This window comes from Telluria sp. ZB2R32 (assembly GCF_059685715.1).
In genome coordinates, this window is sequence record NZ_JCASIG010000002.1 from 172,044 (window position 1) to 227,399 (window position 55,356).

At 63.3% G+C, this 55,356-nt stretch carries 56 protein-coding genes, 1 tRNA gene and 1 pseudogene (2 of these 58 running past the window's edge); 33 read left to right on the forward strand and 25 right to left on the reverse strand.

Annotated elements, in window-relative coordinates:
• Together AC56LG_RS05760 and AC56LG_RS05765 are read right to left on the reverse strand one after the other, a co-directional pair.
• Window positions 1-2,343, reverse strand: partial view of an ABC transporter permease gene (locus AC56LG_RS05760; RefSeq protein WP_497165167.1) — the 5' portion only. 189 nt of this gene lie to the left of the window's left edge; only the first 2,343 of its 2,532 coding nucleotides appear in the window; its start codon is at window positions 2,341-2,343; the stop codon falls past the left edge of the window.
• 12 nt (window positions 2,344-2,355) lie between these two features.
• Window positions 2,356-3,363 carry an adenosine deaminase gene (locus AC56LG_RS05765; RefSeq protein ID WP_497165168.1) on the reverse strand — a complete coding sequence of 336 codons (1,008 nt, stop codon included), beginning with the start codon at window positions 3,361-3,363 and terminating at the stop codon, window positions 2,356-2,358.
• Between the two features lie 647 nt (window positions 3,364-4,010).
• On the opposite strand from AC56LG_RS05765, the gene AC56LG_RS05770 reads away from it, so the two are divergent.
• The 8 genes from AC56LG_RS05770 to AC56LG_RS05805 all read left to right on the forward strand — a co-directional run bounded on the left by AC56LG_RS05770 (window position 4,011) and on the right by AC56LG_RS05805 (window position 13,453).
• Window positions 4,011-5,933 (forward strand): PrkA family serine protein kinase, encoded by a 1,923-nt coding sequence (locus AC56LG_RS05770; protein ID WP_192049361.1) that lies wholly within the window; start codon window positions 4,011-4,013, stop codon window positions 5,931-5,933.
• 228 nt (window positions 5,934-6,161) lie between these two features.
• Complete coding sequence (locus AC56LG_RS05775; RefSeq protein ID WP_497165169.1) at window positions 6,162-7,433, forward strand: YeaH/YhbH family protein; 1,272 nt, start codon at window positions 6,162-6,164, stop codon at window positions 7,431-7,433.
• A gap of 26 nt (window positions 7,434-7,459) precedes the next feature.
• Complete coding sequence (locus AC56LG_RS05780; RefSeq protein ID WP_497165170.1) at window positions 7,460-8,983, forward strand: SpoVR family protein; 1,524 nt, start codon at window positions 7,460-7,462, stop codon at window positions 8,981-8,983.
• Window positions 8,984-9,533: 550 nt separating this feature from the next.
• Window positions 9,534-10,199 (forward strand): energy transducer TonB, encoded by a 666-nt coding sequence (locus AC56LG_RS05785; RefSeq protein ID WP_497165171.1) that lies wholly within the window; start codon window positions 9,534-9,536, stop codon window positions 10,197-10,199.
• An 84-nt stretch (window positions 10,200-10,283) separates the two neighbouring features.
• Window positions 10,284-11,222: a MotA/TolQ/ExbB proton channel family protein gene (locus AC56LG_RS05790; RefSeq protein ID WP_497165172.1), complete on the forward strand. Its 939-nt coding sequence runs from the start codon at window positions 10,284-10,286 to the stop codon at window positions 11,220-11,222.
• 3 nt (window positions 11,223-11,225) lie between these two features.
• Window positions 11,226-11,654, forward strand: a complete 429-nt coding sequence (locus tag AC56LG_RS05795; protein ID WP_497165173.1) for an ExbD/TolR family protein — start codon at window positions 11,226-11,228, stop codon at window positions 11,652-11,654.
• Between the two features lie 69 nt (window positions 11,655-11,723).
• On the forward strand, window positions 11,724-12,155 hold the full coding sequence (locus tag AC56LG_RS05800; RefSeq protein ID WP_497165174.1) for an ExbD/TolR family protein: 432 nt from the start codon (window positions 11,724-11,726) through the stop codon (window positions 12,153-12,155).
• 68 nt (window positions 12,156-12,223) lie between these two features.
• Entirely contained in the window at window positions 12,224-13,453 is a 1,230-nt protein-coding gene (locus tag AC56LG_RS05805; RefSeq protein WP_497165175.1) for a tetratricopeptide repeat protein, read from the forward strand.
• Between the two features lie 95 nt (window positions 13,454-13,548).
• On the opposite strand, the pseudogene AC56LG_RS05810 reads toward AC56LG_RS05805, so the two are convergent.
• The 3 genes and pseudogenes from AC56LG_RS05810 to leuC all read right to left on the reverse strand — a co-directional run bounded on the left by AC56LG_RS05810 (window position 13,549) and on the right by leuC (window position 16,577).
• A pseudogene (locus tag AC56LG_RS05810) lies at window positions 13,549-14,466 on the reverse strand (LysR substrate-binding domain-containing protein).
• 63 nt (window positions 14,467-14,529) lie between these two features.
• Window positions 14,530-15,174 carry a 3-isopropylmalate dehydratase small subunit gene (leuD, locus tag AC56LG_RS05815; protein ID WP_497165176.1) on the reverse strand — a complete coding sequence of 215 codons (645 nt, stop codon included), beginning with the start codon at window positions 15,172-15,174 and terminating at the stop codon, window positions 14,530-14,532.
• On the reverse strand, window positions 15,174-16,577 hold the full coding sequence (gene leuC / locus AC56LG_RS05820; protein WP_497165177.1) for a 3-isopropylmalate dehydratase large subunit: 1,404 nt from the start codon (window positions 16,575-16,577) through the stop codon (window positions 15,174-15,176). The genes leuD and leuC overlap by 1 nt, the downstream gene beginning before the upstream one ends.
• Window positions 16,578-16,807: 230 nt before the next feature.
• Here leuC and AC56LG_RS05825 point away from each other — a divergent pair, with 230 nt between their 5' ends.
• The 10 genes from AC56LG_RS05825 (at window position 16,808) to AC56LG_RS05870 (ending at window position 28,544) form a co-directional block, all read left to right on the forward strand.
• Window positions 16,808-17,761, forward strand: coding sequence for a Bug family tripartite tricarboxylate transporter substrate binding protein (locus AC56LG_RS05825; RefSeq protein ID WP_497165178.1), 954 nt, complete (start codon window positions 16,808-16,810; stop codon window positions 17,759-17,761).
• Window positions 17,762-17,923: 162 nt separating this feature from the next.
• Complete coding sequence (locus tag AC56LG_RS05830) at window positions 17,924-18,928, forward strand: bifunctional riboflavin kinase/FAD synthetase (RefSeq protein ID WP_497165179.1); 1,005 nt, start codon at window positions 17,924-17,926, stop codon at window positions 18,926-18,928.
• Window positions 18,929-19,003: 75 nt separating this feature from the next.
• Window positions 19,004-21,886, forward strand: a complete 2,883-nt coding sequence (gene ileS, locus AC56LG_RS05835; protein WP_497165180.1) for an isoleucine--tRNA ligase — start codon at window positions 19,004-19,006, stop codon at window positions 21,884-21,886.
• 69 nt (window positions 21,887-21,955) lie between these two features.
• Window positions 21,956-22,483, forward strand: coding sequence for a signal peptidase II (gene lspA, locus AC56LG_RS05840; RefSeq protein WP_497165181.1), 528 nt, complete (start codon window positions 21,956-21,958; stop codon window positions 22,481-22,483).
• An 11-nt stretch (window positions 22,484-22,494) separates the two neighbouring features.
• The gene (coaBC, locus tag AC56LG_RS05845; protein WP_497165182.1) at window positions 22,495-23,715 is read left to right on the forward strand and encodes a bifunctional phosphopantothenoylcysteine decarboxylase/phosphopantothenate--cysteine ligase CoaBC; all 1,221 of its coding nucleotides are present in this window, start codon (window positions 22,495-22,497) and stop codon (window positions 23,713-23,715) included.
• A gap of 26 nt (window positions 23,716-23,741) precedes the next feature.
• A complete protein-coding gene (gene dut, locus AC56LG_RS05850) occupies window positions 23,742-24,191 on the forward strand; it encodes a dUTP diphosphatase (protein ID WP_497165183.1) in 450 nt (149 codons plus the stop codon).
• 10 nt (window positions 24,192-24,201) lie between these two features.
• On the forward strand, window positions 24,202-25,284 hold the full coding sequence (locus tag AC56LG_RS05855) for a M48 family metallopeptidase (protein ID WP_497165184.1): 1,083 nt from the start codon (window positions 24,202-24,204) through the stop codon (window positions 25,282-25,284).
• Between the two features lie 378 nt (window positions 25,285-25,662).
• On the forward strand, window positions 25,663-26,673 hold the full coding sequence (locus AC56LG_RS05860; protein WP_497165185.1) for an XdhC family protein: 1,011 nt from the start codon (window positions 25,663-25,665) through the stop codon (window positions 26,671-26,673).
• 84 nt (window positions 26,674-26,757) lie between these two features.
• On the forward strand, window positions 26,758-27,651 hold the full coding sequence (locus AC56LG_RS05865) for a DMT family transporter (RefSeq protein ID WP_497165186.1): 894 nt from the start codon (window positions 26,758-26,760) through the stop codon (window positions 27,649-27,651).
• Window positions 27,651-28,544, forward strand: coding sequence for a DNA-3-methyladenine glycosylase family protein (locus tag AC56LG_RS05870; protein WP_497165818.1), 894 nt, complete (start codon window positions 27,651-27,653; stop codon window positions 28,542-28,544). Before AC56LG_RS05865 ends, AC56LG_RS05870 begins: the two co-directional genes overlap by 1 nt.
• 10 nt (window positions 28,545-28,554) lie before the next feature.
• Here the strand turns inward: AC56LG_RS05870 and AC56LG_RS05875 are convergent, their stop codons facing one another.
• On the reverse strand, window positions 28,555-28,962 hold the full coding sequence (locus tag AC56LG_RS05875; protein ID WP_497165187.1) for a T6SS immunity protein Tdi1 domain-containing protein: 408 nt from the start codon (window positions 28,960-28,962) through the stop codon (window positions 28,555-28,557).
• Window positions 28,963-29,158: 196 nt separating this feature from the next.
• A tRNA-Met gene (locus tag AC56LG_RS05880) sits at window positions 29,159-29,235 on the reverse strand.
• 172 nt (window positions 29,236-29,407) lie between these two features.
• Here AC56LG_RS05880 and AC56LG_RS05885 point away from each other — a divergent pair.
• From AC56LG_RS05885 to AC56LG_RS05905, 5 genes are all read left to right on the forward strand, one after another.
• Window positions 29,408-29,995, forward strand: coding sequence for an NUDIX hydrolase (locus AC56LG_RS05885; protein ID WP_497165188.1), 588 nt, complete (start codon window positions 29,408-29,410; stop codon window positions 29,993-29,995).
• A 14-nt stretch (window positions 29,996-30,009) separates the two neighbouring features.
• On the forward strand, window positions 30,010-30,735 hold the full coding sequence (aat, locus tag AC56LG_RS05890; RefSeq protein ID WP_497165189.1) for a leucyl/phenylalanyl-tRNA--protein transferase: 726 nt from the start codon (window positions 30,010-30,012) through the stop codon (window positions 30,733-30,735).
• Window positions 30,736-30,896: 161 nt separating this feature from the next.
• The gene (locus AC56LG_RS05895) at window positions 30,897-31,625 is read left to right on the forward strand and encodes an arginyltransferase (protein ID WP_497165190.1); all 729 of its coding nucleotides are present in this window, start codon (window positions 30,897-30,899) and stop codon (window positions 31,623-31,625) included.
• Window positions 31,626-31,688: 63 nt separating this feature from the next.
• Window positions 31,689-32,726, forward strand: coding sequence for a quinone-dependent dihydroorotate dehydrogenase (locus AC56LG_RS05900; protein ID WP_497165191.1), 1,038 nt, complete (start codon window positions 31,689-31,691; stop codon window positions 32,724-32,726).
• Window positions 32,727-32,733: 7 nt separating this feature from the next.
• Complete coding sequence (locus tag AC56LG_RS05905) at window positions 32,734-33,780, forward strand: aldo/keto reductase (protein WP_497165192.1); 1,047 nt, start codon at window positions 32,734-32,736, stop codon at window positions 33,778-33,780.
• 191 nt (window positions 33,781-33,971) lie between these two features.
• On the opposite strand, the gene AC56LG_RS05910 is transcribed toward AC56LG_RS05905, so the two are convergent.
• The 7 genes from AC56LG_RS05910 to AC56LG_RS05940 all read right to left on the reverse strand — a co-directional run bounded on the left by AC56LG_RS05910 (window position 33,972) and on the right by AC56LG_RS05940 (window position 40,107).
• Window positions 33,972-34,910 carry a CysB family HTH-type transcriptional regulator gene (locus AC56LG_RS05910; protein WP_497165193.1) on the reverse strand — a complete coding sequence of 313 codons (939 nt, stop codon included), beginning with the start codon at window positions 34,908-34,910 and terminating at the stop codon, window positions 33,972-33,974.
• Window positions 34,907-35,980 (reverse strand): sulfate/molybdate ABC transporter ATP-binding protein, encoded by a 1,074-nt coding sequence (locus tag AC56LG_RS05915; RefSeq protein WP_497165194.1) that lies wholly within the window; start codon window positions 35,978-35,980, stop codon window positions 34,907-34,909. Before AC56LG_RS05915 ends, AC56LG_RS05910 begins: the two co-directional genes overlap by 4 nt.
• On the reverse strand, window positions 35,977-36,885 hold the full coding sequence (cysW, locus tag AC56LG_RS05920) for a sulfate ABC transporter permease subunit CysW (protein ID WP_497165195.1): 909 nt from the start codon (window positions 36,883-36,885) through the stop codon (window positions 35,977-35,979). Before cysW ends, AC56LG_RS05915 begins: the two co-directional genes overlap by 4 nt.
• A complete protein-coding gene (gene cysT / locus AC56LG_RS05925) occupies window positions 36,882-37,724 on the reverse strand; it encodes a sulfate ABC transporter permease subunit CysT (RefSeq protein ID WP_497165196.1) in 843 nt (280 codons plus the stop codon). Before cysT ends, cysW begins: the two co-directional genes overlap by 4 nt.
• A gap of 110 nt (window positions 37,725-37,834) precedes the next feature.
• Window positions 37,835-38,608, reverse strand: a complete 774-nt coding sequence (locus tag AC56LG_RS05930; RefSeq protein ID WP_497165197.1) for a sulfite exporter TauE/SafE family protein — start codon at window positions 38,606-38,608, stop codon at window positions 37,835-37,837.
• A 351-nt stretch (window positions 38,609-38,959) separates the two neighbouring features.
• Entirely contained in the window at window positions 38,960-39,598 is a 639-nt protein-coding gene (locus AC56LG_RS05935; protein WP_192049307.1) for a peroxiredoxin, read from the reverse strand.
• Between the two features lie 122 nt (window positions 39,599-39,720).
• Window positions 39,721-40,107, reverse strand: a complete 387-nt coding sequence (locus AC56LG_RS05940; protein ID WP_497165198.1) for a diacylglycerol kinase — start codon at window positions 40,105-40,107, stop codon at window positions 39,721-39,723.
• Window positions 40,108-40,260: 153 nt separating this feature from the next.
• On the opposite strand from AC56LG_RS05940, the gene AC56LG_RS05945 reads away from it, so the two are divergent.
• A complete protein-coding gene (locus AC56LG_RS05945) occupies window positions 40,261-41,046 on the forward strand; it encodes an IclR family transcriptional regulator (RefSeq protein ID WP_497165199.1) in 786 nt (261 codons plus the stop codon).
• A gap of 54 nt (window positions 41,047-41,100) precedes the next feature.
• Here AC56LG_RS05945 and pbpG read toward each other — a convergent pair whose 3' ends face one another.
• The 4 genes from pbpG to AC56LG_RS05965 form a co-directional block, all read right to left on the reverse strand.
• On the reverse strand, window positions 41,101-42,297 hold the full coding sequence (gene pbpG / locus AC56LG_RS05950) for a D-alanyl-D-alanine endopeptidase (RefSeq protein WP_497165200.1): 1,197 nt from the start codon (window positions 42,295-42,297) through the stop codon (window positions 41,101-41,103).
• Window positions 42,298-42,471: 174 nt separating this feature from the next.
• Window positions 42,472-43,167, reverse strand: a complete 696-nt coding sequence (locus tag AC56LG_RS05955; RefSeq protein ID WP_497165201.1) for a nitroreductase — start codon at window positions 43,165-43,167, stop codon at window positions 42,472-42,474.
• A 2-nt stretch (window positions 43,168-43,169) separates the two neighbouring features.
• Window positions 43,170-44,075: a DMT family transporter gene (locus AC56LG_RS05960; protein WP_497165202.1), complete on the reverse strand. Its 906-nt coding sequence runs from the start codon at window positions 44,073-44,075 to the stop codon at window positions 43,170-43,172.
• Between the two features lie 86 nt (window positions 44,076-44,161).
• The gene (locus AC56LG_RS05965) at window positions 44,162-44,350 is read right to left on the reverse strand and encodes a hypothetical protein (RefSeq protein ID WP_497165203.1); all 189 of its coding nucleotides are present in this window, start codon (window positions 44,348-44,350) and stop codon (window positions 44,162-44,164) included.
• Between the two features lie 31 nt (window positions 44,351-44,381).
• Here AC56LG_RS05965 and phaP point away from each other — a divergent pair, with 31 nt between their 5' ends.
• Complete coding sequence (phaP, locus tag AC56LG_RS05970; protein WP_497165204.1) at window positions 44,382-44,963, forward strand: TIGR01841 family phasin; 582 nt, start codon at window positions 44,382-44,384, stop codon at window positions 44,961-44,963.
• A gap of 233 nt (window positions 44,964-45,196) precedes the next feature.
• On the opposite strand, the gene AC56LG_RS05975 is transcribed toward phaP, so the two are convergent.
• The 6 genes from AC56LG_RS05975 to AC56LG_RS06000 all read right to left on the reverse strand — a co-directional run bounded on the left by AC56LG_RS05975 (window position 45,197) and on the right by AC56LG_RS06000 (window position 50,506).
• Entirely contained in the window at window positions 45,197-45,919 is a 723-nt protein-coding gene (locus tag AC56LG_RS05975) for an ABC transporter ATP-binding protein (protein ID WP_497165205.1), read from the reverse strand.
• Entirely contained in the window at window positions 45,919-46,686 is a 768-nt protein-coding gene (locus AC56LG_RS05980; protein ID WP_497165206.1) for an ABC transporter ATP-binding protein, read from the reverse strand. The genes AC56LG_RS05975 and AC56LG_RS05980 overlap by 1 nt, the downstream gene beginning before the upstream one ends.
• A gap of 15 nt (window positions 46,687-46,701) precedes the next feature.
• Window positions 46,702-47,916, reverse strand: coding sequence for an ABC transporter permease subunit (locus tag AC56LG_RS05985; protein WP_497165207.1), 1,215 nt, complete (start codon window positions 47,914-47,916; stop codon window positions 46,702-46,704).
• Between the two features lie 11 nt (window positions 47,917-47,927).
• Window positions 47,928-48,863, reverse strand: a complete 936-nt coding sequence (locus AC56LG_RS05990; protein WP_497165208.1) for a branched-chain amino acid ABC transporter permease — start codon at window positions 48,861-48,863, stop codon at window positions 47,928-47,930.
• 197 nt (window positions 48,864-49,060) lie between these two features.
• On the reverse strand, window positions 49,061-50,038 hold the full coding sequence (gene ispH, locus AC56LG_RS05995) for a 4-hydroxy-3-methylbut-2-enyl diphosphate reductase (RefSeq protein WP_497165209.1): 978 nt from the start codon (window positions 50,036-50,038) through the stop codon (window positions 49,061-49,063).
• A 12-nt stretch (window positions 50,039-50,050) separates the two neighbouring features.
• The gene (locus AC56LG_RS06000; RefSeq protein WP_497165210.1) at window positions 50,051-50,506 is read right to left on the reverse strand and encodes an FKBP-type peptidyl-prolyl cis-trans isomerase; all 456 of its coding nucleotides are present in this window, start codon (window positions 50,504-50,506) and stop codon (window positions 50,051-50,053) included.
• Between the two features lie 263 nt (window positions 50,507-50,769).
• On the opposite strand from AC56LG_RS06000, the gene AC56LG_RS06005 reads away from it, so the two are divergent.
• From AC56LG_RS06005 to AC56LG_RS06040, 8 genes are all read left to right on the forward strand, one after another.
• Window positions 50,770-51,258, forward strand: a complete 489-nt coding sequence (locus tag AC56LG_RS06005; RefSeq protein WP_497165211.1) for an RDD family protein — start codon at window positions 50,770-50,772, stop codon at window positions 51,256-51,258.
• Between the two features lie 150 nt (window positions 51,259-51,408).
• A complete protein-coding gene (locus AC56LG_RS06010; protein ID WP_497165212.1) occupies window positions 51,409-51,768 on the forward strand; it encodes a TetR/AcrR family transcriptional regulator in 360 nt (119 codons plus the stop codon).
• A gap of 18 nt (window positions 51,769-51,786) precedes the next feature.
• Complete coding sequence (locus tag AC56LG_RS06015) at window positions 51,787-52,149, forward strand: hypothetical protein (protein WP_497165213.1); 363 nt, start codon at window positions 51,787-51,789, stop codon at window positions 52,147-52,149.
• A 96-nt stretch (window positions 52,150-52,245) separates the two neighbouring features.
• Window positions 52,246-52,722 (forward strand): RDD family protein, encoded by a 477-nt coding sequence (locus AC56LG_RS06020; RefSeq protein WP_497165214.1) that lies wholly within the window; start codon window positions 52,246-52,248, stop codon window positions 52,720-52,722.
• A gap of 94 nt (window positions 52,723-52,816) precedes the next feature.
• Window positions 52,817-53,488: a RadC family protein gene (gene radC / locus AC56LG_RS06025; RefSeq protein WP_497165215.1), complete on the forward strand. Its 672-nt coding sequence runs from the start codon at window positions 52,817-52,819 to the stop codon at window positions 53,486-53,488.
• Between the two features lie 175 nt (window positions 53,489-53,663).
• Entirely contained in the window at window positions 53,664-53,900 is a 237-nt protein-coding gene (rpmB, locus tag AC56LG_RS06030; RefSeq protein WP_005665737.1) for a 50S ribosomal protein L28, read from the forward strand.
• A gap of 13 nt (window positions 53,901-53,913) precedes the next feature.
• Complete coding sequence (rpmG, locus tag AC56LG_RS06035; protein ID WP_056157216.1) at window positions 53,914-54,081, forward strand: 50S ribosomal protein L33; 168 nt, start codon at window positions 53,914-53,916, stop codon at window positions 54,079-54,081.
• Between the two features lie 186 nt (window positions 54,082-54,267).
• Window positions 54,268-55,266 carry a lysozyme inhibitor LprI family protein gene (locus AC56LG_RS06040; protein ID WP_497165216.1) on the forward strand — a complete coding sequence of 333 codons (999 nt, stop codon included), beginning with the start codon at window positions 54,268-54,270 and terminating at the stop codon, window positions 55,264-55,266.
• Between the two features lie 52 nt (window positions 55,267-55,318).
• On the opposite strand, the gene AC56LG_RS06045 is transcribed toward AC56LG_RS06040, so the two are convergent.
• Window positions 55,319-55,356, reverse strand: partial view of a DesA family fatty acid desaturase gene (locus tag AC56LG_RS06045; RefSeq protein ID WP_497165217.1) — the end only. 1,171 nt of this gene lie beyond the right edge of the window; only the last 38 of its 1,209 coding nucleotides appear in the window; its start codon lies beyond the right edge, outside the window — the gene reads right to left on this strand; it ends in the stop codon at window positions 55,319-55,321.

Consider the following 55,356-nt stretch of genomic DNA (forward strand, 5'->3'; position numbering starts at 1 on the left):
CAGCAAACCGGCCAGGCCGCCGACCAGCACGAACTCGATGCGTTGCGCCTGCGCCAGCTGCTTGCGGGTCGCGCCCAGCGCGCGCAGCAGGCCGGCTTCGCGCGTGCGTTCCGACTGCGATCCCATCAGCGCCGCGTACAGCACCAGCACGCCGGAAGCGAGCGTGAACAGGAACAGGAATTCGACTGCGACGACCACCTGGTCGACCACGTCCTGCACCTGGCGGATGATGCCGCTGACGTCGATCACGGTCAGGTTCGGATACGTGCGCGCCAGCGTGTTGGCCAGCCCCGCGCCCTGCTGCGGCAGGTGGAAGGCCGTCATGTAGGTCGCCGGGGCATTCGCCATCGCTTGCGGGTTGATGATGACGAAGAAGTTGGCGCGCATCGAGCCCCATTCCAGCTTGCGCAGGCTCGTCACTTTCGCATCGACCACGATGCCGGCCATGTCGAAGCGCATGACGTCGCCCAGTTTCAGTCCAAGCGTTTTGGCGATGCCCTGCTCCACCGAGGCTTCCGAGACGCCCGGCGCGTCGGCGTACCATTTGCCGGCGACGATGTCGTTGCCCTCCGGGGCATTGGCCGTCGTCGACAGGTTGAATTCGCGGTTGGCGAGGCGGCGCGCGTCGTCGCTGGTATAGGTGTCGCGCGTGATGGCCTGGCCGTTCACCGCGGTCAGGCGGCCGCGGATCATCGGGTACAGCACCGGCTGGTCGACGCCGGCGGCGGCGATGCGGCGGGCGACGTCGTCCCGTTGTTCGGGCAGCACGTTGATGATGAAGCGGTTTGGCGCATCTTCCGGCGTGGCGCGCTGCCAGGCTGCGACCAGGTCGCCGCGCACCACGGTCAAGAGCAGCAACGCCATCAGGCCGAGCGCGAGCGAGACCACCTGCACGATGGTCGCGCCGGGGCGGCGTTGCAGCGAGGTGACGGCGAAGCGCCAGCCCTGGTGGGCCGAGATCCCGCGCAGGCGGCGCAGCAGTTTCAGTCCCAGCCAGGCCACTAGCGCAAACACGGCGAAACCGCCGAGGAAGCCGCCGGCCGTCATTAGCGCCAGCTTCGGATCGCCCGCCTGCCACAGCAGCAGCGCGAGGAACACGCCGATGCCGAGGCCATAGGTGGCCAGCGCCATGGGTTGTGGCGCGCTTTGCTCGCGCCGGATCACGCGGTTGTGCGGTACGTTGCGCAGCTGGAGTACCGGCGGCAGCGCGAAGCCGACCAAGAGCAGCATGCCGGTGGCGATGCCCTGAAATGCCGGCAGCAGCGACACGGGCGGCAGGTCCGGCGGCAGCAGCGTGCCGATCAATTGGAGGAGTACGAAATGCGCGCCGAAGCCGACCAGTACGCCGATGACGCTGCCGGCCAGGCCGACCAGCGCGAACTCGATGAGGTACATGGCGCCGACGCCGTTCTGGGTCATGCCGAGGCAGCGCAGCATGGCGCAGGCATCGAGGTGGCGCTGCATGAAGCGGCGCGCGGCCATGGCGACGGCAACCGCCGCCAGCATCGCCGACAGCAGGCCGACCAGCGACAGGAAGCGGTCGGCACGGTCGAGCGTGGCCTGCATCTCGGGGCGGCCGTTCTCGATCGACTCGATGCGCACGCCCTTGACGTTGTCCTGGGCGATGCGCGCGCGCAGCCAGGTTTCGAAATCGCGCACCCGCGCCAGGTCGTTGTTCGAGGGCGCCGCAACCAGCAATTTATAGGTCACGCGTGCAAAGTCGTCGACCAGGCCGGTGGATTTCAAGTCGGGCAGCGCCAGCATCACGCGCGGCGCGAAGTTGGCGAACGAGGCGCCGCGGTCCGGTTCGGCCGCCACCAGCTGGGTGATGGTGAAGGTGCGCTCGCCCACCTGCAGCGCGTCGCCGACTTTCACGTTCAGGGCCGGCAACAGGTTGGCGTCGACCCAGACGGTGCCGGGAGCCGGAATCGAAGCGGCAGCCGTACCGCGCGCGGCGCTGGCCTGGTCCGGATCGGTGGTGATGCGCAGCGTGCCGCGCAGCGGATAGCCCGTCGAAACCGCCTTGATCGAGGCCAGCTGGGCTTGGGAATTCTCGCCTTCCCCGCCTTGCGCCATGCTGGGGAAAGTGACGGTATCGGCCAGCAGCAGGCCGCGCCGCTGCGCTTCCTGGCGCCAGGCCGGCAGGATCGGATTGTCGGCGTTGACCAGCAGGTCGGCGGCGAGCAGCTGGTTGGCGTCGCGCGCCAGGCCGGCGCGCATGCGGTCGATGAAGAAGCCGACCGACGACAGGGCCGACACCGCCACGATCAGCGCGACCAGCAGGAAACGCAGTTCGCCCGCGCGCCAGTCGCGCGCGGTCATGCGGAGTGACTGCATCAGCATGGCCGGCCCTCCTTATCGATTGGCGAAAAAGGCATCGACTTCCGCCAGGAAGCCGCGCCGCTGCTCGGGGCCGAGGAAGGCGGCGCTGAAGCTGTTGCGGGCGAGCTGGCGCGCGTGCGAGGCGTCCAGCGGCAGCGCCTCGAAGGCGGCAATGAAATTGTCGTTCATGTAGCCGCCAAAATACGCCGGGTCGTCGGAATTGACGGTCGCCGCCAGGCCCTTGTCGAGCAGGGTGCGCAGGTTGTGGCTGCCCATCACGTCGAACACGCGCAACTTGATGTTCGACAGCGGGCAGACGGTCAGCGCCATCTGTTCGCGCACCAGGCGCTCGACCAGTTCCGGGCTTTCCAGGCAGCGCACGCCGTGGTCGATGCGTTCCACTTGCAGCACGTCGAGCGCGCTTTCGATGTAGGCGGGCGGTCCCTCCTCGCCGGCATGCGCGACCAGGCGCAGGCCGAGCTGGCGCGCGCGTTCGAACACCCGTGCGAATTTTTCCGGTGGATGGCCCACTTCCGACGAATCGAGGCCGACGCCGATGAATTTGTCGCGGTGCGGCAGCGCTTCGTCGAGCGTGGCCAGCGCTTCCTCTTCCGACAGGTGGCGCAGGAAGCACATGATCAGCGTGGCGCTGATGGGACCGTCCTGGCAGGCGCGCCAGATGCCGTTGATGACGGTCTCGAAGGGCACGCCGCGCGCGGTGTGCGTCTGCGGATCGAAGAAGATCTCGGCATGGCGCACGTTATCAAGCGCGGCGCGCGCCAGGTAGGCGGCCGTCATGTCGTAGAAATCCTGCTCGGTCAGCAGGACGCTGGCGCCGGCATAATAGATGTCGAGGAAAGACTGCAGGTCCGAGAAAGCGTAGGCCTGGCGCAACGCTTCGACCGATGGGTAAGGCAGCGATACGCCGTTCCTTTGCGCTAGCGCAAAGATCAGTTCCGGCTCGAGCGAGCCCTCGATATGGATGTGCAATTCGGCCTTCGGCATCTGTTCGATGGTCTGGCGCAGCTGCTCGTTCAGCATGGATGTTCTCCGTCAAAGGCGGTTTTTCAAGGCAGGACCGGCAAGTGTACCGCATGCCGCCATGGCTCAGTTTTCATTGGACGGACGGGTGAAAAAAGCGCGGTTTCGCGTGCGCCGCCGGAGCACCGGATGGTGCACTATCGGTCGCTCCCGTTTGTCATCCCAACAGTAAAGACTTGTGGAAATAGCCATACGGAATGCATAAATATTTTCTTTCAATCAGCTTAGTGCTTGCTTCAAATTAGGCCTGGAAATATATTGGTTTTCGTTAATAATCAAAGGCTTATCGTCCTACGCGCGAATGCGTGATCCTGCTTTGACTTCGAGAACCAATAGGCACATAATAAATTTCAGAAACAAAAAGAGCCCCTTCATTCACGGGACGTCCGGCCACAAGCCGGCTCAAAAAAGAACAATCCGCCTGAGCCGCCGCGCACGTCGCGTCGCTACCAGGACGACCCGCCTAACGGGTGGAACTTCGCGAAACCGTCGCGCGCAGATCGAATGCCAAACAGCTTGGCTGTTATTGCGCCCGCGACAGGTCGCCGAGGTATCCGTATAAAGCCAACAAACTTGGGGCTTGGGCAGTCGGCTTTATGCCGCCTGTCGTGACAGTGATCGTTGTTAGCAAACTAAAGGACATGCACATGACCATTTTTGACAACTACGCAGCCCGTTACGAGCGCACCCGTGAAGAGGAATATTCCCTGTCCGAATATCTTGCCCTGTGCAAGAAGGACCCGCTGACCTATGCCAGCGCGCCGGAGCGCATGCTCGCCGCCATCGGTGAGCCGCAGCTGGTCGATACCCGGCTCGATCCGCGCATGTCGCGCATCTTCGCCAACAAGGTCATCAAGGTCTATCCCGCCTTCCGCGAGTTTTATGGCATGGAAGAAGTGATCGAGCAGGTCGTCTCGTATTTCCGCCACGCGGCACAAGGATTGGAAGAGCGCAAGCAAATCCTGTATCTGCTGGGACCGGTCGGCGGCGGTAAATCGTCGATCGCCGAAAAGCTCAAGCACCTGATGGAACAAGTGCCCTTCTATGCGATCAAAGGATCGCCGGTGAACGAGTCGCCGCTGGGCCTGTTCAACGAAGACGAAGACGGCGTCATCCTCGAAGAAGACTATGGGATTCCGCGCCGCTACCTGCGCTCGATTCCAAGCCCATGGGCGGTGAAACGCCTGCACGAATTCGGCGGCGACATCAACAAGTTCCGCGTGGTGAAGCGTTATCCGTCGATCCTGAAACAGGTCGCCATTTCGAAAACCGAACCGGGCGACGAAAACAACCAGGATATTTCCTCACTGGTCGGCAAGGTCGACATCCGCAAGCTCGAGGAATATTCGCAGGATGATCCGGACGCCTACAGCTATTCCGGCGGCCTGTGCCTGGCGAACCAGGGCTTGATGGAATTCGTCGAAATGTTCAAGGCGCCGATCAAGGTGCTGCACCCGCTGCTGACGGCCACCCAGGAAGGCAATTACAAGGGCACCGAAGGTTTTGGTGCGATTCCTTTCGAGGGCATCATCCTGGCGCACTCGAACGAATCGGAATGGAAGACCTTCCGGAATAACCGCAACAACGAGGCTTTCCTCGACCGGATTTATATCGTCAAGGTGCCGTATTGCCTGCGCATTTCCGACGAGATCAAGATTTACGACAAACTGGTGCGCAATTCGTCGCTGGAAAAGGCGCCCTGCGCGCCGGGCACGCTGCGCATGATGGCGCAATTCGCGATCCTGTCGCGCCTGAAAGACCCGGAAAATTCGAGCATCTATTCGAAGATGCTGGTCTACGACGGCGAAAATCTGAAGGACACCGACCCGAAAGCCAAGTCGCTGCACGAATACGTCGATTATGCCGGCGTGGACGAAGGCATGAACGGGCTGTCGACGCGGTTCGCCTTCAAGATCCTGTCGAAAGTCTTCAACTTCGATAACACCGAAGTCGCCGCCAATCCGGTGCACCTGCTGTACGTGCTGGAGCAGCAGATCGAGCGCGAGCAATTCCCGCCCGAGCAGGAGCAACGCTACCACTCGTATATCAAGGAGCACCTGGCGCAGCGCTATGTCGATTTTATCGGCAAGGAAATCCAGACCGCCTACCTGGAGAGCTATTCGGAATACGGCCAGAACATTTTCGATCGTTACGTGACCTTTGCCGACTTCTGGATCCAGGACCAGGAATTCCGCGATCCGGACACCGGCGAGAGTTTCGACCGCGAGTCGCTCAATGCCGAGCTGGAAAAGATCGAAAAGCCGGCCGGGATTTCGAACCCGAAGGATTTCCGCAACGAGATCGTGAACTTTGGCTTGCGCGCGCGCGCGACCAACGGCGGCAAGAATCCGGCCTGGACCAGCTACGAGAAGTTCCGCACCGTCATCGAGAAGAAAATGTTCTCGAATACCGAGGAACTTTTGCCGGTTATTTCGTTCAATGCCAAAGCCAGTGCGGAAGATGCAACGAAGCACGCCGACTTCGTCAACCGCATGGTCGAGAAGGGTTATACGGCCAAGCAGGTGCGGCTCCTGTGCGAATGGTATCTGCGCGTCAGGAAGTCATCGTAAGCAGACGCCGGGCGGCGCGTGCAGGGCGTGCGCCGTCGCGGCCGGCTCCATCGGTGTGCTCGTACGCATCGAATGCGTCGGCACCCGCTACGCCAACCGTCGTTTCGCACCATTTTGACCACCCTGCCAGCCGTGCGCCCCCCGCTTATGCACGCTGCGTATTAAGATAGGGGGACCGCGCGGCGCGTTTTCCGAGCGGTCCGCAGCGGTTTTAACAGGAGGCATGTTTTGACTTACCTCATCGACCGACGCTTGCAGGGCAAGAACAAGTCCGCGGTGAACCGCGAACGCTTCCTGCGCCGCTACAAGGCGCAAATCAAGGACGCGGTTGGCCGCGCAATCAAGGGCCGCTCGATCACCGATATCGAGAACGGCGAAAAAGTCTCGATCCCCGTCAAGGACGTCAACGAACCGCACTTCGGCCATGCCCATGGCGGCGTGTGGGAAACGGTCAACCCCGGCAATACCGAATACCAGAAAGGCGACCAGTTCAACCGTCCGCGCAGTGGCGGCGGCGGGTCCGGGCGCGGGCGCGCCGGCAACAGCGAGCAGACCAGCGAAGACGATTTCATCTTCGAACTCTCGCGCGAAGAATTCATGAACTATTTCTTCGAAGACCTCGAGCTGCCGAACATGGTGAAAACCCAGCTCACGCAGACGATCGACTTCAAGACCCAGCGTGCCGGCTATAACGTCTCCGGCACGCCCTCGAACATCCACGTGCTGCGCTCGCTGCGCGGAGCACTTGGCCGGCGCATCGCCGTCGGCGGCCCGAGCCGGCGCGCAGCCGGCGAAGCGCAGCAGGAATTGCAGGCGCTGTTCGATGCCGAGGTGCCGGAAGGCGATCCGCGCGTGCTCGAACTGCGCAAGCGAATCCACCACCTGCATACGCGCATCAACGCGATCCCCTTCATCGACCCGTTCGACCTGCGCTACAGCAACCGCATCAAGGTGCCGAAACCGAGCACCCAGGCCGTGATGTTCTGCATCATGGACGTATCCGGTTCGATGGACGAAACCCGCAAGGACACGGCGAAACGCTTCTTCATCCTGCTGTACCTGTTCCTCAAGCGCGTCTACGAGCGCATCGACGTCGTCTTCATCCGCCACCATACCGCCGCGGCCGAAGTCGACGAGGACGAATTCTTCCACTCGCGCGAGTCCGGCGGCACGGTCGTCTCGTCCGCCCTGCACCTGCTGCAAAAGGTGATCGGCGAGCGCTATGCGAGCTCGGACTGGAACGCCTACGTGGCCCAGGCCTCGGACGGCGACAACTGGGACAACGATTCGGTGCTGTGCAAGCAGTTGCTCGACATCGGCATCATGCCGAAAGTGCAGTACTACACCTATGTCGAAATCACCGACGGACCACCGCAGAACCTGTGGGAGCAATACACCGAAGTCGCCGCGCACCATGCCAATTTCGCGATGCAAAAGATCGTGACGCCGGCCGACATTTATCCGGTCTTCCGCGAGCTGTTCAAGAAACAGCCCAAGTAAGCCGACATATTCCGATAGGCACGCATATGCCAGACGATCGCACCAATCCCAGGGCCCTGCCCGAACAGTCGGAGTGGACCTTCGACCTAATCGAGCAGGCGCACGAGGAAATCCGCCGCGTGGCCCGGAAATTCGGCCTCGACACCTACCCGAACCAGCTCGAAATCATCACCGCCGAGCAGATGATGGATGCCTATACCTCGGTCGGCATGCCGGTGTCTTACAACCACTGGTCCTTCGGCAAGCACTTCCTGTCGACCGAAAAGAGCTACAAGCGCGGCCAGATGGGCCTGGCCTATGAAATCGTCATCAACTCGAATCCCTGCATCGCCTATTTAATGGAGGAGAACAGCCTGACGATGCAGGCGCTGGTGATCGCCCACGCCGCCTATGGCCACAACTCCTTCTTCAAGGGCAATTACCTGTTCCGCACCTGGACCGACGCCGAAGCGATCGTCGACTACATGGTGTTTGCCAAGAATTACATCGCCGAGTGCGAGCAGCGCTACGGCATCGATGCCGTCGAGGATTTGCTCGACTCCTGCCACGCAATCCAGAATTACGGGGTCGACCGTTATAAACGGCCGGCCAAATTGTCGGTGGCGCAGGAAGCGGCGCGCCAGAAAGAACGCGAGGAATACGCCCAATCGCAGGTGAACGCCCTGTGGCGCACCGTGCCGCGGCGCGAGGAAGAAGAACGCAACGCCCCGCCGCCGCGCTTCCCGCTCGAACCCGAGGAAAACCTGCTGTACTTTATCGAGAAGTACGCGCCGCTGCTCGAACCCTGGCAGCGCGAACTGGTGCGCATCACACGCAAGATCTCGCAGTATTTTTATCCGCAGCGCCAGACCCAGGTCATGAACGAGGGCTGGGCCACCTTCTGGCACTACACGATTTTGCAGGAACTATATAAAGAGGGCATCGTGGGCGACGGCTTCATGCTCGAGTTCCTGCAAAGCCATACCAATGTCGTCTACCAGCCGGCGGCGACCAGCCCCTATTACAGCGGCATCAATCCGTACGCGCTCGGCTTCGCAATGATGACCGATATCCGCCGCATCTGCGAAAACCCGACCGACGAAGACCGCGCCTGGTTCCCCGACATGGCCGGCAGCGACTGGATCAAGACGCTCGACTTTGCAATGCGCAATTTCAAGGACGAGAGTTTCATTGCCCAGTACCTGTCGCCCAAGCTGATCCGCGAGTTTCACTTCTTCGCCGTGCTCGACGACGACCGCAGCGACAAGCTGACCATCTCGGCGATCCACGACGAAGCCGGCTACCGCTACGTACGCCAGCAACTGGCCGAGCAGTACAACATCGGCAACCGCGAGCCGAACATCCAGGTCTGGCAGGTCAACACGCGCGACGACCGCGCGCTGACCCTGCGCCATACCCAGTTCCAGCGCCGCCCGCTCAATGCCCAGGCCCAGGAAGTGCTCAAGCACGTGGCCCGGCTGTGGGGTTTCGACGTGCGCCTGGAGACGGTCGATACCAATGGCCACGTCGTCAGCTTCCTCGATTGCCGGCGCGAGAAGCGCCACCGCTAGCAGCGCCTCCGCCCTCCCCCGCCTCCAGGCAACATCCATCCGCGGATCATGCCTGGGGGTAACCTCCCTACTGATGCATGTCAAGATATAGCGACTCGGCGGCATGCCATCACTTCCGGTCATACACGACGCCCCGTACTCCTCCCACTTGTGTTAGCTGGCGAACGCTAGGCTTTGCCGAAACTGGCTATAGTTTGCGAAAAGCTGAGCATTGCACTATATGATATTTGCCTTTAGGCAAATCTAACGTGCAATATTTGGTGAACAGCCGCTTCTTTCCACATCTTCTACAGTGTGTAAGATCCAAGCTGCAATGTTGTAATTTTATATACGGAACGCCTGCGATTATTTGCACAATGCGACGCTGTCCAGATGAGCAGGATCGCCTGTTTATACAGGCATTTACGCTCATTTTGAGGGCTCAAAAATACCTGTGCAAAAAAGAATTCGTAGGTATAATTCGCCGATGTCCCGGATGCGGCCTTGTCTTTTCGTCGTGTTTTGAGGGTTTAGTAGCAACAAAAAAGAGTTGGTATTGGAGAAAGCAGGCATGAATTTTACACATGAAAAGGAACCGGGGAAGAATCTCACTGGTATCACCATCGTGGTCCTGTTGCACGTCCTGGTCGGCTGGGGGATCATCAATGGTCTCGGTACAAAGGTGATCACGAAGGTGCAGGAAGCAGTGGAAACGAAGTTGATCGAAGAGGTGAAACCGCCGCCGCCACCGGAGACTCCCCCACCGCCGCCACCGCCGGAAATGAAGGCGCCGCCGCCTCCATTCATTCCGCCGGTCGAGGTTCAGGTGCAGCAGCCTCCTCCACCACAGAATGTCATCCAGGCAGCAACGAGCACGCCGCCTCCGACGACCAGCCTGGCTCCTCCGGCACCACCGGCACCACCGGCCGCTGCGCCGGCAGCGCCTGCTGGTCCTAGCCGTACCGCTGCAGTGGCTGACTTCAGCACCTGCGCAAAACCGGAATACCCGAAGGCCTCGGCACGTAACGAAGAAGAAGGCACGACGACGATCTCGTTCCTGATCGGCGTCGATGGTCGGATGGTTGATTCCAAGATCACGAAATCGAGTGGATCGCGTGATCTTGACCGTGCAGCACAGTCTGCGATCGGCAAGTGCCGCTTCAAACCGGCAATGGTCAATGGTCAGCCTGAACAGGCATGGGTCCCAGTACAGTACGTCTGGTCGCTGGAACAATAACCGAGACAGAGCAGCGTCTCACAACTATGATTTTCGTTGTCTTTAAATCAGCGAACTGTCTATTTTTATATTTCTGGAGGAAGCATGTTTAAGAATACCCGTTTGTCCGCTGTACTGGCGGCAGTCCTGTTCTCGGTTACGGCAGCAACGGCCCTGGTCTCGGCACCAGCCTTCGCTGACGCACCGGCAGCAGCCGCACCGGCAGACGCAGCACCAGCGGCAGACGCAGCAGCAGCTCCGGCCGCTGACGCAGCCGCCGCAGCACCTGCAGCCGAAGGCGCAGCCCCTGCTGCTGCCGCCGGCGAAACCAAGGAAGAAGTCCACAACCCGTACGGCTTCTCGGCCATGTGGGAAGAAGGCGACTTCGTCAACAAAGGCACCATCATCATCCTGTCGCTGATGTCGATGGGTTCGTGGTACATCATCATCACCAAGCTGATCGACCAGTCGAAGATCATGCGCCAGTCGAAGGAAGTTTCCCAGAAGTTCTGGAAAGCCAACTCGATCGCTGCTGGTTCGGCTTCGCTGAAAGAAGGTTCGCCATTCCGCTTCATCGCTGAAACCGGCACCAAGGCAACCCAGCACCACGACGGCGCCCTGCTCGAGCAGATCGACCTGTCGACCTGGGTGACGATGCAAGTCCAGCGCGCAGTCGACCGCGTCCAGTCGCGTCTGCAAGATGGCCTGTCGTTCCTGGCAACCGTCGGTTCGACCTCGCCGTTCATCGGTCTGTTCGGTACCGTCTGGGGCATCTACAACGCACTGACCGCCATCGGCATGTCGGGTAACGCATCGATCGACAAGGTTGCAGGTCCAGTCGGTGAAGCACTGATCATGACCGCCTTCGGTCTGTTCGTCGCAGTTCCTGCCGTTCTGGGTTACAACTGGCTGGTCCGCCGCAACAAGGCAGCAATGGAAGATATCCGTTCGTTCAGCGCCGACGTCCACTCGGTCCTGGTGTCGGGCGCCATGTCGACCTCGGAAGCTGCACGTGCTGCTGCTGGCGCTAAAAAGATTGGATAAATCATGTCAATGAGTGTCGGCTCCGATAGCGGAGATGAAGATGCCGTGATGTCAGAGATCAACACGACGCCGCTTGTCGACATCATGTTGGTTCTCCTGATCATCTTCCTGATCACCAGCCCGGTGGTCCTGCAGTTGCAGAAAGTTGCTCTGCCGGCGGAAACGAACCAGGTCACCAAGACCGCGCCGGAAGACATCAACATCACCGTCAACAAAGACGGCGAAATGTTCTGGAACCAGCGCCGCATCGCGAACACGGACGAGTTGTTCAAGTTCTTCGCGGAGCAGTCGGTGAAAGTGCCGCAGCCTGCAGTGAAAGTACGTGGCGACCAAGCTACCCGCTACGAAGCAATCGGTCGGGTGATCTACACGGCACAACGTGCTGGTGTGCAAAAGGTCGGGTTCGTCATCGAACCACCTGACAAGATGTAATGTCAGTCGCGGTGCCGAAGGAAACTTTGGCACCGCACCTTGCACCCAGTTATTTGAAAAGGAAACACCATGGGTATGAACGTAGGTTCAGGCTCCGCCAAGGCAGCCGAACCGGAACCGATGATGGAAATGAACATGACGCCCCTGATCGACGTTCTGTTGGTCTTGATCATCATGTTGATTATCACGATTCCGAAGCAAAACCACTCGGTCAATCTGAACATGCCGGTGGGCACCCCACCGCCTAAGACCGAAGAGCCGCGCGTTGTCACCATCGACGTCGACTTCGATGGCACCATCCTCTGGGATGGCCAGACGATCGCTGATCGCGCCACGCTGGAAGCCAAGATGAATGAAGTGGCTGCCCAGCCGAACCAGCCGGAAGTGCATCTGCGTCCGAACAAGCTGGTCGAGTACAAGGTGGTTGCCGGTGTCATGGCAACGGCCCAACGTCTCGGCGTCACGAAGATCGGCATGGTCGGTAACGAGCAGTTCCAGTAATCGCATCAAGCTTGACCAACACGGCAGGGTTTCCCTGCCGTGTCCATTTTCAAAGAGGATTTTCCACGATGATCAAATTCCGACTCGCACACCTCGGCCTCGCAATGGCCGCCCTCGGCTTTACCGCAGCAGCTCCGATCGTTGGCCTGGCCCCTGCCCACGCGCAAGCCGTGAGCGCCCAGGTTGGCAAGCACTTGCAGGCAGCCCAGGCATTGATGAAACAGGGCAAGCACAAGGACGCCCTGGCAAAACTGCGCGAAGCGGACGCTGTCTCCGGCAAATCGGCACACGAAAGCTACCTGATCGAGCGCGTGCGCGCCTCGGCAGCTTCGTCGGCCGGCGATTACGGCACCGCCGCCAAGGCATTCGAAACCCTGATCGCTTCGGGCAAGCTGTCCGCTGCCGAACGCAGCCAGTTCTCGGAAGGCCTGATCGGCATCTACATGCGCGGCGGCGACCTGAACAAGGCGAACGAAGCCATCCAGCGCCAGCTGAAGAACGGCGACGATCCGAAACTGCGCGCCTACCTGCTGCAGAACTACTACAAGCAGGGCAACACCGCTGCCCTGGAAGCCGAACTGCGCACGGCCGAGAAGTCGGGCCGCATGTCGGAAGACATGCTCGGCATGCTCGCCAACATCCAGCTCAAGAAAAACGACAAGGTCGGCTACGTCAACACCATCGAAAAGCTGGCGGCCAACTACCCGAAAGCCCAGTACTGGAACGACCTGCTCAACCGCGTGCAGGGCAAGCCTGGTTTCTCGAGCCGCCTGGCGGTCGACATCTACCGCCTGAAACTGGCCAACGGTCTGCTGAAGAAGCCGAGCGAATTCATGGAAATGGCCCAGCTCGTGCTGCAGGCCAGGGCACCGGCTGAAGCGCTGAAGATCATCGACAGGGGCTACAAGGCTGGCGCCCTGGGCACCGGCCCGGATGCCCCGCGTCATCAACGCCTGAAAGATCTGGCACAGAAGAGCCTGGCGGATCGCGCCAAGGATGCTGCTGCCACGGAAGCCGAATACCGTGCAGCCAAGGACAACGACGCATTGGTTGGCCTCGGCTATAGCCTGGTCCAGGCCGGCCAGACCGACAAGGGCCTGAAGATGATGGAAGAAGCGATCAAGACCGGCGGCCTGCGCTATCCCGACGAAGCCAAGCTGCGCCTGGGCGAAGCCTACGCCGCAGCCGGCAAGAAGCAGCAGGCGATCAGCACCCTGCGCGGCGTCGGCGGCAAGGAAGGCACTGCCGAACTGGCCCGCTACTGGATCATGGCAATCAACAAGCCACTGGCTGGCTGATTGCACCGTCCGCCGCGCGACCAGGTCGCGCGGCAAGCCACACGAAACGCCGCCTGTTCCCAGGCGGCGTTTTTTTTGGCCGAACACCGGCTGCATCAGGACTGTTTGAATGCCCTGGCCGCGTCGGCGCTCAGGCTGCTGGCCAGTAGCCTGACCGGCGCCGCCGGCGCCAGGATACTGCGCAGCGCCAGCAGCAAGGTGCGTTCCGCCCAGTCGTCGGTCAGGTTGATCAGTTTCAAGTCCATCGAGCGCACGTGCGGTTCCGCCGCCAGATACGGCAGGACGGCAATCCCCAGGCCCGCCATCACCATGCGGCACACCGCGTCGAAGCTGCGCACCTGGATGCCCAGCTTCAATGGCTTTTCGAGGCGGCTGCATTCCGTACGCAGCCGTTCGGCCAGCGAAGTCGCTTCCGACAGGCTGACGAATTCATAGTCCAGTGCATCGGCCAGCTGCACGCTGGAGCGCGTGGCCAGCGGATGGTCTTACGGAGCGATGAGGACCAGCTGGTCCTTGCGGTAGTTGAACACTTCGATATCGGCCACCGCGGTGCGGTCGGCGAAGAGCCCGATATCGGCACGGTTTTCCCGTACCGCCGCCACCACGTCGCCGCTGTTGCCCTCTTCCAGGCTGATGCGGATGCCGGGGTGTTCGCGCCGGAAGCGGGTCAGGTCGTCGGGAAGGAACTGCGTGATGGCCGATGTATTGGCCCAGATGCGCACCTGCCCCCTGCTGCCGGCGGCGAAATCGGACAGCGCGCCCGACATCTTGTCGATATCCTGGAGAATGCCGAGCGCGTGCTGGAAGCAGGCATGGCCGGCTTCCGTTAGCGTGACGCCATTCGCGTGGCGGTACAGCAGCCTGGTGCCCAGATGGGTTTCCAGGTCCGAGATGCGCTTGCTGGCGGCAGCCATGGCCAGGTTCGCCTGTTGCGCACCGCGCGTGATGCTGCCGGTGCGCGCAATCTCGATGAACAGGTTGAGCGTGACCAGGTCAAACCGCGCGTAGTTCACTCACTCTCTCCTCGATCGGCCGGCGTTTCGGCAAGCGTGCATTTTGCCACGAATGCAAGCGCCTCAGCCTGCAAACACCCAGGGTTCTTCCTGCCGGCGCCAGGCCTCGTAAGCCTTGATCTTGTCGGCATGGCTGATCGTCAGCGCAATGTCATCGAGGCCGTGAAGCAGGCGCTCTTTGCGCGAAGGATCGACCTCGAAGCGGCATGTCCTGGCCGCGTCCGGCCATGTCACCGTTTGCGCCGGCAAGTCGACGTCCAGCCGGAAGCCGGCCGTTCCCGCGCAGGCGTCGAACAAGTCGTCGACTTCCTCCGCGGAGAGCACAATCGGCAGCAAGCCATTCTTGAAGCAATTGTTATAGAAAATCTCGGCAAACGAAGGGGCAATGATGACGCGGAAACCGTAGTCGGCCAGCGCCCAGGGCGCATGCTCGCGCGAACTGCCGCAGCCGAAGTTCTCGCGCGCGAGCAGGATGCTGGCGCCCTGGTAGCGCGGCTGGTTCAGCACGAAATCCGGGTTCAGCGGCCGATGGCTGCAATCCTGGTCGGGTTCGCCGATGTCCAGGTAGCGCCAGGCGTCGAACAGGTTCACGCCGAAGCCGGAACGGCGGATCGATTTCAGGAATTGTTTCGGCACGATGGCATCGGTATCGACATTGCCCCGGTCCAGCGGCACGACCAGTCCTGCATGGTGGGTAAATTTTTCCATTAGTGCCAATCCCTTATGTCGACGAAGTGTCCCATGACGGCGGCGGCGGCCGCCATTTCCGGGCTGACCAGGTGGGTACGCCCGCCGGCGCCCTGCCGTCCCTCGAAATTGCGATTGGACGTGGAAGCGGAGCGCTGCCCGGGCTGCAGCTGGTCGGCATTCATGCCCAGGCACATCGAGCAGCCGGGCTCGCGCCATTCGAAGCCCGCTTCCCTGAAGACGGCGTCCAGTCCCTCGATTTCGGCCTGGCGCTTGACCAGGCCGGAGCCCGGCACCACCAGCGCCAGTTGCACGTTGTGCGCCACCTGCCTGCCGCGCACGATGGCAGCGGCGGCACGCAAGTCTTCGATGCGCGCATTGGTGCAGGAACCGATGAAGACCACGTCGACATGGATATCGGTCATCGGTGTGCCCGGCATCAGCCCCATGTAGGCGAGCGCATGGGCGATGCCGGCGCGCTTGACCGGGTCCGGCTCCTGCGCCGGATCCGGCACCGCGCCGTCGACCGTCGTGACCATTTCCGGGGACGTGCCCCAAGTGACCTGGGGACTGATCCGGGACACGTCGATCGTCACGACCTGGTCGAACACGGCGTCCGCATCGCTGCGGAGGGTGCGCCAGAAGGCGACGGCCTGTTCCCATTGTTCGCCGGCGGGCGCGTGCGGCCGGCCTCCCAGGTAGCCGATCGTTTTCTCGTCCACCGCCACCATGCCGCAGCGGGCGCCGGCTTCCACCGTCAGGTTGCACAGGGTCATGCGCCCTTCCATCGACAAGGCGGCAACCGCCTCGCCCGCGTACTCGATCGCGTAGCCGGTCCCGCCGGCGGTACCGATCTTGCCGATCATGGCCAGCGCCATGTCCTTGGCCGTCACGCCCGCGGGCAGCCGGCCGTCGAAGCGCACCAGCATGTTCTTCGATTTCTTGCCGAGCAGGCACTGCGTCGCCAGGACGTGCTCGACTTCGGACGTGCCGATACCGAAGGCCAGGCAGGCAAACGCGCCATGGGTGCTGGTATGGCTGTCGCCGCACACCACGCTCAAGCCCGGCAAGGTAAGGCCCTGCTCCGGCCCGATGACGTGCACGATGCCCTGGCGCGCGTCGGTCATGCCGATCTCGGTGATGGCGAATTCGCCGCAGTTCCTGCTCAAGGTCTCGACCTGCAGGCGCGATACGGGATCGTCGATGCCGGCGCTGCGCCCGGTAGTCGGGATATTGTGGTCGGCGACCGCCAGGTTCGAGGCGATGCGCCACACCTTGCGCCCATGCATCCGCAAACCCTCGAATGCCTGCGGACTCATGACTTCGTTGAGCAAGTGGCGGTCGACGTACAGCAAGGTCGTGCCGTCTTCCTCGACGTGGACCGTATGCCGCGCCCACAGTTTGTCGTATAGCGTTTGCCTCATGTTCTCTGTCTCCTCATCGCATGACATCATGTTGACCGATGCTTGTTCAGACAGTGTGAACGCAAGATCCGTCAGGGAGGAAGTTCTGAATTGACAACGCGCGCTTCGTGGAATGCGAAGGCTTCGTGAAACGCGAAGCCAGGCTAGCCGCGAATACGAATACCAAATCCCCCGATATGCCGGTAAATTCACCTCTACAAATCTATTAAAACGACCACAGGAGACCCACGATGTTCCGCACACTTGCCTGCAGCATGCTGCTGCTCACTTCGACCGCCGCATTCGCCCAGTTGCCGTCCAAGCCGATCAGCCTGATCGTGCCGAATCCGCCTGGCGGCGTGGTCGACACCGCCGCCCGCGTCGTCGGCCAGCCGTTGCAGCAACTGCTGAAACATACGGTCGTGGTCGACAACCGCCCCGGCGGCAGCGGCAACATCGCCTACCAGATGGTGGCCCGTTCGGCGCCGGACGGTTCTACCCTGCTGGTCTCGTATTCGGCCTATCACACGGCCAATCCATCGCTGATGGGAAAACTGCCGTGGGCGCCCAAGGATTTCACGCCGGTCGCCCTGCTGGTCGCCGCCACCAACGTGATCGCCGTCCATCCTTCGCTCCCCGTGAACACGCTCCCCGAGCTGATCGCCTACCTGAAAAAGAATCCCGGCAAGGTCAGCTACGCATCCCAGGGCAATGGCTCGCTGTCGCACATCGGGACCGAATTGTTCAAGCAGCAGACCAATACCAACATGCTGCACGTTCCCTATAAAGGTTCCGGCCAGGCGATTGCCGACGTGGTAGCCGGACGCGTGCACGTCTTCATCACCACGCCGCCGTCGGTGATGCAGCACGTCCAGTCCGGCAAACTGAAGGCGCTGGCGATTGCCGGCAAGACCCGTCATCCGATGCTGCCGAAGGTCCCCACCACCGCCGAAGCCGGCCTGCCCGCCTTCACGCTGGAAGCCTGGGTCGGCCTGTTCGCCCCGGCCGGCACCCCGCCTGCGCTGGTGACGCAGCTGAGCAACGGCGTGAAGCAGGTACTCGATACGCCGGAAGCCAGGAAGCAGGCCGCCGCGCAAGGGGTCGAACTGCGCTACATGAACCCGGCCGACCTGAACGGCCTGGTGAACAAGGAACTTGGCTACTGGAACAACGTGATCAAGACGGCCAATATCAAGCTGGATTGATTCGGCACGGGCCGCATTGCCGCGGCGGCGGCAATGCGGCCCGGGGTGGTATGGCCGACCAGCCATTGCAACAAGCCTTTACCGTATAATCAGAGTTTTCGCCCCGCGGCATGGTTGACCACGACATGCGTGGCAGGCTTGCCGGGCACTCTGGAACCACCAATGAAGGTATTTCGCGGACTTCCCAACGACGCGGCGCGCGCACCGTGCGCCCTCACGATCGGCAATTTCGACGGCGTCCATCGCGGCCACCAGGCCCTGCTGGCGCGCGTGCGCGCCGCCAGCGCGGCGCTGGGACTGGAAGCGGCGGTCATGACCTTCGAGCCGCACCCGCGCGAATACTTTGCCCGCCGTAGCGGCGACTTGAGCCGCGCCCCGGCGCGCATCGCCAACCTGCGCGACAAGCTGGAAGACCTCTCCGCCGCCGGCATCGACCGCGTCATCGTCGAACACTTCAACGAACAGTTCGCTTCCATCTCGCCGCAAGACTTTACCCAGCGCGTGCTGGTCGACGGCCTGCACGTCAAATGGCTGATGGTCGGCGACGATTTCTGCTACGGCGCCAAGCGCGCCGGCAACGTCGAGATGCTCAAGGAAGCCGGGCGCCGCCATGGCTTCCAGGTCGAAACCCTGCCGACCGTGCGCGAAGGCGAGCAGCGCATTTCGTCCTCGGCCGTGCGCGCCGCGCTGGCGGCGGGCGACCTGCAAGCCACCTGCGCCCTGCTCGGCCATCCGTACGCCATGTCCGGCCACGTGATCCACGGCGCCAAGCTGGGCCGCACCCTCGGTTTCCCGACGCTGAACCTGCGCGTGACGCACCGCCCCGCCCTGCAAGGCATCTTCGTCGTCCAGGTACACGGCCTGGCCGACCAGCCGCTGCCGGCAGTGGCCAGCCTCGGCGTGCGCCCGACGGTCGAAGACGCCGGCCGCATGCTGCTGGAAGTGCACATCTTCGACTACGACCGCCCGTGCTACGGCAAGCTGGTGCGCGTCGAGTTCCTGCAAAAACTGCGCGACGAGGAAAAGTATGTCGACCTCGACACGCTGACCGCGGCGATCCACCAGGATGCGCAGCAGGCGCGCGCCTGGTTCAGCGACCACAGGCTGCGTCACGATCCGCGCAGCGCCGCCCGCGCCGGCGCTCTGACGGCCACCGACCGAATTTGACGCGCGACGCCACGTCCGCGTGGCTGGCGCTGAAGAGCGCACAGCCAATCCCGCATTCCCTTACCGAAGAAATTTATGTCCGAAAACAACAAACCCGCCCAGAAAGCAGGCAAAAAGCCTGAGAGTAAATACCCGGTCAATATGACCGATACCCCGTTCCCGATGCGCGGCGACCTCGCCAAGCGCGAGCCGGGCTGGGTCAAGCAATGGCAGGACAAGCAGATCTATCACCGCATCCGCAAGGCGGCCAAGGGCCGTCCGAGCTTCGTGCTGCACGACGGTCCGCCGTATGCGAACGGCGACATCCACCTCGGCCACGCCGTGAACAAGATCCTGAAAGACATGGTGGTGAAGTCGCGCACCATGGCCGGCTTCGATGCGCCCTACGTGCCCGGCTGGGATTGCCACGGCATGCCGATCGAGATCCAGATCGAAAAGCTGTACGGCAAAAATTTACCCACTGCCGAAGTTCTCCAGAAGGCGCGCGCCTATGCACTCGAACAGATCGACCGCCAGCGCGCCGGTTTCATCCGCCTGGGCGTGCTCGGCGAATGGGAAAACCCGTACATGACCATGGCCTACGGTAACGAGGCCGACGAGCTGCGCGCCCTCGGCAAGCTGCTCGACAAAGGCTATGTCTACCGCGGCCTGAAACCCGTCAACTGGTGCTTCGATTGCGGCTCGGCCCTGGCCGAAGCGGAAGTCGAATACCAGGACAAGCGCGACCCGGCGATCGACGTCGGCTTCCCATTTGCGGAAGAAGAGAAACTGGCCGCCGCTTTTGGTGTGCCGTCGCTGCCCACCATGAACGGTTTCATCGTGATCTGGACCACGACCCCGTGGACGATCCCGTCGAACCAGGCGCTGAACGTCAATCCGGAAGTAACCTACGCGCTGGTGCAGGCGGAGCGCGACGGCCAGCCGCTGCTGCTGATCCTGGCGCAAGACCTGGTCGAATCCTGCCTGGCGCGCTATAAACTCGAAGGCAGCGTGATCGCCACCACCACGGGCGACAAGCTCGAGGGCATGCGCTTCAAGCACCCGATGTTCGCGGCCGATCCGTTCTACGACCGCACCTCGCCGGTCTACCTGGCCGACTACGTCACCACCGAGAGCGGCACCGGCGTGGTCCACTCCGCGCCGGCCTACGGCCTGGAAGACTTTATCTCGTGCAAAGCGCACGGCATGAAGGACGACGAGATCCTCAAACCGGTCATGGGCGACGGCCGTTTCGCGTCGACCCTGCCGCTGTTTGGCGGCCTGACGATCTGGGAAGCGAGCAAACCGATCTGCGCCGCGCTGACCGCCGCCGGCGCGCTGTTTGAACTCAAGATGTTCGACCACAGCTACATGCACTGCTGGCGCCACAAGACCCCGATCGTCTACCGGGCGACGTCCCAGTGGTTCGCCGGCATGGACATCACGCCGAAAGATGGCGGCCCGACCCTGCGCGAAACGGCCCTCGCCGGCATCGACAAGACCCAGTTCTTCCCGGACTGGGGCCAGGCGCGCCTGCACGGCATGATCGAGAACCGTCCGGACTGGACCCTGTCGCGCCAGCGCCAGTGGGGCGTGCCGATGGCCTTCTTCATCCACAAGGAAACCGGCGCGCTGCACCCGCGCACCCCGGAACTGCTGGAGCAGGTTGCCAAGCTGATCGAAGCGAACGGCATCGATGCCTGGCAGGCGCTCGACCCGCGCGAACTGCTGGGCGACGACGCCGACATCTATGAAAAGAACAAGGACACGCTCGACGTCTGGTTCGATTCCGGCGCCACCCACCAGACCGTGCTGCGCGGCTCGCACGCGGCGCAGTCGTCCTTCCCGGCCGACCTCTACCTGGAAGGCTCGGACCAGCACCGCGGCTGGTTCCACTCGTCGCTGCTGACCTCGTCGATGCTGAACGGGACGCCGCCGTATAAAGCGCTGCTGACCCACGGCTTCACGGTCGACGAGCACGGCAAGAAGATGAGCAAGTCGCTCGGCAACACGATGGCGCCGCAGAAGATCTCGGACACCCTGGGCGCCGACATCCTGCGCCTGTGGGTGGCTTCGACCGACTACACCGGCGAACTGTCGATCAGCGAAGAGATCCTCAAGCGTGTCACTGAATCGTACCGCCGCATCCGCAACACGCTGCGCTTCCTGCTGGCGAACACTTCGGACTTCGATCCGGCGCAGCACACTGTGCCAACTGCCGAACTGTTCGAGATCGACCGCTATGCGATTGCCTCGATGGCCGCGCTGCAGCATGACATCGGCGCCCACTTCGACCGCTACGAATTCCACCCGGTCGTCTCGCGCCTGCTGAACTACTGCTCGGAAGACCTGGGCGGCTTCTACCTCGACATCCTGAAGGACCGCCTGTACACGACCGGGGTCGATTCCGTCGCGCGCCGTTCGGCCCAGACCGCGCTGTGGCAGATCGCCAATGCGCTGCTGCGCGTGATGGCGCCGGTGCTGTCGTTCACCGCCGAGGAAGCCTGGGCCGTGTTCGCGGGCCAGCAAGCCTATGCGGACAGTGACGAGACCATCTTCACGCAGACGCTGTGGACCTTCCCGGAACTGCCGGATGCCGAAGCCCTGCTGGCCAAGTACACGGCGTTGCGCGAAGTACGCGCCGACGTGACCAAGCAGCTGGAAGAAGTACGCGCATCGGGTGCGATCGGCTCCTCGCTGCAGGCCGAGCTGACGATCAAGGCCGCGGGCGCCAGGCACGATCTGCTGGCGAGCCTGGACGACGATCTGAAATTCGTCTTCATCACCTCGCAGGCCAAGGTCGAGCAGGCAGCTAACGAAGCCGAGGAATCGGTGCAGGTGACGGCATCGAGCGCGCCGAAGTGCGAGCGTTGCTGGCACTACCGCCCTGCGGTCGGCCACAACCATGAGCACCCAGGCCTGTGCGATCGCTGCGTGAGCAACCTGTTCGGCGCCGGCGAAGCACGCCGTTTCGCGTAAGCGGTTTTACGCCAGCCGCCATGCCGTCTGAACGCGGCATGGCGGTTTCCACATCTGACCCCGACTCCCATGGCAACCAAGAAAAAACCGAGCATCACGAGCGTCCATAAAAAAGCCGGCAGCAGCGCCGGCATGACCCCATGGCTGGGGATCGCCTTCATCATCGTCCTGATCGACCAGTTGACCAAGATCACGGTCTCGAAGCTGTTCACCTACGGCGAAACGCTGCCGGTCACCAGCTTCTTCAACCTGGTGCTGGTGTATAACCCCGGCGCCGCGTTTTCCTTCCTGGGCGACCAGGGCGGCTGGCAGCGCTGGTTCTTCACGGCGATCGCCGTGGGCGCCATCGGTTTCATTCTGTACCTCCTGAAGCGTAATTCGGGCCAGCGCCTGTTCTGCTGGGCCCTGGCCCTGATCCTGGGCGGCGCCATCGGCAACGTGATCGACCGCGTCGCCTACGGCCACGTGATCGACTTCCTCGATTTCTACTGGCGCGGCTGGGGGCACTTCCCGGCCTTTAATGTCGCCGACATCGGCATCTCGGTTGGCGCCTTCCTGTTCATCGTCGATGAACTGCGGCGCGTGAACAAAAACTGAAGGAATCACGTATGGACCTGCAAGGCAAGAAAATCGTCCTCGGCCTGTCCGGCGGCGTCGCCTGCTACAAGGCGGCGGAACTATGCCGCGCGCTCATCAAACAGGGCGCGCAGGTCCACGTCGTCATGACCGAGGCCGCCACCCACTTCATCGGCGCCGTCACCATGCAGGCGCTCTCGGGCAACCCGGTCTGGCTCGACCAGTGGGATGCGCGCATGCCCAACAACATGGCGCACATCGACCTCACGCGCGGCGCCCACGCGGTGCTGGTCGCGCCCTGCTCGGCCGACTTCATCCGCAAGCTCGCCCACGGCGCCTGCGACGACCTGCTGTCGACCCTGTGCGTCGCGCGCCCGCACGGGGTGCCGCTGCTGGTGGCGCCGGCGATGAATGTCGAGATGTGGCAGAACCCGGCCACCCAGCGCAACGTCGCCACCCTGCGTGGCGACGGCATCTGCATCCTCGGCCCGGGCGCCGGCGAGCAGGCGTGCGGCGAGACCGGCCTGGGGCGCATGCTCGAACCCGAACAGCTGCTCGAGGAAGTCATCGCCTCCTTCCAGCACAAGATCCTGGCCGGCAAACGCGTGCTGATCACGGCCGGTCCTACCTTCGAGGCGATCGATCCGGTGCGCGGCATCACCAATCTCTCGTCCGGCAAGATGGGTTACGCCATCGCCCGCGCCGCGCGCGAAGCCGGCGCCGAGGTGACGCTGGTGTCCGGTCCCACCGCCCTGCCGACGCCGCACGGCGTGCGCCGCATCGACGTGCTCTCGGCCCAGCAGATGCACGACGCCGTGATGGCGGGGGTCGAGGGCCAGCACATTTTCGTCGGCGTGGCGGCGGTGGCCGACTGGCGCGTGGCGAATGCCAGCGAACAGAAACTCAAAAAACAGGAAGGCGGCGCCGCGCCGGAGCTGCAGTTCGTGCAGAACGCCGACATTCTCGCCTCGGTTGCCGCCACCACCTCGCTCTCGGGCTGGCCGTATTGTGTCGGTTTTGCCGCGGAATCGGAAAACCTGGTGGAGTACGGCGCCGCCAAGCGCGAACGCAAGGGCATCCCTTTGCTGGTAGGCAATATCGGCCACCATACCTTCGGGCAGGATGAGAATTCGATCGTCCTGTTCGACGAACACGGCCACACCGTGCTGCCGCGCGCCGACAAGCTGACGCTGGCGCGCCAGCTGGTGTCCGAAATCGGCAAGCGCCTCGAACAGCGCTCGCTGCTCACCTGATTTACTGATCCACCATCCATACACGCATGAAGACCATCGACGTAAAAATCCTCGACCCGCGCATGAAGGAACTGCTGCCGGCCTACGCGACCCCTGGCAGCGCCGGCCTCGACCTGCGCGCCTGTCTCGACGCGCCGCTCGTTCTCGAACCGGGCCAGACCGTGCTGGTGCCGACCGGTCTCGCCATCCACGTGGCCGATCCGGGCTACGCCGCGATGATCCTGCCGCGCAGTGGGCTCGGCCATAAGAACGGCATCGTGCTCGGCAATCTGGTAGGCTTGATCGACTCCGATTACCAGGGCCAGCTGATGGTCTCGACCTGGAACCGCGGCAGCCAGACGTTTACGCTGCAGCCGTTGGACCGCCTGGCGCAGCTGGTGATCGTGCCCGTTTTACAAGTGGGCTTCAATGTCGTCGATGAATTCGCATCGAGCGAACGGGGCGCCGGAGGGTTCGGCAGCACCGGAAAACAATAACGAGGAAAGCATGATTCGCATTGATCGTCTGCGCCCGGCCGCGCTTGCCGTCGCCACCGCCGCCCTGCTGGCAGCCTGCGGCACCCCATCCCCGATGCGCCAGCCCGGCCTGCCCGGCCCCGTCGCCGACGCGCCGCAAGCCGCGCAGATGACGCCCGAAATGGCGGCCGCGGCCGACACGCTGACCAGGATGGCCGCGCTGCAGGACCGTCTGTACCGGGTGGCCGCGCCGCTCCTGATCGACAATGCCCAGCTGTGCACGAAACACGCACGCAACCTGCTCGGCTTTACCGCCAAGAACCGCTACGCCTACCCGGGCCTCTACAACGAAGCCGCGCATCTCGCCTTCGGCATGGACGAACGCCTGCAGGTCACCGGCGTGCTGGCCGGCAGCGGCGCGGCCAAGGCCGGGCTGCGTCTGGGCGATGCCTTGCTCGCCGCCGGCGGCAAGCCGCTGCCGACCGGCCCCAACGCCCTGTCCGGCGCCGGCGCCGTGTTCGCCCCGATCGTCGCCTCGCAGGCAAAACTGCCGCTGTCGATCGAACGCGACGGCGAGCCGCGCGACCTCAGCATCCCCGTCACGCGCGCCTGCGGCTACGGCATCGAACTCGGCAACGGCGACAACGTGAATGCCTATGCCGACGGCTCGCGCATCATGGTCACGCGCGGCATGCTGGGCGTGGCGCGCAGCGACGACGAACTGGCCTACGTGCTGGCGCGTACGATGGCGCACAACATGCTCGACCACCCGCGCGCCCAGCGCAACCAGGCCACGCTCGCCAGCGTGATCGACAACCTGACGCGCATGAGCCCCGACCTGGCCATGATCAACGGCAGCGCCGGCATCAAGGCCATGCCCTCGAACCTGGACGCCGCCGCCGACCGCCTCGCCATCTTCCTGCTGGCCCGCGCCGACTATAACATCGACGGCGCCCCGGCCTTCTGGAAGCGCTTCGCCTCGGCCTATCCGGCCAGCGTGGCCAACGGCTTTACCGCCAACCATCCCTCGACCGCGGCCAGGCTGACGGCGATGGAACTGGCAATCGAGGACGTCAAGGCGAAGAAGGGATCGAAGAAGCCGCTGGTGCCGTAACCTCTGCTTTACGGGTATCGTCGTTGTAGGGTGGGCTCTTGAGCCCACGCGGAACGCTCGTGCTCTTGCACCGCAAAGGCTCTGGCATACCGTAAGGTGAGCGGATCTCCTCGCCCACGCGTTCCACCAGTATTTCCCGGCCATCGCTGCAAATAAACGTCCGTACCGCATGGGCTCGAGAGCCCACCCTGCGAGTTTGTGAAAAAATCGCCATGGCTGCGTTGCCTCGTCTCGCCGTACACTCGTACTGTCTTCGACTCGGCGCCTTGCCCTGACGATTTTTTCACAACCTCTACGAAGAGGACTTCCTCCCCGCCGACACCTCTGCCGCATTTTTTGTATCATTGCCATCCCTCACCAGCAGCGCCCGCGCACACCATGGACAGCCTCGACCTCGACGTACTCAAGACCGCAGCCGCCTGGCTCGATGCCGGACACCGCTGTGAACTGGTCACGGTCATCAAGACCTGGGGGTCGAGCCCGCGCCCGATCGGGGCGACCCTCGCCGTGCGCGACGATGGCCGCGTCATCGGCTCCGTCTCCGGCGGCTGCATCGAGGACGACCTGATCGAAAACGTGCGCGCCAAGGGAATCGCACCCGACGCGCGCCCGCACATCGTCAGCTATGGCATCAGCGCCGACGACGCGCACCGCTTCGGCCTGCCCTGCGGCGGCACCATCGAGCTGGCGATCGAACCGCTTGGCCCGGACAGCGGCCTGCGCAATTTGCTGCAGCGCCTCGAAGGCGGCGAACTGCTCGAGCGCCGGCTCGACCTCGGCAGCGGCGCCGTCACCCTGGCGCGCGCCGATGCCGGCGCCGTGCTGCGCGTCGAAAACGAAGCGTTATATACCGTGCACGGCCCGCGCTGGCGCCTGTTCATCATCGGCGCCGGTCCTTTATCTCGCTTCCTGGCGCAGGTGGCAAGCGCGATGGATTACCGCGTCATCGTCTGCGACCCGCGCGAAGAGTACCGGGCCGACTGGAACGTGCCGGGCATCGAACTGGTGCACGCGATGCCGGACGACCTCGTCATCGAGGCCAGGCTCGATGCGCGCAGCGCCGTGGTGGCGCTCACCCACGACCCCAAGCTCGATGACCTGGCCCTGATGGAAGCGCTGAAATCGGATGCCTTTTATGTCGGCGCGATCGGCTCGCGCCTGAACAATGCGCGCCGGCGCGAGCGGCTGAAACTGTTCGACCTGACCGATGCCCAGCTCGATCGCCTGCACGGACCGATCGGCCTCTACATCGGCAGCAAGACGCCGTCCGAGATCGGCATCGCCATCCTGGCGGAAATGACGGCGATTAAAAATGGCGTGCCGCCGGCAATGCTGGTGCCGCACGCCGCCGCGCCGCAGCCGGCCAGCGTCGAGGTCTGCACGGTCTGAATCGCGAGCGGAATTGCGAGCAAAAAGCGGGTTGCGCATCCGCACTGCATGCGCCACCATGCGCTTCCGCTTTCTGAATCGATCATGAATACCGCCAATTTTCTCCGTCTCTTGCTGCTGGCCGCCATCTGGGGCGGCTCCTTCCTCTTCATGCGCATCGGTGCGCCAGTGCTGGGGCCCGCCGTGCTGATCGAATACCGGGTGCTGTTCGCGGCGCTGTTCCTGGCGGCGGTGGCGCTGGTGCTGCGCAAGCGGCTCGACGTGCGCGCGCACTGGAAGCATTACCTGATGCTGGGCTTTTTCAACTCCGCCCTGCCCTTCCTGCTGTTCGCCTACGGCGCGCGCACGCTGACGGCCTCGGTGCTGTCGGTGCTGAACGCGACCGCGCCGATGTGGGGCGCCCTGCTCGGCGCAGTGTGGACGCGCCATCCAATCACGCTCCGGAGCGGCATCGGCCTGGTGCTGGGCACGGTGGGCGTGGGCTTGCTGGTCGGCTTCGACGACGTCGCGCGCCTGCCCGGCGCCGGCCTGGCGATCGCCGCGGCGCTGGCCGCGGCCGTCTGCTACAGCATCGCCAGCCTGTATGCGAAGTCGGCCAAGTCCGTCGAACCGTTTGCCAATGCGCACGGCACGATGTGGGCGGCGGCCTTGTTCGTGCTGCCGGCGCTGCCCTTCTTCCCGGCGCCCGCGACACCGACGCCGGGCGTGTGGGCGGCCGTGCTGGCGCTCGGTGTCGTCTGCAGCGGCATCGCCTACCTGATCTATTTCCGCCTGATCGCCGAAGTCGGACCGACCTCCGCCCTCACGGTTACCTTCCTCAATCCCGTGTTCGGCATCCTGTGGGGCGCGCTGTTCCTGGGTGAAGCAATTGGCTGGCATACGCTGGCGGGCGCGGCAATCGTGCTGGTCGGTACCGCGCTGGTGACCGGCTTCGTGCCGCGCTTCGGGCGGCCGGCGGCTGCAGTCGGCAAGCCATGATGGTGGAGACGCTGTCGATCGCGCTGCCCGCAAATTATCGCAGCGCCGATGTCCTTGCCTTTCACGGGCGCGATGCCGAAGGGCTGGCGGAACAGGTCAGCGGCGAACGTATTCGCAAGGCGGTGCTGCTCGATGGCGTACCGGTGCTGCTGGAGGTGACATTGACGCCATCTGCGGCGCGATGCCGCATCGAAACCGATGGTGCACCTGGGGCGGCCACGCTGGCGCTGGCGCTGGCGCAGGAAGCCTTGCGCAGCATGCTGGCGTTGCGCATCGATCCGGCCCCGTTCGCCGCCTTTGTGCAGGACGACCCGCTGTTCGGGCCACTGGTGGCGCGTGAACCGGGATTGCGCATCGTGCAGTCAGCCAGCATCTTCGAGGCGCTGACCTGGGCCATCATCGGCCAGCAGATCAACCTGCCGTTCGCGATCAGCCTGCGCCGCACGTTTATCCAGCAGGCCGGACGCGCGCACAGCAGCGGGCTGTGGTGCTACCCGGAAGCGCCGGACGTGGCGCGGCTCGACGTCGATGCGCTCACCAGCCGCAAGTTCTCGCGTGCCAAGGCCGAGACGCTGTTGCGGGTGGCGCGCATGGTGGCCGACGGTGCGTTGCCGCTGACGCTTGAGGACGATCCGGCGCGCATTGCGCCACAGCTGCTGGCGATCAAGGGAATCGGGCCGTGGACCGTGAATTACACGCTGCTGCGCGGCTACGGATACGCGGATTGCTCGCTCGAAGGCGACGTGGCGGTACGTAGCGCGCTGGGGCGGCTGCTGGGCGAGGCGGGCAAGCCGGACCTGGCGCGCACGCAGGCCTGGCTGGCGCGGTACGCACCGCATCGGACGATGGCGGCGGCGTATCTGTGGGCGAATTTGAGCCAGCCTGCGGCATAGGCAAACTAGTTCAGCGCGGCAGGCCCTCCAGCTGTTGCGCGCCCTCCCCCGAAAACCGGATCAGCTCCGACAGCGGCACGGTCGCCAGGTTTTCGCTGCCGTAGTGGCCGCCGAGGGCGCTGGGAATTCTCAGGCAATAGGTGCGGTCGTCGGTCAGGGGACCGAGTGTGGACTCGGCCAGGTCGACGACGTCGGGCATGTACCAGTCGTTGAGGAAATCCTGGTTGTACGAGAGCGCGTCGAGGGCGGCGCGGTTGTCGGCGACCGGTTCGCAGCACAGGTCTTGCGGCCGCAGGCGCCAGTAGCTGCCGTCGGCGTCGCGCAGGATCAGGTTGCCGAAGGCGTTAGCACCGAGTATTTCCACAGCCCGCAAGCCCATCCAGCCCCAGGCATCGTTGATGTCTTCAACAGTAATCATGGTCAAATCCACTAATCGAGCGTTGGACGTATTGGCCCGATGGTCAATCCCATGGTCGGGCCCGCTGATTGTTGGACAAGGCCGAGTTTGGCAAGTGCGGCGAACCTGCGTCCCATTTGACCCACGTCGCATTTGGCAGAGGTAAATGCAAAAAGCCGGTACTTCGTTGAAGAAGTACCGGCTTTTTGCTTGAATCTGGTTGCGGGGACAGGATTTGAACCTGTGACCTTCGGGTTATGAGCCCGACGAGCTGCCAGACTGCTCCACCCCGCGTCTGTGAAACGAATTATATACGGATCCGGCTGTTTAGGCAAACCCAATGCCACCGCCGACGGCGATTGATGCCTTGCATGGCATCCGGGCAAGAGTACTGCCGAGCCGGCACGGCGGCACAGCCGCAGCAATCAGGTGTAAAGTAAGGGTATATCCATTCTTTCCATCCCCTATGAACTTTTGTTCCGAGTGCGGCCACGCGGTCGCGCTAAGCATTCCCGAAGGCGACAACCGGCCGCGCCATGTCTGCCCCCAGTGCGGCACGATCCACTACCAGAACCCGAAGATGGTCATTGGCTCCATCCCTGTCTGGGAGAAAGACGGCACGCTGCAGGTGCTGCTGTGCCGGCGCGCGATCGAGCCGCGCCATGGTTACTGGACCTTGCCTGCCGGCTTCATGGAAAACGAGGAGACGACCAGCGAAGCCGCAGTGCGCGAGACCGAAGAGGAAGCCGGCGCCAACATCGAGATCGGCCCGCTGTTTTCCCTCCTCAATGTCGCCCACGTACACCAGGTACACATGTTCTACCTGGCGCGCCTGATCGACCTCGACTTTGCGCCGGGCATCGAAAGCCTGGAAGTGCAGCTGTTCGCCGAGCGCGATATCCCCTGGGACGACCTCGCCTTCCCGACGATCCGCACGACGTTGGAACTCTTCTTTGCCGATCGCGTCAAAATGCGCGAGGGCGCCGCCAATGGGTATGGCGTGCACAGCGTGGACATCCGGCGCCCGATGATCGCGCCACGCGAACCCGACTGACCAGCGAGCAACGCATGATTCCCTGGCTTGATGCGCATACGCCGTTTCCCGACGTATCCGAGGCGCTGACGATGGATGCGCCCGGCCTGCTCGCGGCCGGCGCCGACCTGTCGCCACGGCGCCTGCTGCTTGCTTACCAGAACGGCATTTTCCCGTGGTTCTCGGAAGGCCAGCCGATCCTTTGGTGGAGCACCGACCCGCGCATGGTGCTGTACACCGACGATTTTAAAATCAGCGACAGCATGAAAAAAACCTTGCGCCGCGTCGAGCGCAGCCGGCTCGAGGGCGGGCGCTGGCAAGTGCGCTTCGACAGCGACTTCGAGGCGGTAATGCGCGCCTGCGCCGCTCCGCGCAAGGATGGACCGGGGACCTGGATTTCCGAAGACATCATCGACGGCTATACCGGCCTGCACGCGCTCGGCTACGCGCACTCGGCCGAAGTCTGGCTGGACGGCGAACTGGTGGGCGGCGCCTATGGCGTCTGCATCGGGCGCATGTTCTACGGCGAATCGATGTTCGCGCGCGTGTCCGACGCCTCCAAGGTGGCGCTGGCCTACCTGGTCGCCTTCCTGCGTTCGCACGGCGTGCGCATGGTCGACTGCCAGCAGGAAACCGGGCACCTGGCCTCGCTGGGCGCCGCGCCGATCTCGCGGGCCGTGTTCCTGCAACATTTGCGCGCGGCGATCCGCGAGCCGGCGATCGGACCGTGGCAGCCGGTCGCACCGATTGAGAGCGCCTGACAAAGCCGTCAGGGCAAGGACCTGAGGTCGCGGCGACATCGTCGAAGACAGTACACGAGTACGGCGAGACGATGCAACACCGCCATGGCGGTTTTGTCAGGCGCGAACCGTGCGCGCCATCGGTTTCGTTAGAATAGGGCCATGACTCCCGAGAGCTCTGCATGACGCACCTTAACGACCTGCCCTTCTCCACGCTGCAGTTCTATACGACCGCCCCGTATCCGTGCAGCTACCTCGACGCACGCCAGGCGCGCTCGCAGGTGGCCACGCCGTCGCACCTGATCAACGCGGACGTGTATTCCGAACTGGTGAAGAACGGCTTTCGCCGCAGCGGCATCTTTACCTACCGCCCGTATTGCGACGGCTGCCAGGCCTGCATCCCGGTGCGCGTGCGCTGCAACGAGTTCGCGCCCAACCGCACCCAGCGCCGCGCCTGGAAGCGCCATGGCGACCTCTCGGCCGTGGTCGCCAACCTGGCTTTTTCGGACGAGCACTACGCGCTCTACCTGCGCTACCAGACCACGCGCCACGTCGGCGGCGGCATGGACCAGGACAGCCGCGACCAGTACGCCCAGTTCCTGCTGCAAAGCCGAGTCAACACGCGCCTGGTCGAATTCCGCGAACCCGACGGCCTGCTGCGCATGGTGTCGATCATCGACGTGCTGTCGGATGGCCTGTCGTCCGTCTACACCTTCTTCGATCCCGACGTGCCCGGCGCCTCGTTCGGCACCTTCAACGTGATGTGGCAGGTGGCGCAGGCGCGCGAACTCGGCCTGCCCTTCGTCTACCTCGGTTACTGGATCGAGCAAAGCCCGAAGATGGCCTACAAGATCAACTTCCGGCCGCTGGAGGCGCGTATCGCCGGCACCTGGGGCATCCTCGACCGCTAAGGCTGCGCCAAGGTTTAAACCGGTGCGCGGTACAATTGGCGCGACCTAATTTTCGAGCGCGCCATGTCCGACAAACTCCTGTACACCCTCGCCCGTCCCCTGCTGTTCACGCTGCCCGCGGAAACCGCCCACAACCTGACCCTGCCCGCCCTGCGCAGCGCCGCCCAACGCGGCGCCACCGGCATGTTCAAGAAGCCGGCGCCGGACCCGCGCACCGTCATGGGCATCACCTTCCCGAACCCGGTCGGCCTGGCCGCCGGCCTGGACAAGGACGGCGCCTACATCGATGGCCTGGCGGCGCTGGGCTTCGGCTCGATCGAGATCGGCACCGTGACCCCGCGCGCGCAGGCGGGCAACCCGAAGCCGCGCATGTTCCGCGTTCCGGCCGCGCGCGGCATCATCAACCGCATGGGTTTCAACAATGGCGGCGTCGACGCCTTTGTCGCCAACGTCCAGGCTTCGCGCTTCTACCAGAACCGGGAAGGCGTCCTTGGCCTGAACATCGGCAAGAACGCCGACACCCCGATCGAACGCGCCGCCGACGATTACCTGATCTGCCTGCGCAAGGTGTATCCGTACGCGAGCTACGTCACGGTCAACATCTCGTCGCCCAACACCAAGAACCTGCGCCAGCTGCAGGGCGCTTCCGAACTCGACGCCCTGCTCTCCCAGCTCAAGCTGGAACAAACGAAGCTGGCCGACCAGCACGGCCGCTACGTGCCGCTGGCCTTGAAAATCGCACCGGACATCGACGCCGAACAGATCCGCGACATCGCCGGCGCCCTGCTGCGCCACAAGATCGACGGCGTCATCGCCACGAATACGACACTGAACCGGCGCGACGTCGAGCGCTACCGCCATGGCATGGAACTAGGGGGCGTCTCGGGCGCGCCCGTGTTCGACCTGTCGAACATCGTGATCCGCGCAATGAAGAAGGAACTCGGCGACGCCATCCCCATCATCGGCGTCGGCGGCATCCTGTCGGGGCAGGATGCGCAGGAGAAGATCGCTTCCGGCGCCCGGCTGGTCCAGCTCTACAGCGGCCTGATCTACCGCGGCCCGGCGCTGGTGCGCGAGTGCGCAAATGCATTGAAAGCCTGAGGAACCCATGGAACGCACACGACTCGGACGCAGCGATTTACAGGTATCGAAGGTCTGCCTCGGCACGATGACCTTCGGCGAACAGAATACGGAGCTTGATGCGCACCGCCAGCTCGACTACGCCGTCGAGCGCGGCATCAATTTCATCGACACCGCCGAGATGTACCCAGTGATGGGCCGCGCCGAGACGCAGGGTTCGACCGAACGCTTCATCGGCAGCTGGCTGCATCAGCGTGGCCGGCGCGACGACCTGGTGATCGCCTCGAAAATCGCCGGCCCGAATGCGCACATGGGCTGGATCCGCGGCGCAGGACACGACCTCGACGCGGCCAATATCCGCGCCGCGGTCGAGACCAGCTTGCAGCGCCTGCAAACGGATTACATCGACCTGTACCAGATACACTGGCCGAGCCGCAACCTGCCGATCTTCGGCGCCAACAGTTTCAACCCGAAGCGCGAGCGAACGAGCGTGCCGATCGAGGAGACGCTGGGCGCGCTGGGCGAACTGGTCAAGGCCGGCAAGATCCGGGAGATCGGCGTCTCGAACGAAAGCAGCTGGGGCGTGTGCGAATACGTGAAGCTGGCCGAGACGCGCGGCTTGCCGCGCATCGCCACGATCCAGAATTTGTACAACCTGACGGCGCGCGCGTTCGAAACCACGCTGCTCGACGAGACCTGCTTCCGGTCAGACGTGAGCCTGCTGGCCTACAGTCCGCTGGCGTTCGGGCAGCTGACGGCGAAGTATCTCGACGATCCAAAGGCGCACGGGCGGCTGACGATTTTCCCGCCGAACTGGAGTCCGCGTTATGTGCGGCCCGAGGTGCTGGCGGCGGTTGCCGAATATGCGGCGCTGGCGCGTGCGCATGGAATGACGCCGGCGCAGATGGCGCTGGCCTGGTGTTATTCGCGCTGGTTCGTGGGGTCGACCATCATCGGGGCGACGACCTTGGCACAGCTGGAGGAGAACATCGATGCGGCGGAGATCACGTTGCCGGATGGGGTGGTGAACACGATCGATGGGATTCATGCGCGGATCACGAATCCGGGGCAGTAATGCTTTCGTCGTTTTCTGAAGTGCGTTGAACGCGTGGGCGGGTGACCCGCCCACCTTACGATCCCTACGATATACGCCAACATGAAGCAAAGGGATGTAGGGTGGGCGGGTTACCGCGGGGCCGCCTAGGCCCACGCGGTGATAGTTAGCGGTCGCTCAGCCGCGAACGCACCGGCAGCCGAGCCCTATACTCAAATCGCCACCGCCTCATCCGCCTCCAGCGACCGTTCGATATCCGCCCGTGTAAACCCCGGCGCGAAGCGCTCGATGAAGTGATACGCATAGGCCCTTAAATAGACCCCGCGCCGCACGGCCAAGCGCGTCACGTTCGGCGCAAACAGGTGCGACGACTCGATCGCCCGCAAGCCCTTGTCGCGCCCGTGGTCGAAGGCCATCGAAGCGATGATGCCGACCCCCATCCCCAGCGACACGTACTGCTTGATGACGTCCGAATCCATGGCGGTCAGCACCATGTCCGGCGCCAGTCCGGCCTTGGCGAAGGCATTGTCGATGTGGCTGCGGCCGGTGTAGCCGACGTCGTAGGTGATTAAGGGATGCTCGGCCAGGTCTTCCAGGCGCAGCGGGGTTTTACCCAGCAGCGGGTGCCCGTCGGGCGCCACCACCACGTGGCTCCAGCGGTAGCACGGGAACGAGACCAGGTCGGGAAAGGTGGACAAGCCTTCGGTGGCGATGCCGATGTCGGCGCGGCCGGACAGCACGTATTCGGCGATGTGTTCCGGCGCGCTTTGCTGCAGGGCGATGCGCACGTTCGGGAAGGCATTGCGGAACGATTGCACCACCTGCGGCAGCGCATAGCGCGCTTGCGTGTGGGTGACGGCGATCGTCAGCGTGCCGCTGTCCTGGGCCGAATATTCCTGGCTGGCCTGCGCCAGATTTTCCGCTTCCACCAGCAGGCGTTCGACGATTTTCAGGATGCCCTTGCCGGGCGCGGTGAGGCCGGTCAGGCGCTTGCCGTTGCGCTCGAAGATGACGACGCCGAGTTCGTCCTCGAGTTCGCGGATCTGGCGCGACACGCCCGGCTGCGAAGTGAACAGCGCCGCGGCCACGTCGGTGAGGTTGAAATTGCGGCGCGCCGCTTCGCGCACCGAACGCAGCTGCTGGAAGTTCATATACCCCCTCCCTCGTCGACGAACACCTGGATCTGGCGCGGCCGCACGAGCAGGGTCTCGCCCTCTTTGAGTTCGAGGCGGGCGAAGCGCTCGTTCGGAATCACCGCTTCGATCAGCTGCGCATTGTCGGCGCGCTCGAGGTCGAGCTGGGCTAGCGGGCCGATCGCATGCGCGCGCCGCAGTTTGACGACGATGCCCGGCTGTCCCGCGGCATAGCGCTCGACGTCGAGGTCGTGCGGACGCACGTAGCCGATGCCATCGGCATTCTGCACGCCGCCGTGGCCGGGCGCATCGAAAATTGCGTCGCCACTGGCCAGCACGCCATCGTGCACGCGGCCGTGGAACAGGTTGACGTTGCCGAGGAAGCTGTAGACGAAGGGCGATGCCGGCGCGTTGTACACGCTTTCGGGCGTGCCGAGCTGCTCGATGCGGCCCTTGTTCATGACGACGACCTGGTCCGCCACTTCCAGCGCTTCTTCCTGGTCGTGGGTAACAAAAATCGAGGTCACGTGCAGGTCGTCGTGCAGGCGGCGCAGCCAGCGGCGCAACTCCTTGCGCACCTTGGCATCCAGGGCGCCGAAAGGTTCGTCGAGCAGCAGCACGCGCGGCTCCACAGCAAGGGCACGGGCGAGCGCGATACGCTGGCGCTGGCCGCCCGAGAGTTGCGGCGGATAGCGGTCGGCGATCCAGTCGAGCTGCACCAGTTCCAGCAACTGTTTTACTTTGTCGCGGATCTGCTGTTCGCTTGGACGCTCCTTGCGTGGCCGCACGCGCAGGCCAAAGGCGACGTTCTCGAACACGGTCATATGCTTGAACAGCGCGTAATGCTGGAACACGAAGCCGACCTGGCGCTCGCGCACATGGCTGCTCGAGGCATCCTGGCCGTCGAGCAGCACCGAACCCGTATCCGGGTGTTCGAGGCCGGCGATGATGCGCAGCAGCGTGGTCTTGCCGCAGCCGGATGGCCCCAGCAAGGCGGTCAGCTGGCCGTCGGGGAACTGCAGCGAGACGTCGTCGAGCGCCTTGAACTGGCCGAACTGCTTGCGGATGTGTTGGACTTCGATCGTCATTCTGTGCGCTCCGTGGTGCCGGCGTCCGCGCTGCGAGACTGGTGCAGGCGCCATTCGATAAAGGACTTGATGGCCAGCGTTACCAGCGCGAGCAGCGCCAGCAAGGATGCGATCGCGAACGCGGCCGTGAAGTTGTATTCGTTGTAGAGGATTTCGACCTGCAGCGGCATGGTGTTGGTCTCGCCGCGGATGTGGCCGGACACCACCGACACCGCGCCGAACTCGCCCATCGCGCGCGCATTGCACAGGATGACGCCGTACAGCAGGCCCCATTTGATGTTCGGGAGCGTCACGCGCCAGAAGGTCTGCCAGCCGGATGCGCCCAGCACCAGCGCCGCTTCTTCTTCCTCGGTGCCCTGCTGCTGCATCAAGGGAATGAGTTCGCGCGCGACGAAGGGGAAGGTGATGAACACGGTCGCCAGCACGATGCCGGGCACGGCGAACAGGATCTTGATGTCGTGCTCCATCAGCCACTCGCCGAACCAGCCCTGGGCGCCGAACAGCAGCACGTAGATCAGGCCGGCGATCACGGGCGACACCGAGAACGGCAGGTCGATCAGCGTCAGCAGCACGCTCTTGCCCTTGAAATCGAACTTGGCGATCGCCCAGGCCGCGGCCACGCCGAAGACCAGGTTCAGCGGCACCGAGATGCCGGCGGCGATCAGGGTCAGCTTGATGGCCGAGATGGCGTCGGGGTCGAGGATCGATTCGACATAGGTGTCCCAACCGCGCTTCAATGCTTCGGTGAAGACGGCGACCAGCGGCACGAACAGGAACAGGGTCAGGAACGCCAGCGCGACGGCGATCAGCGTCCAGCGCACCCAGTTCGGTTCGAAGGCGTTGGTTTTCACGGGACGCGTGGCGCGTGGGGTTGCCACTAGAGGTTTGTCTAACACGGCGCTCATTTCTTGCCTGCCCTTCTGCGGGTCCAGGCCTGCAACAGGTTAATCGTCAGCAGCAGGATGAAGGAGACGATCAGCATCACGACCGCGATCGCGGTGGCGCCGGCGTAGTCGTACTGCTCGAGTTTGGTGATGATGAACAGTGGCGTGATCTCGGACACCATCGGCAGGTTGCCGGCGATGAAAATCACCGAGCCGTACTCGCCGGTGGCGCGCGCAAAGGCCAGCGCGAAGCCGGTCAGCAGGGCCGGCACGATCGACGGCAGGATCACACGGAAGAAGGTTTGCAGCGGGCTGGCGCCGAGGCTGGCCGCCGCTTCTTCGAGTTCGCGCTCGGCTTCTTCCAGCACCGGCTGCACGGTGCGCACGACGAACGGCAGCCCGATGAAGGTCAGCGCCACCACCACGCCGAGCGGCGTAAAGGCGACCTTGATGCCGAACTGTTCGAGGTATTTGCCGATCCAGCCATTGTTCGAATACAGGGCGGTCAGCGTGATGCCGGCCACGGCGGTGGGCAGCGCGAACGGCAGGTCGACCAGCGCATCGACAAAGCGTTTACCGGGAAACTTGTAGCGCACCAGCACCCAGGCAACGATGCCGCCGAAGACGACGTTCAGGGCGGCGGCGATCAGCGAAGCGCCGAAGCTGAGTTTGTAGGAAGCGACCACGCGCTCGGACGAGACCGCCGTCCAGAACGCTTCCCAGGTCATCGTAAACGTTTTCAGGAAGACGGCCGACAGCGGGATCAGCACGATCAGCGCCAGATAAAAGATCGTGAACCCGAGCGACAGCCCGAAGCCGGGGATGACCCGACCTGGTGCGCGCGGTTTGGGAGTGTGCATGGCGTCCTTATTACAATTTCTTCTAATGGATCGTAATAATCTCACTTGCGGCTCATAAACCAAACGAACCAATCTTCATTTGCATAGACGAATTACGCTATTAGCACGCCCTAGTAAATTAGCTTGGCCGCCACGGTCGTCAGCGTCAGGGCCAGCAATGCGCGCAGGAAGCGTTCCGGCACCTTGCGGGCGAGCATCGAACCGAGGGTGATGCCCGGCAGCGAACCGATGAGCAGCGTCAGCAGCAGCATCCAGTCGATCGAGCCCAGCCACCAGTGGCCGATGGCGGCGATTGCGGTCAGCGGCACGGCGTAGGCGATGTCGGTGCCGGCCACTTCGGCCGGGGTCAGCTTCGGGTACAGCATCACCAGCAGGGTGGCGCCGATGGCGCCGGCGCCGATCGAGGAGATGGTGACCAGCACGCCGAGGATCGCGCCCGAGACGACGGTGGCCGTCACCAGCGCCCTGCCCTGCAGCTGGCGCCCGGGTTTGGCGTGGACCCAATTGAGCATGCGCTTGCGGAACAGCAGCGCGACGACGGTCAGCATGACGGAACCGGCGATCGAATAGCGGATGAGCTGGCCGATCTCGGCATCGAGCGCGCCGAAGTGGCGCAATCCGAGCGTGGCGACCAGCGCGGCCGGCAGCGCGCCCAGGCACAGGCGCCGCACGATGGTCCAGTTGACGGTGCCGTTGAAACGGTGGGTAATGGTGCCGGCGCCCTTGGTGATCGAGGCGAACGCCAGGTCGGTGCCGACGGCGACGGTCGGCGAGACGCCGAACAGCAGGGTCAGGAGCGGCGTCATCAGCGAGCCGCCGCCGACGCCGGTCATCCCGACCAGCAGGCCGACCCCGAAGCCGGCGGTAATGTATGTCATCAGCATGGCCCAAGCGTAAGCTGGGTCAGCCGTGGGACAAACGACGGTTTTTCTATTTGCTTATGCGTTGCGCGGGAATGGCAAGAATGCTGCGGAGAGTCGATATGCGAAAATTAATCGAGACCGTAGAGGTTGTGAAAAAATCGTCAGGGCAAGGCGCCGAGTCGAAGACAGTACGAGTGTACGGCGAGACGAGGCAACGCAGCCATGGCGATTTTTTCACAACCTCGTAGGGTGGGCACTTGTGCCCACGCGGTATGGCGCGCGATATGTGGTTGCGTTTGACGACGCCGTATATCGAACGATGATCCGCGTGGGCTCAGGAGCCCACCCTACAACTGCTGCAAATACCCGGGCTTACTTATTTGGCTGCGGCGTCAGGCGCAGGTACGGCCGCGGCGCGGTAAAGCCTTTCGGATATTTTTCGGCAATGACAGCCGGATCCTGCACGGTCAGTGGAATGATGACGTCGTCGCCATCCTTCCAGTTGCCCGGCGTCGCCACCGTATGCGCATCGGTCAGTTGCAGCGCGTCGATCACGCGCAGCACTTCGTCGAAGTTGCGGCCGGTGCTCATCGGGTAGGTGATGGTCAGGCGGATCTTTTTCTTCGGGTCGATCACGAACAGCGAGCGCACGGTGGCCGTGGCCGACATTTCCGGGTGGATCATGTCGTACAGGGTGGACACCGATTTGTCGGCATCGGCGATGATCGGGAAGCCCACCACGGTCTGCTGGGTTTCTTCGATATCCTTGATCCAGCCCTTGTGCTGCTCGGCCGGGTCGACCGAGAGCGCGATCGCTTTCACGTTGCGCTTGTCGAATTCGGGTTTGAGTTTGGCGGTCAGGCCGAGTTCGGTCGTGCACACCGGGGTGAAGTCGGCCGGGTGCGAGAACAGCACCACCCACGAATCGCCGGCCCACTCGTGGAAGCGGATCGTGCCGATGGTGGAATCCTGCTCGAAGTCGGGGGCGGTATCGCCAAGGCGTAAGGTCATGGTCATCTCCAGGGTTAGTCGGGACAGGCGCAGCGGCAAGTGGCGCCGCAGGCCATCCGTCTATTCTGCGGCATTTTCGACAAGCTTGCTGCGCTGTCAACGCATAAGCTTATGCGGTTTCCTCACATGAAGCGGTTATACAGTACCGTGACCCAGGTGGCGGCAGCCAGCAGCACCGTCAGCCCGACGGCGGCGCTGCCGAAATCCTTGGCGTTTTTCGACAGCGGATGGCGTTCGAGCGAAATGCGGTCGACGATCGCTTCGATCGCAGAATTGATGAGCTCGACGATGAGCACCAGCAGCAGCACGCCGATCAGGGCCAGCCGCTGGTAGCCGGAGATCGGCAGCACGAACGCGAAAATGATGCCGAGCGCGAACACCAGCACTTCCTGGCGGAAGGCGTGTTCGATGCGCCAGGCCGTGGCCAGGCCCTGCACGGTATAGCTCGACGCGGCCAGGATGCGCTTGAGGCCACCCTTGCTCTTGAATTCGCTGGTCGGTTGTTCCATCATATTTCCAAGAAGACATGAAGAGTTGTCATTATGCCTGTTCTGGCGCCATTGGCATGCTCTGCTGTTAGACGAAGGGCACTAGCCGAAAGCGCCCCGCTTTCCGCATTATGGTATAAAGTAAGGACGATACTGCACTGCACCAACCACATCATGAAAATCGAAACCCTTGAACCGCCCAAGACCTCGATCCAGGTGATTGAACGCATGGTCGCCCTGCTCGATGCGCTGGCGACCTATCCGGACCCGGTCAGCCTGAAGGAATTATCGAAAGTCTCGGGCCTGCATCCCTCCACCGCCCACCGCATCCTCAACGACATGGTCGTCACCCGCTTTGTCGACCGTGTCGAGCCCGGCACCTACCGGCTCGGCATGCGCCTGCTGGAATTGGGCAATGTGGTGAAAAGCCGGCTGTCGGTGCGCGAGGCGGCGCTCGACTTCATGCGCGCCCTGCACAAGAAGACACAGCAGACGGTGAATTTGTCGGTACGCCAGGGTGACGAGATTGTCTACATCGACCGTGCCTTTTCCGAGCGTTCGGGCATGCAGGTGGTGCGTGCGATCGGCGGACGCGGTCCGCTGCACCTGACCTCGACCGGCAAACTGTTCCTGTCGGTGGACGAAGCCAAGGCCATCCGCGCCTATGCCACGCGCACGGGCCTGGCCGGCCACAACAAGAATTCGATCACGGACCTCGGCAAGCTTGAACGCGAACTGGGCCTGGTGCGCGCACGCGGCTATGCGCGCGACAACGAAGAGCTGGAACTGGGCGTGCGCTGCATGGCCGCCGGTATTTTCGACGACAGCGGCAAGCTCGTCGCCGGCCTGTCGATTTCGGCGCCGGCCGACCGTCTGCAGGACGACTGGCTCGACGACCTGGTTCAAACTGCCGGGCAGATTTCATCGACGCTGGGCTTCCGGCCGGTGTCGGTGGCCTGAACGGAAATGACGACGGCGCCCTCGGGCGCCGTTTGTTTTATTAGGAATTCGGTTTCAACGCACGCTCGGCGCCGCCACCGTGGTAAAGGCATGCGCCGCGCTGCTTGCCGCGCCGGCGGCGGTCGTGGTCGCGGCCGACGGCAGCACGGTGTCGGGTGTCAGCGCTTCGAGCCAGCGCCGCATGCGGCCGGCGTCGGCGGTGCGCGACATCTTGCCCTTCGAATCGAGGAAGACCATGATCACGTTGCGGCCCTGGATCATCGCCTGCATCACCAGGCAGCGCCCCGCTTCGTTGATGAAACCGGTCTTTTGCAGGCCGATGTTCCAGTCAGGCAGCGCCACCAGATAGTTCGTATTGTTATAACGCATCGGCCGGCCGCTGGCCTCGACCACCCAGTTCGGATCGGTCGAATACTGGCGCAGCAGCGGTTTCTGGTGCGCATAGGCGACCAGCTTGGCCAGGTCGCGCGCGCTCGAGACGTTCTGGCTCGACAGGCCGCTGGCGTCGACATAACGGGTGTCGTTCATGCCCAGTTCGCGCGCTTTGGCGTTCATCGCGGCGACAAACGCATTGATTCCGCCCGGATAGTTGCGGCCCAGCGCCGAGGCGGCGCGGTTTTCCGAACTCATCAGTGCAATGTGCAGCAGGTTGCCACGGGTCATGCGCGCACCGACCGGCAGGCGCGAGCTGCTGTATTTGTGGCGGTCGACGTCGTCGTCGGTGACCGTCAGCGTCTGGTCCAGGTCGAGGTTGGCTTCGACCACGACCAGGCCCGTCATCAGCTTGGTGATCGAGGCGATCGGCAAGGCGACGTTGGCATTCTTTTCGAACAGCACCTCCGAGGTGTTCTGGTCGAGCACGAGGGCGACGCTGGAACGCAGCGACAGCGGGTCGCGCGTCTGGTTCAGGCCAGCCAGGTCGCCGGCGGTGCGCGCCGCCGGAATGGCCAGCACGGCTGGCGCGGCGCGGCGTGCGAAGACATAGGTCACGCGGCGCTTGCCGCGCACGGTTTCGACGCGGCGCACCATGCGCTGGCGCTTGTCGCTGGCGACCACGGCGGCCTTCTCGCGCTTGCCCTTGCGCGTGGCTTTCGCCGCCTTTTTCTTGACCGGCTTTTTCTTGACTGCCTGACGCTTCTGCTTGCTGGAAGAGGCTTGCGCACCGCTAGCACCAGCGCCGGCGCCGGCGGCCGACACCGGTTCGACGACCAGGAACAGCGAAACCAGGACAGACAACAGGAGCTTCAACATTTCTACTTCCTTTTACGCGAACCGATGGGCATGTACTCGAGTGTATGCGCCCGCAACTCAACTGCAAGCGAATTTAACATTGCTCCGTCTATTTTGCCCCACAACAACGGATTCATGCAGGCTGCATGCAACGGTGCGTGCCGATCCTCGTTAATTGTGTAACGCGCGCAACAGCTAATTTACAAAATGGACAAACGCCGACAGCGGCGCGCGTTCCGTCACCAGCGAATTTTCGATCTTCGACGGATCGGCCCAGCCGAGCGCCATGCCGCACACCACCGTTTCGTTGGCCGGCAAGCGGAGCTGCTCGGCAATGATGCGGTGATACTGGGTAAAGGCCGCCTGCGGGCAGGTGTCCAGCCCGCGTCCGCGCGCGGCCACCATGATGTTCTGCAAGAACATGCCGTAATCGAGCCAGGAGCCCTGTTCCATCACGCGGTCGATGGTGAAGATCAGCCCGACCGGTGCGTCAAAAAAGCGGAAATTGCGCGCATGCTGGGCCGCCATGCCGGCCTTGTCTTCGCGCGACAGGCCAAGCAGGCCATACAGGTCCCAGCCGACCTTGCGGCGGCGGTCGATGAAGGGCGAGACCCATTCGCGCGGATAGTAGGCGTATTCCTCGGTGTGCTGGCGCGACTGCTCCGGGTCCGTGTGAACGGCCAGGATGGCGTCGGACAGCGCCGTGCGCGCCTGCCCGGTCAGCACATACACTTTCCAGGGCTGGGTATTCGTGCCCGAAGGCGCGCGCGCCGCCACTTCGAGGATGCGTTCGATATCGTGTTGCTCGACCGGCTTGTCGAGGAAGGCGCGGATCGAGCGGCGCGAGGTGATGGCGGCATCGACCGCTTCTTGTTGATTACTTGAGATCATGTTCAGTCCTTTTTCTTGACGACGAATGCGACACCGGTCACGGCCACCACCATGCCCACCAGCCCGAGCGGGCTGAGCGACTCGCCGAACAGCAGCCAGGCCATGACGGCGGTGGTGGGCGGGGTCAGGTACAGCAAGCTGGTGACCTCGGTGGCGTTGCTGCGGCGGATGAGTTTAAAGAGCAGGAAAATCGCGCCGATCGACAGCGCGAACACCGACCACAGCAGCGCGAACACGAAATTGGTTGTCCACACCACTTTAGACAGTGCCGGGTCCAACTGTTCAAAAAGAATGGCGCAGGGCAGCAATGCCGCCACCGTCGCCGCGAACTGGATCACGGTGCCGGTGCGCAAGTCGAAACTGGGGCAATAGCGGCGCTGGTACATGGTGCCGGCGGTGATCGACAGCAGCGCGAACAGGCAATACAGGATGGCGCGCGTCGACAGTCCGACCAGGTTGATTTTCGCCGCCACCACCAGCGCCACGCCGCCCAGGCCCAGCAGCAGGCCGATCCACTGGCGCGGGCGCACCTGCTCGCCGATCAGGGGCGCGGCAACCGCGGTGAGGATCGGCTGCATGCCGACGATTAGCGCCGACAGGCCGGCCGGCATGCCGATCTTGATGGCGCACCAGACGCCGCCCAGGTAGCCGGCCTGCAACAGCAAGCCCGCCACGGCCACGTGTCCCATGCGCCCACGCGGCCAGGGCGCACGCCAGAGCAGCACGATGGGCACCAGCACCAGCAGCACGCCCAGGCAGCGCAGCAGGAGAAAAGTGAGCGGCGGCGCATACGGCAGGCCGAACTTGGCCACGATGAAGCCGGTACTCCAGAGGAAGACGAAAAAGGATGGCACCAGCCAGCGGGGCTGGGCGGTCGTGACGCCTGGGAGTGCGGTGCTATCGGCCATGGTAGGAGAAGTAGGCGCAAACACCGGATTGGCGAATGGCGCAGTTGCAAGTCTAGCATGGGTCGCAGAACGTTTCCGCAAGCCCCTCAGCGCACCAAAATGATGGCAAATTCGCGATACAAGTTGTCGCGAAGTATTTCTTCCGATGCAATAATCCAACAAACCGACCATGCGTGGTGCATCGCACCAAATTCGCTTGACGCGCTCGCCGAAATGGGCAAAACTTCGCTCTGTTGCGGTGCACCATTCAGATCAGCACCGGTTTGTAGCAGCATACCTTCCTATAACGTTTGTTTGGAGATACACATGTTTGCAATCCCAGAGCAGTTCTCGAATGCCACCAAAGCCAACTTCGAAACCCAATTCGCCCTCTACTCGTCGCTGGCAGCCAAGACCTTCGAAAGCGTCGAAAAGCTGGTCGAGCTGAACATCAGCACCGCGCGCGCCGCCATGGCCAGCAACTCGGCTACCGCCCGCCAGCTGCTGTCGGCCAAGGACCCGCAAGAGTTTTTCCAGCTGTCCGCCGCCCAGGCCCAGCCTGCCGCCGAGAAAGCCGTCGCTTACAACCGTCAACTGGCCGCCATCGCGACCGCCAACGGCGCCGAGTTCTCGAAAGCCGCTGAAGGCCAGATCGTCGAAGCGAACCGCAAGGTCATCGCCCTGGTCGACGAAGTGAGCAAGAACGCCCCTGCCGGTTCGGAGACCTTTGTCGCCGCCGTCAAGACCGCAATCAGCAACGCCAACGCCGGCTACGAGCAGTTCAGCAAGACCACCAAGCAGGCCGTCGAAGCCATCGAAAGCAACGTCAACGCCGCCGTGTCGCAGTTCTCGCAAGCTGCCGCCAAGGCGCCGGCTGCCGCTGCCAACGCCGCTACCGCTGCTGCCTAAGCAAGCATGGCCCGCCTCGTGCGGGTCGATAAAAAAGGCTGCCTGATCACTCAGGCGGCCTTTTTTCTATTGTTCGTCCGAGAACATGATTGGCACAATTCAACCGGTGCATACGCGTGGGCTCGGAGAGCCCACCCTACGAGGCGGCCAACGAGTCAATTGAAACCGTGGTGCACGTAGGGCGGGCATGCCCGCCGCGTTTCACCGCATGCGTCCCGGCACCGCGTCCTTGATCACTCCCCCAAATACGCCGCCTGCACCCGCGGATCGTTGAGCATCGCCTTCGCATCGCCCGTCATGGTGATTGCGCCCGAATCCATCACATACCCGCGGTGCGCCGCCTGCAGCGCCAGCTTCGCATTCTGTTCGACCAGCAGGATCGTGATGCCCTGCCGCGACACGTCGCGGATCACCTCGAAGATCTTGTCGACCATGATCGGCGCCAGCCCCATCGACGGTTCATCGAGCAGCAGCAGGGTCGGATGACACATCAGCGCGCGCGCCATCGCCAGCATCTGCTGCTCGCCGCCCGAGAGCGTGCCGGCCAGCTGGCCCGAACGCTCTTTGAGCCGCGGAAAGACGCCGAACCATTTCTCGATGTCCGCCTCGATCGCCGCCTTGTCGTTGCGTGTGTAGGCGCCCATCAAGAGGTTTTCGTGAATCGTCATGCGGGTGAACACGCCGCGCCCTTCCGGCACCATCGCCAGCTTCTGCTGCACCAAGCGGAACGATTGGGTGCCCGTCAGGGGCTGGCCGAGGTAAGACATCGTCCCTTCGACCTTGCAGGCCGGCAGGGTGCCGGTGATCGCCTTCAGGGTGGTGGTCTTGCCGGCGCCGTTGGCGCCGATCAGGGTCACCAGTTCTCCCTTGTTCACTTCCAGGTCGATCCCCTTTACCGCCTTGATGCCGCCGTAGGCCACCTTCAGGCCGGAAATTTTCAGAACGTTTTCACCCATCAGTGGGCACCTCCCAGGTAGGCCGCAATCACCGCCGGATCCTTCTGGATCTCGTTTGGTGCCCCTTCGGCGATGCGCTTGCCGTACTCGAGCACGGTAATGCGGTCGCACAGGCCCATCATCAGTTTCACGTCGTGTTCGATCAGGAGCACGGTCTTGCCTTCCGCCTTGATTTTCACCAGCAGCTCGCGTAGCGCCAGCTTTTCGGTGGCGTTCATGCCGGCCGCCGGTTCGTCCAGCGCCAGCAATTGCGGATCGGTGGCGAGCGCACGCGCGATTTCCAGGCGGCGCTGGTCGCCATACGACAGGTATTTGGCGGTACGGTTGGCGAACTGGCCGATGCCGACAAAATCCAGCAACTCCTGCGCACGGACGCGGATCGCCGCTTCTTCCGCGCGCGCCGCCTTGTGGCGGAAGATCGCCCCGAACACGCCCTGCTTCGTGCGCACGTGGCGCCCGACCATGACGTTTTCCAGCGCCGTCATCTCGCCGAACAGGCGGATGTTCTGGAAGGTGCGCGCAATGCCGGCTTTCGCCACCGCATGCGGGGCCGAGGGCGAATACGGCTTGCCGTCCAGCTCGAAGCTGCCGCTGTCGGGCTGGTACAGGCCGGTAATGACGTTGAAGAAGGTGGTCTTGCCGGCGCCGTTCGGGCCGATCAGGCCGACGATCTGGCCGGGGCGGATCTGGATGGCGACGTCGGTCAGCGCCTGCAAGCCGCCGAAGCGTTTGTTCACGCCGGAGATGTTCAATAAATAGTTGCTCATCGGATTATCGGCGCCTCAGACGGCCGCCGCCTCCTTTTCGTCCTCGAGGGCCAGCGCGGCGTTGGGGCGGTCTTCCTTGTTCGGCGACGGCCACACGCCGGCCGGGCGCACCAGCATGATCGTCACCAGCGCCAGGCCGTACAGCAGCTGGCGCAGCACTTCGGCTTCGATGATGACCTTGCCGAACATCGCCATCTGCGCCGGCTCGACCACGTGGCGCAACACTTCGGGCAGGGCCGCCAGCAGCACGCCGCCCAGCACCACGCCCGGGATGTGGCCGATCCCGCCCAGCACCACCATCGCCAGCACGGCGATCGATTCGGTCAGCGAGAACGACTCCGGCGACACAAACCCCTGGAAGGCGCCGAACATGGCGCCGGCCACGCCGCCGAACGAGGCGCCCATCGAGAACGCCAGCAGTTTCACGTTACGCGTGTTGATGCCCATCGCTTTCGCCGCGATCTCGTCTTCGCGAATCGCCACCCAGGCACGCCCCAGGCGCGAATGCTGCAGGCGGCTGGTCACGAAAATGGTGGCGATGCAGAGGAACAGGAACAGGAAGTAATAGGCGTTCACCGACGGCATGCCGTAGCCGCCGATGTAGACGGTCGACTGCGACCCCGCCTCGCCCGCCAGCGAGACGCCGAAGATGCGGATCGGATCGATCATGTTGATGCCCTGCGGCCCGTTCGTGAAATTGATCGGGTCGTTCAGGTTGTTCATGAAGATGCGGATGATCTCGCCGAAGCCGAGGGTCACGATGGCGAGGTAGTCGCCGCGCAGTTTCAGCGTCGGCGCCCCCAGCAGCGCGCCGAAGAAGCCGGCGACCAGGGCCGCCAGCGGCACGATCGCCCACACCGACAGGTGGATGCCGTTCTGCGCGATGTCGGGACCGAACAGGGCGACCAGCGACTCGCCGATCGCCGGGTGGTAGTTCACCACCGATTCGAGCAGGCTGGCAAATTGCGGCGAGGAGAGCAGGCCGACCAGGTAGGCGCCGACGGCGAAAAAGGCGATGTAGCCGAGGTCGAGCAGGCCGGCAAAGCCGACCACGATGTTCAGGCCCAGCGCCAGCATGATGTACAGGAGCGCGATGTCGATGATGCGCACCCAGGAGTTGCCGTATTGGGCGGCGAAGAACGGGAAGGCCAGCATCAGGGCCAGCAGCAGGCCCATATTGATATAAGCCTGGCGCTTGTTGTGGTGGACGTCGAAAGTCAGGAAGGCCATGTCGGAATCCTTTATGCGCGGTCGGCCACGCGCTCGCCCATGATGCCGGACGGACGCAGGGTGAGCACCAGGATCAGCACCACGAAGGCGAAGATGTCCTGGTAATGGCTGCCGAGGAAGCCTCCGGTCAGGTCGCCGATGTAGCCGGCGCCGAGCGCTTCGATGATGCCGAGCAGCAGGCCGCCGATCATGGCGCCGTAGATATTCCCGATCCCGCCCAGCACCGCCGCGCAAAAGGCCTTTAATCCAGGCAGCACACCCATGGTAAAAGTGATCGAGGCGTAATTGGCGCCCCACATCACGCCGGCCACGGCGGCGAGTGCGGCGCCGATGGCGAAGGTGGCGACGATGACGCTGTTCGAATCGACGCCCATCAGGCCCGCCACGCGCGGGTTCTCGGCGACGGCGCGCATCGCACGCCCCATCTTGGTGCGTTCGACCAGCAGCACGAGCCCCACCATGGCCAGCGCAGCCAGCACCAGCAGCAACACCTGGGTCTGCGAAATCATGGCGCCACCGATCATGATTGGCTCCGAGGACAGCAGTTGCGGGAACGGCAATGGGCTGCGGCCCCACCACGGCATCGCCATGACGAAGGTCTGCAGCAGGATCGAGACGCCGATCGCGGTGATCAAAGGCGCCAGGCGCGGCGCATTGCGCAGGCGGCGGTAGGCAATGCGTTCGATGAACACGTTCACCGCCATCGCGACGGGAATCGCGCCCAGGATGGCGATTGCCAGCTGGACGTAGCCGGGCAAACCGGGGACATACGCTTCCAGCAGTTGCAGGATCGACAGGCCGACCATCGCCCCGATCATCAGGACGTCGCCATGGGCGAAATTGATGAGGTTCAGCACCCCATAGACCATCGTGTACCCAAGCGCGACCAGTGCATACATGCTGCCTAGCACCAGCCCGTTGAGTATCTGCTGGACAAAAGTCTCCATCGTTTCCGCACCCTTTGATTTCGATAACAAAAACGGCACCCCGGGAAACCCGAAGTGCCGCTCATTGGCCTGACGCTTCAGTCAGAAAACAGTTGCCACGACAAAAATTCCGAGCGTCGCCATCATAGCGAGCTTTTTAAACAACTAACAAGGAAAGTTGGTGTGGACGTCCTGCCTTATCGAAACAGATGCAAGACCTATGCCAGCTTAACGCTGTCCAGGCCCTTCGGCAGCGGGAACGTGACATTTTCTTCCACGCCTTCGAGCGCGCGCACGCTGGCCGCGCCGAGCGACTTGAGGCGGTCGATCACGGCTTGCACCAGCACCTCGGGTGCGGAGGCGCCAGCGGTCAGGCCGATGCGCTTCTTACCGGCGATCCATTGCGGATCGATCATCTCGGCTTGGTCGATCATGTAGGCGGGCGTGCCCAGCTTGTCGGCCAGTTCGCGCAAGCGGTTCGAGTTCGAGCTGTTTGGGCTGCCGACCACGATTACCACTTCCACCTGCGGCGCCATGAATTTCACGGCTTCCTGGCGGTTGGTGGTGGCGTAGCAGATGTCGCCCTTCTTCGGCTCCATGATGTTCGGGAAGCGCGCTTTCAAGGCGGCGATGATCTCCGCGGTGTCGTCCACCGACAGGGTCGTCTGCGACACGTAAGCGAGGTTGTCCGGGTTGGCTACCTGGAGGGTCGCCACGTCCTCGACCGTTTCGACCAGGTGCATGCCCTCTTCGGCCTGGCCCATGGTGCCTTCGACTTCCGGGTGGCCGTCGTGGCCGATCATGACGATCTCGGCGCCGCCCTTGCGCATCTTCGACACTTCCACGTGCACCTTGGTCACCAGCGGGCAGGTCGCGTCGAAAATCTTCAGGCCGCGCGACTCGGCTTCGGCACGCACCGCTTTCGAGACGCCGTGGGCCGAGAACACCAGCGTGTTGCCGGCCGGAACGTCGTCGAGGTTCTCGATGAAGATCGCACCCTTGTTGCGCAGGTCTTCCACCACGTACTTGTTGTGGACGATCTCGTGGCGTACGTAGATCGGCGCGCCGAACTGCTGCAGGGCGCGTTCGACGATCTCGATGGCACGGTCGACGCCGGCGCAAAAGCCGCGCGGCTGGGCGAGCAGGATCTCGTTCGGCAGGTCGGCGAGGTTTTCAGTGGTGAGGACGTTTTCCATATCGTTTTCCTGTTACAGGACCGAAATCAGTTTTACTTCAAACCGCAGGTCCTGGCCGGCCAGCGGATGGTTGAAGTCGAACAGCGCGGCATCGTCGCGCATCTCGCGCAGCATGCCGGCGAAGCGCCCGCCGCCCGGCGCGGCGAAATCGACCAGGTCGCCCGCCTTGTAGTCGGCGTCGGGCACCGAGTTCTCGATCAGCGTCTGCTTCGAAACCCACTGGATCAGTTCCGGATTGCGCTCGCCGAAACCCTCGGCCGCGCTCAGCGTAAATGTCTTGTGTTCGCCTTCCGTCATGCCGAGCAGGCGCTCTTCCAGGAATGGCGCGAGCTGGCCCTGGCCCAGCATCAGCGTGGCCGGGTTGGTGCCGAAGGTGGTGACGATGTCGGTGCCATCGGCGCCGGCAAGGCGGTAATGCAGGGTCAGGTACGCCGTTTCGGTGACGACGGCAGGGGAAGCGTTGGACATGGTAATGGTTGTGGCGGGCAAACCGCTATTGTAAGCCACGACCGCTTTTCCCGCCTCCGGACGCCGCTTTTTTCGGCAGCCATGCCGGCAACGCAAACCCGTCTTCACCTACATTGTCGCGCCGGCGAATCGGCATGCTGACGAGCGAACAATTGCATGCGTAGCCGATTGCAAAAAGAGCAATGCAATGCTAAGGTCACTAGCGTTTCCAAAAAGCAATCACCTGCTCCCCCATCCATTTATTCAGCCTTCAGGAGAGAACGATGCATCCCACCGAATCCGATCTGGTCTATGCAGGCTTCTGGCGCCGCTTCGGCGCCGCCGTGATCGATTCCATCCTGATCTACCTGGTCATGTTCGCACTGCTGCTGGGCGTCTACGGCCTGGTGTACCTGGAAGACCCGCGCGCCAACTGGGGCGCCGCCGACGGCTTGATCACGTATGGCTTGCCGATCGGCCTGACCCTGGCGTTCTGGATCAAGAAAGGGGCCACACCCGGCAAGATGGCCATCGGCGCCAAAATCGTCGACGCGCGTACCGGCGGACAACCGAGCACGAAACAGTTCGTGATCCGTTACTTCGCCTACATCCTGTCCACCCTGCCGCTGTTCCTGGGCTACCTGTGGGTCGTGTTCGACAGCCGCAAGCAGGCCTGGCACGACAAGCTCGCGGGCACGGTGGTCGTGCGCCGCAAGAGCGGCGTGGCCGAGCCGGTCCGTTTCGACGAATCGCTGACCAAACCGATGGCTTGACACCGCGCACCGGGCGGACCGGGTTGCATCGTCCGCCCCTCTCCGCGTCGCTTCTGCCAATTATTTACCAGTCGTTCCACAATTAATTGTTGACCGATCGTTCCCTAATCGGCAGAATGGACCTGTCGACACAACCACCGGAACGATGACATGGCACGCCCGAGGAATTTTGCCGAAGACGCCGTCCTCGCCCAGGCCGCCGACGTATTCGCGCGGCTGGGCTATAACGCCGCCTCGGTCGACGACCTGCTGACCGCCACCGGTTTGCAGCGCGGCAGCCTGTACAAGGCCTTCGGCTCGAAACGCAACCTGTTCGAGAAGGTGCTGGCCGGTGCGCTCGCGCCCGGCTGGACGAGCAGGCCGGCGTCGATCGACCTGCTGATCGTGGCGCTGAAGGAGCTGGCCCAGGACGACCCGCCGATCGCCGCACTGTGCCGGCGGGCGGTCGACGCCGCCGGCCCCGAGACCGCGCAGTTGCTGGGCGCACGATTACTCGCTCATTTGAATTGACCTGAGAAAGGAAAGGCCATGCCCGTGCTCGAACTGACGCAGAACGAACTGGTGGTGCACCTGCGTGCCTGGGAGGCTGTACTCTCCCTGCACCGCAGCATCCGCATACCGCTGGCGCACGTGCGTGGCGCCACCGCGGACGATGGTTACCGCGGACGCGAACTCGGCTTGCGCGCGCCGGGAACCGGACTGCCCGGCGTCCTGCATGCCGGCACCTTCTACAAGAACGGCGACCGCCAGTTCATCTATATCGCCCGTAAAACCCAGCCGGTCGTGATCGAACTGGCGGACGAAAAATGGAAACGCATCGTGATCGGCGTTGCCGATGCGCGCCGCACCGCCGCCGAGGTGAGCAGCGCCGCGCTGGCATCACAAGCGTGACTGTCCAGGCCTGATCTCGCCTGCGCATTGCATCCGGCCGCGCAGGATGCTACCGTGGCTCGCGGCCGCTCCGGCCGCGTTCCCGGGAGTGTTCTAGTGATCGACGAAACGCAATACGAATACGCCGGCTTCTGGGCGCGCGTCGGCGCCGCCCTGATCGATACGATCCTGCTCGGTTTCATCGCGATACCGCTGCTCTTGATGGCCTACGGCAGCGATTACTGGATGAGCGAACGGCTGGTGCAGGGGCCGGCCGACTTCCTGATCTCATATATCCTGCCGGCCATCGCCGTCATCGCCTTCTGGGTGGCGCGCGGCGCGACGCCGGGCAAGATGGCGATTGCGGCCCAGGTGGTCGACGCCCGCACCGGTATGAAGCCGACGGTCGGCCAGTCGATCGGCCGCTATCTCGGCTATTACGTCTCGACAATCCCGCTCGGCCTGGGCCTGCTGTGGGTCGGCATCGACCCGAAAAAACAGGGCTGGCACGACAAACTGGCGGGCACCGTCGTCATCCGGCGCAAAAACAGGAGCGAGCCGGTCCGCTTCTCCGCCACCGAACCGCCGAAGTAAAAGCGCGCCGCATGGCGCACTTGCGCGCCAGATCAGAACCGCACTTGTGCGAATGTCCATAATCGCCCCTCCCCTTTACTACCGTGGAGCGTCAATGGGCATTAACGATTGGCCGGAACAGGACCGGCCGCGCGAACGGCTGGCGCGCGAAGGTTCGGCCGCCTTGTCGAACGCCGAATTGCTGGCGATTTTCCTGCGCGTCGGCGTGCGCGGACGCAGCGCCGTCCAGCTCGGCAGTCACATGCTCGAGCATTTCGGCTCGCTGCAAGCCTTGCTGCACGCGACGCCGCAGGAATTCTCGCAGGTGCATGGCGTCGGCCTGGCCAAGTATGCGCAACTGCAGGCGGTCATGGAATTGTCGCGCCGGGCGATTTCAGAACAGTTTTTTCGTCACGCGCTGTGTTCGCCCGACGTCGTCAAAACCTATTTACGTGGCAAGTTCGGGCTGCAAGCTTACGAATCCTTCGTCGTCCTGTTCGTCGACGTAAAGAACCGCCTGATCGACGCCCAGGAAATGTTCAGGGGCACGCTGACCCACACCAGCGTCTATCCGCGCGAGGTCGTGATGGCCGCCCTGCGCCGCAATGCATCGGGCGTCATGCTGGCGCATAACCACCCGTCGGGCATGCCCGAGCCGAGCGACGCCGACATCAAGCTCACGCGCAGCCTGGGCCAGGCGCTGGCCCTGATCGACGTGCGTGTGCTCGACCATTTTGTGGTGGCGGGGACACAGGTACATTCCTTTGCGGAACACGGCCAGTTGTGAGCCCGCTGTTCAATTAACTGCGACAAAACAAGGCGCTATCCATGTTTTTACAATTGTTAAATTTATGCACGATCATAAGACACAATTGTTTTTCGCAAGTGATTGATTCAGCGATGGTTTTCACGCTATACTCTCGTTTTTCCGAATTCGGAAGTTTATCTTTAAGGAGTGCGCTATGGCACGTGTCTGCCAAGTTACTGGCAAGGGAGTGATGGTTGGCAACAACGTCTCCCACGCAAACAACAAAACGAAACGCCGTTTCCTGCCTAACCTGCAGAACCGTCGCATCTACGTCGAATCCGAAAACCGTTGGGTCTCGCTGCGTTTGTCGAACGCCGGCCTGCGCGTCATCGACAAGCTGGGCATCGACGCCGTTCTGGCCGACATGCGCGCTCGTGGCGAAAAAGTCTAATTAGGGAGCTATCATGGCAAAAACTGGCCGCGACAAAATCAAGCTGGAATCGACCGCAGGTACCGGTCACTTCTACACCACCACCAAGAACAAGCGTACGATGCCGGCGAAGATGGAAATCATCAAGTTCGACCCGAAAGCACGTAAGCACGTTGCGTACAAGGAAACCAAGATCAAGTAATCGATCCTGGTGCTGTACAAGGAAAGCCGCCCACGCAAGTGCGCGGCTTTTTGTTTTATCTGCCGTTTGTGACAATCGGTGATTCTTTGGCAAGCACCGGCGCGTATAGTGAAGGGTTCTCGTAACCCGACAATTTATTTCCCCATGCCGCGCCGTCTTCCTGTCCTGCGCCCCGCCCTTTTCACCATGTTGCTTCTGTCGGCATGCCACGCGGGCGCAACCCAGCCGGACACCGCTTCCTATCCGAACACGGAAGGTTTCGGCGTGCCGTTCGAGAAGAGCGAGGACTGGTACCGTCATTGCGCGCGCGTGCAACGTCTTGCTCCGCAGCCTCCCCCGCCCCCTGGCAAGATGCGCTGCGATGCGACCGACCTGTATTACCAGAAACGCGACGGGGCATCCATCTCCGCCGCCGAGTGGCGCCAGGTGCGCACGTGCGCCGAGGCCAACGGCGACGATGCCGTGTTGATGATGCTGCATGCGAACGGCTATGGCACAGCGCGCGATCCCGACCGCGCGCTGTACCACGCCTGCCGGCTCACCAGCGCCAAGGCCGAGATGGAGGGGCGCGTCACCTATCTGGCTACCCGCCCCGCCGTCGACGGCCAGCCCTTCGACCTGTGCGACCACGTCACCAGCGGGCGCATGGGCGCGGTGTGCGCCGCGCTTGGCGAAGGGCGCGACGCGCGCACCCGCAACGCCCGCCTGGAACGCTTCGCCGCGGACCTGCCCAATAAAGCGCGGCCGTCGTTCGCACGCCTGCGCCAGGCCGCCGCAGCATTTGCCCGCACCTCGGCCGGCGAGGTCGACAGGAGCGGTACCGGCGGCACTGGATTCGCGCTGCGCCACACGGGCCGGCGCGAAGAGGAATTCCTGGAAACGCTGCTGGAGGCGGCGGGCGGCAAGCTGCCACGCGCCGGCGCGCGCGACCTGGCACGGCTCGACCGCCAGCTGAACGTGGAATACCGGCAAGTAATGACGGCTCCATCCAAACAGGAACACCGTCCGCAGCGTATCGGCTACTCGACGGTCGAACGCGAGGATGTGCGCAGCAGCGAACGGGCCTGGCTAGCCTACCGCGATGCCTGGGCGCCCTTTATTTCTGCGGCCGGCTTGCGCACCGATTTCACCTCGGTACAGGCGGCACTGACGCGCCAGCGGATTGCGCAGTTAAAGCGCATCTGAATAAAAAAACGGCTCCCGCGGGAGCCGTTTTCATTGGAGCTGCTACTGTACGTTATGCGTAACTGCGCAGGCGCAGCGAGAACTCCTGCA

What these genes read in the sequence shown, in the direction of transcription:
- dut (WP_497165183.1), top strand. Translation starts at nt 23,742, where the DNA reads ATGAAGACCATCGACGTAAAAATCCTCGACCCGCGCATGAAGGAACTG.
- AC56LG_RS05965 (WP_497165203.1), bottom strand. Translation starts at nt 44,350, where the DNA reads ATGCTGCTACAAACCGGTGCTGATCTGAATGGTGCACCGCAACAGAGC.
- radC (WP_497165215.1), top strand. Translation starts at nt 52,817, where the DNA reads ATGGGCATTAACGATTGGCCGGAACAGGACCGGCCGCGCGAACGGCTG.
- AC56LG_RS06015 (WP_497165213.1), top strand. Translation starts at nt 51,787, where the DNA reads ATGCCCGTGCTCGAACTGACGCAGAACGAACTGGTGGTGCACCTGCGT.
- AC56LG_RS05875 (WP_497165187.1), bottom strand. Translation starts at nt 28,962, where the DNA reads ATGATTACTGTTGAAGACATCAACGATGCCTGGGGCTGGATGGGCTTG.
- AC56LG_RS05985 (WP_497165207.1), bottom strand. Translation starts at nt 47,916, where the DNA reads ATGGCCTTCCTGACTTTCGACGTCCACCACAACAAGCGCCAGGCTTAT.
- AC56LG_RS05770 (WP_192049361.1), top strand. Translation starts at nt 4,011, where the DNA reads ATGACCATTTTTGACAACTACGCAGCCCGTTACGAGCGCACCCGTGAA.
- ileS (WP_497165180.1), top strand. Translation starts at nt 19,004, where the DNA reads ATGTCCGAAAACAACAAACCCGCCCAGAAAGCAGGCAAAAAGCCTGAG.
- AC56LG_RS05795 (WP_497165173.1), top strand. Translation starts at nt 11,226, where the DNA reads ATGTCAATGAGTGTCGGCTCCGATAGCGGAGATGAAGATGCCGTGATG.
- AC56LG_RS05855 (WP_497165184.1), top strand. Translation starts at nt 24,202, where the DNA reads ATGATTCGCATTGATCGTCTGCGCCCGGCCGCGCTTGCCGTCGCCACC.
- rpmB (WP_005665737.1), top strand. Translation starts at nt 53,664, where the DNA reads ATGGCACGTGTCTGCCAAGTTACTGGCAAGGGAGTGATGGTTGGCAAC.
- AC56LG_RS06010 (WP_497165212.1), top strand. Translation starts at nt 51,409, where the DNA reads ATGGCACGCCCGAGGAATTTTGCCGAAGACGCCGTCCTCGCCCAGGCC.
- AC56LG_RS05895 (WP_497165190.1), top strand. Translation starts at nt 30,897, where the DNA reads ATGACGCACCTTAACGACCTGCCCTTCTCCACGCTGCAGTTCTATACG.
- AC56LG_RS05805 (WP_497165175.1), top strand. Translation starts at nt 12,224, where the DNA reads ATGATCAAATTCCGACTCGCACACCTCGGCCTCGCAATGGCCGCCCTC.
- AC56LG_RS05935 (WP_192049307.1), bottom strand. Translation starts at nt 39,598, where the DNA reads ATGACCTTACGCCTTGGCGATACCGCCCCCGACTTCGAGCAGGATTCC.
- pbpG (WP_497165200.1), bottom strand. Translation starts at nt 42,297, where the DNA reads ATGTTGAAGCTCCTGTTGTCTGTCCTGGTTTCGCTGTTCCTGGTCGTC.
- AC56LG_RS05960 (WP_497165202.1), bottom strand. Translation starts at nt 44,075, where the DNA reads ATGGCCGATAGCACCGCACTCCCAGGCGTCACGACCGCCCAGCCCCGC.
- leuC (WP_497165177.1), bottom strand. Translation starts at nt 16,577, where the DNA reads ATGAGGCAAACGCTATACGACAAACTGTGGGCGCGGCATACGGTCCAC.
- AC56LG_RS05940 (WP_497165198.1), bottom strand. Translation starts at nt 40,107, where the DNA reads ATGGAACAACCGACCAGCGAATTCAAGAGCAAGGGTGGCCTCAAGCGC.
- AC56LG_RS05900 (WP_497165191.1), top strand. Translation starts at nt 31,689, where the DNA reads ATGTCCGACAAACTCCTGTACACCCTCGCCCGTCCCCTGCTGTTCACG.
- coaBC (WP_497165182.1), top strand. Translation starts at nt 22,495, where the DNA reads ATGGACCTGCAAGGCAAGAAAATCGTCCTCGGCCTGTCCGGCGGCGTC.
- lspA (WP_497165181.1), top strand. Translation starts at nt 21,956, where the DNA reads ATGGCAACCAAGAAAAAACCGAGCATCACGAGCGTCCATAAAAAAGCC.
- AC56LG_RS05915 (WP_497165194.1), bottom strand. Translation starts at nt 35,980, where the DNA reads ATGACGATCGAAGTCCAACACATCCGCAAGCAGTTCGGCCAGTTCAAG.
- AC56LG_RS06005 (WP_497165211.1), top strand. Translation starts at nt 50,770, where the DNA reads ATGCATCCCACCGAATCCGATCTGGTCTATGCAGGCTTCTGGCGCCGC.
- AC56LG_RS05975 (WP_497165205.1), bottom strand. Translation starts at nt 45,919, where the DNA reads ATGGGTGAAAACGTTCTGAAAATTTCCGGCCTGAAGGTGGCCTACGGC.
- AC56LG_RS05870 (WP_497165818.1), top strand. Translation starts at nt 27,651, where the DNA reads ATGGTGGAGACGCTGTCGATCGCGCTGCCCGCAAATTATCGCAGCGCC.
- cysT (WP_497165196.1), bottom strand. Translation starts at nt 37,724, where the DNA reads ATGCACACTCCCAAACCGCGCGCACCAGGTCGGGTCATCCCCGGCTTC.
- leuD (WP_497165176.1), bottom strand. Translation starts at nt 15,174, where the DNA reads ATGGAAAAATTTACCCACCATGCAGGACTGGTCGTGCCGCTGGACCGG.
- AC56LG_RS05825 (WP_497165178.1), top strand. Translation starts at nt 16,808, where the DNA reads ATGTTCCGCACACTTGCCTGCAGCATGCTGCTGCTCACTTCGACCGCC.
- AC56LG_RS05780 (WP_497165170.1), top strand. Translation starts at nt 7,460, where the DNA reads ATGCCAGACGATCGCACCAATCCCAGGGCCCTGCCCGAACAGTCGGAG.
- AC56LG_RS06040 (WP_497165216.1), top strand. Translation starts at nt 54,268, where the DNA reads ATGTTGCTTCTGTCGGCATGCCACGCGGGCGCAACCCAGCCGGACACC.
- AC56LG_RS05955 (WP_497165201.1), bottom strand. Translation starts at nt 43,167, where the DNA reads ATGATCTCAAGTAATCAACAAGAAGCGGTCGATGCCGCCATCACCTCG.
- AC56LG_RS05860 (WP_497165185.1), top strand. Translation starts at nt 25,663, where the DNA reads ATGGACAGCCTCGACCTCGACGTACTCAAGACCGCAGCCGCCTGGCTC.
- rpmG (WP_056157216.1), top strand. Translation starts at nt 53,914, where the DNA reads ATGGCAAAAACTGGCCGCGACAAAATCAAGCTGGAATCGACCGCAGGT.
- ispH (WP_497165209.1), bottom strand. Translation starts at nt 50,038, where the DNA reads ATGGAAAACGTCCTCACCACTGAAAACCTCGCCGACCTGCCGAACGAG.
- AC56LG_RS05945 (WP_497165199.1), top strand. Translation starts at nt 40,261, where the DNA reads ATGAAAATCGAAACCCTTGAACCGCCCAAGACCTCGATCCAGGTGATT.
- AC56LG_RS05930 (WP_497165197.1), bottom strand. Translation starts at nt 38,608, where the DNA reads ATGCTGATGACATACATTACCGCCGGCTTCGGGGTCGGCCTGCTGGTC.
- AC56LG_RS05885 (WP_497165188.1), top strand. Translation starts at nt 29,408, where the DNA reads ATGAACTTTTGTTCCGAGTGCGGCCACGCGGTCGCGCTAAGCATTCCC.
- AC56LG_RS05910 (WP_497165193.1), bottom strand. Translation starts at nt 34,910, where the DNA reads ATGAACTTCCAGCAGCTGCGTTCGGTGCGCGAAGCGGCGCGCCGCAAT.
- AC56LG_RS05785 (WP_497165171.1), top strand. Translation starts at nt 9,534, where the DNA reads ATGAATTTTACACATGAAAAGGAACCGGGGAAGAATCTCACTGGTATC.
- aat (WP_497165189.1), top strand. Translation starts at nt 30,010, where the DNA reads ATGATTCCCTGGCTTGATGCGCATACGCCGTTTCCCGACGTATCCGAG.
- AC56LG_RS05905 (WP_497165192.1), top strand. Translation starts at nt 32,734, where the DNA reads ATGGAACGCACACGACTCGGACGCAGCGATTTACAGGTATCGAAGGTC.
- AC56LG_RS05865 (WP_497165186.1), top strand. Translation starts at nt 26,758, where the DNA reads ATGAATACCGCCAATTTTCTCCGTCTCTTGCTGCTGGCCGCCATCTGG.
- AC56LG_RS05765 (WP_497165168.1), bottom strand. Translation starts at nt 3,363, where the DNA reads ATGCTGAACGAGCAGCTGCGCCAGACCATCGAACAGATGCCGAAGGCC.
- AC56LG_RS05800 (WP_497165174.1), top strand. Translation starts at nt 11,724, where the DNA reads ATGGGTATGAACGTAGGTTCAGGCTCCGCCAAGGCAGCCGAACCGGAA.
- AC56LG_RS05790 (WP_497165172.1), top strand. Translation starts at nt 10,284, where the DNA reads ATGTTTAAGAATACCCGTTTGTCCGCTGTACTGGCGGCAGTCCTGTTC.
- AC56LG_RS05980 (WP_497165206.1), bottom strand. Translation starts at nt 46,686, where the DNA reads ATGAGCAACTATTTATTGAACATCTCCGGCGTGAACAAACGCTTCGGC.
- cysW (WP_497165195.1), bottom strand. Translation starts at nt 36,885, where the DNA reads ATGAGCGCCGTGTTAGACAAACCTCTAGTGGCAACCCCACGCGCCACG.
- AC56LG_RS06000 (WP_497165210.1), bottom strand. Translation starts at nt 50,506, where the DNA reads ATGTCCAACGCTTCCCCTGCCGTCGTCACCGAAACGGCGTACCTGACC.
- AC56LG_RS05830 (WP_497165179.1), top strand. Translation starts at nt 17,924, where the DNA reads ATGAAGGTATTTCGCGGACTTCCCAACGACGCGGCGCGCGCACCGTGC.
- phaP (WP_497165204.1), top strand. Translation starts at nt 44,382, where the DNA reads ATGTTTGCAATCCCAGAGCAGTTCTCGAATGCCACCAAAGCCAACTTC.
- AC56LG_RS05990 (WP_497165208.1), bottom strand. Translation starts at nt 48,863, where the DNA reads ATGGAGACTTTTGTCCAGCAGATACTCAACGGGCTGGTGCTAGGCAGC.